Here is a 57671-nt window from a genome sequence, read left to right on the forward strand (position 1 = left end):
GGGCTATAGCTCAGCTGGGAGAGCGCTTGCATGGCATGCAAGAGGTCAGCGGTTCGATCCCGCTTAGCTCCACCAAAATTCAAACCCTCGCGTTTACGCGGGGGTTTTTGTTTTTATCTTCCTCTTTTACCAAATTCTTTCTGCTATACCTAAATAAGCATATGCCCGGTAAGGCGGCAGTAATGCGCGTTATTCGAGCCTCTGATAGCTTGATTCGTACTATGAATGAATCTATCATCTCGGCGACTCATTTTTTGACCAGTTGGGAGCATTTAATTAACGCTGATGAAATACAGTAAATACAGTGCGGTAAGAAAATTCTTCCTCGCGTTAATTTTATGCCTGGTGGCTATTCCGGTTTCACGCTTTATTTCCCCACGCACTCTTGTTGATGCCAGTGAGGTTTATCTTGCCTGGTTACCGTTGAGTGTAGCGCTGGCAATAATTTTTTTATTCGGACGACACGGAATACTGCCTGTTATTATTGGTTTTGCTCTGGTAAATGAGGCTTTTTTTCATTTATCTTCTGCCGAGGCAGCAGTACTTTTGTTTTGTCAGTTGTTTTTTGTGTTTCTGTTCTGCGGTGTGGTTCGCTGGCAACTGGGCTCCCGCTGGCGGTATAGCCTGACAAACAGAGCTAAAGACATGGGCACTCGTATCCTGTGGTTAGGTGTTATTGCCCCCATAGGTATAAAAATTTCGATGTATACTGCTGGCGTTTGGTTTAATTATCCGTTTAGTTTGTCTAATTATTTTGGCCCTGCATCAGTTATTTATTCTATCATCGATATTCAAAGCTTGATTTGCTCTGCGATTATTTTTACCACGTGTGCCTATTACTTTTTACGGATGATCATCAATCCACGATTTGCCCGTGCATTATGGTTAAGAAGCATTGAACGGTGTTTTTCAAAAAAGAATCGTGTATTTATATTAGGTTGGATTTTTTCGCTGGTCGTTATTGTTACTATTTTGTGTATTCCATATAAAAATGATTATATTGCTGGCTATTTAGTGCCTATTGTTTTTATTCTTTTCACCTTTGGCATCAGCAAGTTAAGTTCAACGTTGTTGTTATTAAGTTGGGATATTGCGGCGTTTATGCTACTGGCATACAACGATAATTTCCTACATGGTGTGCGTTCCGATTATTCACTGGCATTTGTCATGTCCGTTTTTATCAGCTTTACCATCTGCATGCTTTATATGATGCGCGTTTTTAACCGTAGCGAGTGGTTGAAAGCGCGCTGGGAGGTGCAGGCGATGAGCGATCCATTAACGGGCCTGCCCAACCTGCGTGCGCTGGAACAGCAGATGGAGCAGCAGCCTAATGGCATCGTGTGCTGTCTGCATATGAAAAACCTGGAATTTCTCAGCCGCCATTTCGGCATGATGATGCGTGTACATGTCAAACGCAGCGTGACGCGTGAGCTTCAGCCCTTACTACTGGAGGGAGAACGCTTTTTCCAGCTTCCCGGTAGTGAGCTTTTATTGTTACTCGATGGGCCAGAAATCCTGGCGCGTTTACATCATATGCTGGATTACCTGAACAGCCGCCGCATTTGCTGGAACAATGCTGCTCTGGATATTGAGTTTGGTGCTTCCTGGGGTGAGTTGCAGGGCTCGGGTGAAGAACTGCACCAGACGTTGGGCCAGTTAAGCTGGCTTTCAGAGCAGGCAAGTGCGGAGCACCAGGTACTGGCGCTGACAAACAGCCTGCAAGTGGTTACCGATCAGACCACGGAGCGCGTGTTACAGCTGAACAAGGTGAAACGTGCGCTCAATGAAAATGGCATTGTCCTCTATGGACAGCCGATTGTGAATGCCGAGGGGCGCGGTTACCAGGAAGTCCTCTCACGGCTGGTGGTTGATGGAGAATTTATTACGCCAGATCTTTTTATTCCCGTTATTGCCCAGTTCAATCTTGGCGCACGGTTTGATATGCAGGTTATAGAGTGCCTGCTTCAGTGGATGCAGGCGCACCCGCAGCCTGGCGATTCGGCGCGTTTTTCGGTGAATTTAATGCCACTCACCCTGATGCAAAAAGAGTTTGCCTCGCAGTTTCTGGCACTTTTTGCACGCTATGCGGTATTGCCGCAGCAGGTGATCATCGAGATAACGGAAGAGCAGGCTTTCTCCAATTCGGAAATCAGTATCCATAATATTAAGCAGTTGCGAAAGGCGGGCTTCAAAATCGCGATTGATGATTTTGGTACTGGCTATGCCAACTTTGAACGTTTGAAAGGGCTCCAGGCGGATATCATCAAAATCGACGGCTGTTTTGTCCGGGATATTTTGCAGGACAAGCAGGACGCGATGATCGTCAAAGCGATATGCGAACTGGCGAAGGCCAAATCGCTGACTGTTGTTGCGGAGTATGTGGAGAATGAAGCGCAGCGCGAAGTGTTGCTGAATGCTGGCGTCGATTACTTGCAGGGGTATTTGCTGGGTAAACCGCAGCCGCTGGCAAAAGCCGAATAAAAAAACCGGGGAAATCCCCGGTTTTTTAGACTATGACAATCAGATAACCAGCGCAGCGATAGCCGCAGACAGCACGCTCACCAGCGTGGAGCCATACACCAGTTTCAGACCGAAACGGGAAACCACGTTACCTTGTTCTTCATTCAGGCCTTTGATTGCACCAGCGATAATGCCGATAGACGAGAAGTTCGCGAAGGACACGAGGAACACGGACAGGATGCCTTCTGAACGCGGAGAGAGGTTCGCCGCGATTTTCTGCAGATCCATCATCGCCACAAATTCGTTAGAAACCAGTTTGGTCGCCATGATACTGGCAACCTGCAGCGCTTCGTGAGCCGGCACGCCCAGCACCCAGGCAATCGGGTAGAAAATATAGCCCAGAATCCCCTGGAAGGAGATGCCCAGCACGGCGGCAAACAGCGCGTTCAGGCCAGAAATCAGAGCAATAAAACCAATCAGCATTGCCGCAACGATAATGGCAACTTTGAAGCCCGCCAGAATGTATTCACCCAGCATTTCGAAGAAGCTCTGGCCTTCGTGCAGCTTCGCCATTTGCAGGTTTTCTTCGCTCTCATCCACGCGGTACGGGTTGAGAATCGACAGCACAATAAAGGTACTGAACATGTTCAGCACCAGTGCCGCAACAACATATTTCGGCTGGAGCATGGTCATGTACGCGCCGACGATGGACATCGAAACAGTCGACATTGCTGTCGCTGCCATGGTGTACATACGGTTGCGGGACATTTTGCCGAGGATGTCTTTATAGGCAATGAAGTTTTCAGATTGCCCCAGAATCAGGGAACTGACGGCGTTAAACGACTCCAGTTTGCCCATGCCATTCACTTTGGACAGCACCGTACCGATGGCGCGGATAATGATCGGCAGCACACGAATGTGTTGCAGAATACCAATCAGAGCGGAAATAAAGACAATCGGGCACAGCACTTTCAGGAAGAAGAACGCCAGACCTTCATCATTCATTTTACCGAAGACGAAGTTGGTACCTTCGTTGGCGAAACCGAGCAGCTTTTCGAACATCTCTGAGAAGCCTTTAACGAAGCCGAGGCCGACATCAGAGTTCAGGAAGAACCAAGCCAGTAAAACTTCAATCACCAGCAGTTGAATAACAAAACGAATGCGGATCTTCTTGCGATCGCTGCTTACGAGCAGGGCAAGCAGCGCCACAACAGCAAGCGCCAGGACAAAGTGCAAAACGCGGGACATATTTGCTCCAAATATGAGACGGGTAGGAATTTCGTGCACATTCTATGTAACAAGACAAAAGAAAACGAGATCAAACACACACTATATTAATGACCTGTGACCAGACTCAAAATTAGTGATCCAACATACATTTCTGTTATGTTAAGTAAAAGCGTGAAAAGTTGCGTCATGCTGCTAGACTCTTAACATAACGCGGCGGCAAAAGCTGTTGTCGCCGTCACCATCCTTGACATCCGACCCTTCTATCGTTTCTGGCTATCAGAGAAATCAGGTTAATCCATTTTAATGATCTTGATAATCATTCTCATTTTGGTAGCATGAAACATAGCAAAGGCTATATCTAGGGGCAATAAATGAACAGTAGTCGCGTTGAGAATAGTAATGGGCGTGCAGCGCGCAAGCTACGGTTTGCCTTAATGGGACCGGCGTTTATTGCTGCTATTGGTTATATCGACCCGGGCAACTTCGCCACCAATATTCAGGCGGGTGCCAGTTTTGGCTATCAACTGCTGTGGGTGGTGGTCTGGGCCAATATCATGGCGATGTTGATCCAGCTGCTTTCCGCCAAACTGGGGATTGCCACCGGGAAGAACCTCGCAGAGCAGATCCGCGATCACTATCCGCGCCCGCTCGTGTGGTTCTACTGGGTACAGGCGGAAATCATCGCCATGGCAACCGATCTGGCCGAATTTATCGGTGCCGCCATCGGATTTAAGCTCATCCTCGGCGTTTCGTTACTGCAAGGTGCGGTGCTCACTGGCGTGGCGACGTTCTTGATTTTGATGTTACAACGGCGGGGGCAAAAACCGCTGGAGAAGGTAATAGGTGGCCTGCTGCTGTTTGTCGCGGCTGCTTATATTGTTGAGCTGGTTTTTTCTCAGCCGAAACTGGCTCAGCTGGCCGAAGGTATTGTGATCCCGAGTTTGCCGAGTAGCGAAGCGGTGTTTCTCGCGGCTGGCGTACTGGGCGCAACCATTATGCCGCACGTCATTTATCTGCACTCGTCTCTGACACAGCATCTGCATCAGGGCACGCAGCGCGAGCGTTACTCCGCTACAAAATGGGATGTCGGTATTGCAATGACTATCGCTGGGTTTGTGAACCTGGCGATGATGGCGACAGCGGCAGCGGCGTTCCATTTTAACGGTCATACCGGTGTTGCCGATCTCGACCAGGCGTACCTGACGCTGGAGCCGTTATTAAGCCATGCGGCAGCGACCATCTTTGGTCTTAGCCTGGTGGCGGCGGGGCTTTCTTCAACGGTTGTGGGGACGCTAGCTGGGCAGGTGGTGATGCAGGGATTTGTGCGTTTTCATATTCCCCTGTGGGTGCGGCGTACCATCACCATGATGCCGTCGTTTATTGTTATCTGGCTGGGGCTGGATCCGACAAAGATCCTGGTAATGAGCCAGGTACTGCTCAGTTTCGGTATCGCGCTGGCGCTGGTGCCGCTGCTGATATTCACCAGCAACCGCAAATTAATGGGCGAGTTAGTTAACACAACATTAATTAAACGGGTCGGCTGGGTGATTGTGGTGCTGGTGGTCAGTTTAAATGGCTGGTTGTTAATCGGCAGTGCGGTGGGCCTGTAAATAGCATAAGAAAAAGGAGCGCTTGCGCTCCTTTTTGGATTTAGTGGTGGTGTCCACGGCCACGATGATCGTCGCGGTCGCGCCAGCCTTCACGGTAGCCGCGCTCATACGCGTCGTGTTTGTCCCAGCCGCGATGCCAGCCGCGGTCATGTCTGTACCAACGATTGCCGCGCCACTCATAGTTGCGGCCCCAGTAGTCACGGTCGCGCCAGCGGCCACCGTCCCAGTAGTTACCGTAATTATCGCGATCGCCAATTTGTAATTTCACAGATGGCACCAGGGTGATTTCGCCAGCATTTGCGACCAGCGGCGCAGAAGCCATTAACACAGCTGCCAGAATCAGTGACCTGAACATACTCTTCTCCTTCACGATCGGGCCGAAACGGCCTGTTACAACAATATTACGGGGCGGCCAAACCCCGTATTATTGGCGGAACTCCTAAATCATGAATGGCAGCATTTTTTGCTAAATTTGCTGTTATTTTGCACCACTGAGAATGGCGTCAATCTCATCGCTTTCGGTGGCGGTAAAGTCGCGGTTTGCCAGCATGCCGACCGCGTCGTCAAGTTGGCTTATTTTACTGGCACCGATCAGCACCGACGTGACACGATCGTTGCGCAGCACCCAAGCCAGCGCCATTTGTGACAGCTTCTGTCCGCGCCGTTCCGCCAGCGTATTCAAGGCGCGAACGGTCGCCAGTTTTTCTTCAGTGATCTGATCCGGGTTGAGAAAACGGCTGCCGCTGGCGGCGCGGGAATCGGGCGGAATGCCGTGCAGATAACGGTCGGTCAGTTGCCCGCCTGCCAGCGGTGAAAACGCAATACTGCCGACGCCTTTTTCCTGCAACACATCAAGCAACTCGGCTTCGACCCAGCGCTCAAACATTGAGTATTTCGGCTGGTGGATAAGACACGGCGTTCCGAGGTCATTAAGAATATCGATAGCTTCGCGCGCCTGCGCCGCCGGGTAGTTGGACAGCCCGACGTACAGGGCTTTGCCCTGGCGCACAATATGGTCCAATGCGCGCATGGTTTCCTTCAACGGCGTCTCGGGATCCGGGCGATGGTGATAGAAGATATCAACATACTCCAGACCCATGCGGCGCAAGCTCTGGTCGAGGCTGGCAATCAGATACTTACGTGAGCCCCAGTCGCCGTAAGGGCCGTCCCACATGGTATAACCGGCTTTACTGGAGATAATTAATTCATCGCGGTAGGGCAGGAAATCCTCCTGCAAAATCCGGCCAAAATTGCGCTCTGCGGAGCCTGGCGGCGGCCCGTAGTTATTGGCCAGATCAAAATGGGTAATCCCGAGATCAAAAGCATGCCGCAACAACTGGCGGCTGTTTTCCAGCAGGGTCGTATCACCGAAGTTGTGCCACAACCCGAGTGAAATTGCCGGAAGTTTTAATCCACTGTCACCACAGCGGTGATAGCGCATCTTTTCATAGCGTGCGGGATCGGCCAGATAAACCATGCAGTTACTCCTTTTTATCAGCGTAGCGTCAGTGTATGCGTTTACATTCATTGAGCTTACACCGCCAGGTATCGTAAAGCTTGCTTTCCACTTTCGATATGATGCGCATCCTGGACTCTCATCACAGTTCTCCAATACTCAGGTAAGTGTCAGTATTCGGAGATGCAACGCAATGCAAAACGATTATTCAGTTGCCGACTATCTACTGGACAGGCTTGCCAGCTGCGGCATTCATCATCTTTTTGGCGTACCTGGCGACTACAACCTGCAGTTTCTCGATAACGTTATCCAGCACCCAGCGGTACATTGGGTGGGCTGTGCGAATGAACTGAATGCCGCTTATGCAGCCGACGGTTACGGGCGTTGCCAGGGAGCGGGCGCGTTGCTGACCACCTTTGGCGTGGGGGAGTTAAGTGCGATTAACGGTGTTGCCGGCAGCTTTGCGGAATATGTTCCGGTGCTGCAAATTGTCGGAGCGCCCTGTCGCAGTGTGCAACAGCGCGGTGAACTGCTGCACCACACACTGGGAGACGGTGATTTCAGCCATTTCTGGCGCATGTATGAACCTATCAGTGCTGCACAGGCGGTGTTAACCGCGCAAAACGCCTGCTATGAAATTGACCGCGTGATCCGCACCATGCTCAGTGAATCCCGCCCCGGCTACCTGATGTTACCCGCAGACGTGGCAAAAATGGCGGCGACGCCGCCTGTAAACGTTATCACGCCTTCGCCACTTCAGCCCAATGAAGCGCGTCTGGACAGTTTTCGCCGTCGTGTGCAGGCGATGCTCAGCGAAAGCCCGCATGTAACACTCCTGGCGGATTTTCTCGCTCACCGTTTTGGTGTACAGAAAATGTTGCAGTGTTGGATGAAGGATTCGCCCATCCCGCACGCCACGTTGTTGATGGGTAAAAGCTTGTTTGACGAAACGCAGCCAGGGTTTGTTGGCACTTACAGCGGTGCCGCCAGCCCGCCGCAGGTGCGTGAGGCAATCGAGAGTGCCGATACGGTAATTTGTGTCGGTGTGCGTTTTACGGACACCATCACTGCCGGCTTTACTCAGCAACTGCCTGCGGCGCGCACGATTGATATCCAGCCCTTTTCTGCGCGGGTAGGGGAAGAGTGGTTCAGCGGGATTGCGATGCAGGACGCGGTGAATACCCTGATTTCGGTTTGTCGCAATAACCCACGCTGTGTGCTCGATCCTGTTCCTGAGCCTTCCGCCCGTTCCCCATATCACTCCGGCACATTGAGCCAGCACACATTCTGGCAAACGCTTCAGGCTTTTATTCGCCCCGGTGATATTTTACTGGCCGATCAGGGAACCGCAGCCTTTGGCGCGGCGTCTCTGCGCCTGCCTGCCGAGGTTGAAATGCTGACGCAGCCGCTGTGGGGATCGATTGGCTATTGCTTGCCCGCCGCGTTCGGCGCACAAACCGCCTGCCCGGAGCGGCGGGTGATTCTGCTTAGCGGCGACGGTGCAGCGCAGCTCACCATTCAGGAGCTGGGGTCAATGCTGCGTGACGGGCAGCGACCAATCATTTTATTACTCAATAATGATGGCTACACAGTGGAGCGGGCGATCCACGGCGCGCATCAGCGTTATAACGATATTGCGCGCTGGAACTGGACACATATTCCGCATGCGCTCAGCCATGACTGCCAGGCCGAGTGTTGGCGCGTTAGCGAAACGGTGCAACTGGCGGAGGCACTGGAAGCCGCCTCGCATCACCACCGGCTTGCGCTGATTGAAGTGATGTTGCCGCAAGCCGATTTACCGGATCTGTTACGTGATGTCACACATGCGCTGGAAACGCGTAACAGTGAGTAGTTACTTACTGCGCCGGGGGACAATCATCATTGGTTTTCCGGCCAGCACTAACCAGGCGGGCAGGATCACGATACACAGCAGCGGCAACAAGGTGGTGTCCGGTACGACGACAGCCGCCAGAAACAGGCTCAGCCAGCCGTCGCGCGTCACCACCAGCACCAATCCTAATACTGCGCAAGATACGGTGACCGCAGCCGGAACGGCATCGACATGTTCATGCAACATTAAACCTAATGCCACGCCGACAAATACCGCCGGAAATATACGCCCACCGCGAAAACCGCAGGCGGCGGCAATCACTAGCGCGGCGAGCTTCACCAGGGCAAACAGCAGATAATCGGTAACGGTATAGGTATGTGCGAATGCCAGCTGCTGCATCTCATCCAGCCCCTTAAATAAGGTAACGTGGCCGCCAATCATGCCCAGAATCCCCAGCAGAAAGCCGCCAATACCCAACGCCAGCACCGGGTTGTTCAGGCGTTGCATTAGTTGATGCAGACGCGGTAAACACCAAACCGCCACCATTCCGAGCGCAATGGCGAACAGCGTCACGACCGCGCCGCTAAAAATATCAACGATGTGCATCTGCGGATAATGGGGAATGGGCAGTGCGAAATGCGGTTGCAAAAAGAGGCTGGTAGTTAGTGCGCCTGCCGCAGCAGCCATCAACGGCGCGAACAGGCGATCCCACAGGGGTACATCTTCGCTGGCTTTCAGGGTTTGCGAGAAGATAAGCGCCGCCGCTACAGGTGTGCCAAACAGCGCACCGAGCGTGCCGGCGGAGGCAAGAATTGTCCAGTCCAGCGGTGCAACACGCGGGAAAATGCGCGCGCCAAGTGCGACGGCAAGGGCGATATTCAGCACCATCACCGGTTGCTCCGGGCCAAGACTTACGCCGCCCGCCAGACCGAAGATCATCGCCAGCGTCAGCCCCGGCAGCGCGTTGACGGCAACCGGCGAGCCAATCAGCGGCACCGTCGCCGGATCCGGCCCACCATGACCGGCACTAAAACGGATAACCAAACCAACCGCAATGCCAGTGAGTGTCAGAACGACCAGTATCCACCAAGGGGAATCAGGCGAGATACCGAGCTGCCACGGTACACCGTTCCACAACACCGTTTGCAGCAGGGCGGCGATTTTCATTACCAGCGCTAAGATCAGACTCGACGCAACACCGATAATGAGCGCAGGCAGCGACAGTAAGAGCAGTGTTCTCGCACGCGGATGGAGCATCTTTTTATCCTTGTAACGAAGCCCGGTAACTCAGGATGCAACCGAGCTGAAACCTTTAAGTAATCTGTGACGAAGATCGATAATCCTGGGGCACTCATGATATGGTCATTGTTGTTACAGCGCCTTGAATTTACAGTGTGCCAAAGATTTATTCTGACTTTAGCGGAGCCGTAAAAGAATGACAAAGTATGCTTTAGTGGGAGACGTGGGTGGCACGAATGCGCGCTTAGCGCTGTGTGATGTCGATAGCGGTGACATCTCCCGTGCCAAAACCTACTCCGGCCTCGATTATCCCAGCCTGGAAGCCGTGGTGCGTGTGTATCTTGAAGAGCACGACGTCAAAGTGGAAGACGGCTGTATCGCCATCGCCTGCCCAATAACCGGTGATTGGGTTGCAATGACCAATCACACCTGGGCGTTTTCGATTGCCGAAATGAAGAAAAACCTCGGTTTCGCACATCTGGAAATCATTAATGATTTCACCGCCGTATCGATGGCGATCCCGATGCTCAAAGCCGAACACGTCATCCAGTTTGGCGGTTCTGCTCCAGTTGAAGGTAAACCGATCGCCGTTTACGGCGCTGGCACCGGGCTTGGCGTTTCGCATCTGGTGCATGTGGATAAGCGCTGGGTGAGCCTGCCGGGCGAAGGCGGCCATGTCGATTTCGCACCAAACAGCGAAGAAGAGGGGATTATTCTTGAAGAGTTACGCGCGGAAATCGGTCACGTTTCCGCTGAACGCGTGCTCTCCGGTCCTGGCCTCGTTAACCTGTATCGCGCGATCGTCAAATCAGACGGGCGCCTGCCGGAAAATCTGCAACCGAAAGATATTACCGAACGCGCGCTGGAAGACAGCTGCATTGACTGCCGTCGCGCATTGTCACTGTTTTGCGTCATTATGGGGCGCTTTGGCGGCAACCTCGCGCTCAATCTCGGCACCTTCGGCGGCGTTTACATTGCAGGTGGTATTGTGCCGCGCTTCCTCGATTTCTTTACCGCTTCCGGTTTTCGCGGCGGTTTCGAGGATAAAGGGCGTTTTAAATCCTACGTTCAGGATATTCCGGTATTTCTGATCGTGCATGACAATCCGGGGTTGCTGGGCTCTGGCGCTCATCTGCGCCAGACGCTGGGACACATCCTTTAAAGATTCATTAACTGACGAAACTCTTTAACTTTGCTGCGGCTGACGGGCACCTGAAACTCCAGGTCCCGCAGCCGCAGAATATAGGTGTTGTTAAACCAGGGTTCGATCTCGCGGATTTTATCGAGGTTGACGCAGTAAGAGCGGTGGCAGCGAAAGAAGTGCGCCGCCGGCAGTTTGCTGCAAAACTCGGTGATGTTCATCGGCATCACATAAGATTCCCGCTTCGTATAGACGAACGTCATCTTCTCATGCGCTTCCGCATAATAAATATCATGAATACTGGTGACGATAATGCGCTCGTCTTTGACCAGGTTAATGGTCGCATTTTCCCGTGGCTGCGGGGTGGCTACCGGGCCAGATTGTTGTTGCCAGGCCGTTTCCAGTTTTTGCAGCATGCTGATGATGCGTGACTCCTGGTACGGTTTCAGGATGTAGTCGAACGCTTCCAGTTCAAAGGCTTCCACCGCATGCTCTTTCCAGGCGGTAATAAAGACGATAAACGGCTTATGGGCGAACTGGCTGATATTCTGCGCCAGCAATACGCCATCCAGAGAAGGGATATTGATGTCGAGAAAAATGGCGTCGACCTTGTTGTGCTGTAAATACTTCAGCACGTCGAGGCCATCGTCAAAAGTGCCGACAATTTCCATCTGGCTATGCGCTTTAATCAGCCAGCTCAGCTCCTGTTGCGCCAGGATCTCATCTTCTACAATGATGACTTTCATAGAGCTCTCCTGTTAAGGCAACAATGCGGCAGGTGACGGTTGGCGCTGGACAAAGAACGCGATCTCCGTGCCCGGCGTTAAACGGCGGATATGCAACCCTTCGCCATACAGCAACTTCACGCGCTGGTGCACATTCAGCAGGCCAATTTTGTTGCCGGGCATCTCATCGGCTTCAACGCGGGTAATCATCTGCGGATCGATACCGTTGCCCGTGTCGCGCACGGCGATACGCACCCGGTTGCCACACTCTTCCACGCTGATAGTGACCACGCCTTTGCCTTTACACGGCTGAATGCCATGCACAATCGCGTTTTCGACCAATGGCTGGATCAGCAGACTTGGGATCACGCAACTGACGTCTTCGTCAATGTTATAAATCACCGTTAACTTATCGCCAAAACGGGCCTGCTCAATGGCGATATAGTCTTTGATTTGATAGAGCTCTTTTTTAATATCGATTTGCTCATCATCTTTTAATTCAATGTTATAGCGAAGATAACGCGACAGATTGTAAATGAGCTGTCGGGCGGTGTCCGGATTCAGGCGAATCGACGATGAGATAGCATTCAGGGCGTTAAACAGGAAATGCGGGTTGATCTTGCTTTGCAAGGCGCGCAGTTCCGCTTTATTCGCCATTTCCCGCAACTGTTCGGCGCGGGAAACTTCCAGTTGTGTCGAGATAATCTGCGATAAGCCAACGGCCATCTCCTGCAAAGAAGAGGTGATTTGGTGTGCGTGGCAGTAATAGATCTTCAACGTGCCGGTCACAATGCCCTGTTCTCGCAGCGGGATCACCAGCATGGAGTGGATTTCGGGCGTACGGTGGGCTTCATCATTGTTTTTAATGATGATTTCGCCAGTGTTAATCGCCTGGTGAGTGGTCGGGCTGATAATGTCATCGCTGTCGCGGTAATTATTCTCCCCCACGCCAACGTAAGCCAGCACATGGTCGGTATTGGTGATAGCCACGGCATCGGCTTTGATATCCCGGCGAATGATGTCACATACTTTGCGTAGGGACTCGCTATTCACATTGCGAAACAATGGCAGTGTTTTATTGGCAATATCCAGCGCCAGCTTCGCCTGACGACCGGCAATCGCCTCTTTTTCCCCTTCTACGCTTTGCACCAGCAGCACAATAAAGCCGATGCAGACGCTACCGAGGATCATCGGGACACCAATTTTGGAGACAATATCCAGGCCAAGCGCGGTGGTTGGCGCCCACAGTACGACCAGCGTCATGGTCAGGCTTTCGCAAATCATGCCGCCGATAATACCCACGCGCCAGTGCTGCGCTTTGGGAACCTTGCGGTTAATCATCCCGGACATCACCCCGGCAATAATGCTAGTAATAAAGCAGGGGATCGCCGTCACGCCGCCAATATCAATCAGATAGCGGTGCACCCCGGCAATCACGCCGGTGATAATGCCAACCCACGGGCCGAACAAAATCCCCCCAGACATCACCGCAATGATACGCACGTTAACCAGTGAGCCTTCCACCGGTACACCGGACCAGGTGCTGAACAGGGCAAACATCGAGAAGATGGCCGTCACGCCCAGCAGCTCTTTTGGCGAGTGCGCCGTTTTATGCAGCAGTTCGCGGAACAGGCGGATGCGGATCAAGAAAAACAGGCAGATCAGCATTAGCGCCGCTCGGTCAAAAACTGCCAGCAGCATGTCGAATATTTCGTGCACGGGGGACTCATATGAATAGCGTCAAAACGCTATGATAAAAAACCCCGACGCAGATGACCAGCCGCAGTATTCATTCGCTGAATGAGGAAAAACCACTTTTCCAAAAGGGGATTGAAAAGCGCTGAAAGAAGAGACGTGACGCTGTGCTAACGAGTGAATTTTTAAGGTAATTTTATCTTTATTTTATTGTTAAAATATATGATGGATTTTTCTATAAGAGGATAATTTTGCTTTCCCTTTCCTAAATTTTCCTTCCTCTTTTATATCGTTGCGTTATTTTTGCGCTTACCTCTCGACAGCGAGATTTTTTTCGGGCTATGTTCTAAACACGCCGCAAATGTGGCGACGTCGCTCGGACGGTCCGGGCGCTAACGTTAATCCGAGGAATCTATGGCTGACTTCAGTCCTGAACGCCGTTTTACGCGTATCGATCGTCTCCCCCCGTATGTTTTTAATATCACATCTGAACTGAAAATGGCTGCGCGACGCCGCGGCGAAGACATTATTGATTTCAGCATGGGCAACCCTGATGGCGCGACGCCGCCGCATATCGTTGAGAAACTTTGTACCGTGGCGCAACGCCCGGATACGCACGGTTACTCCACGTCGCGCGGGATTCCGCGTCTGCGCCGGGCGATTTCCCGCTGGTATCAGGATCGTTACCAGGTGGATATTGATCCGGAAACCGAAGCGATTGTCACCATTGGTTCGAAAGAGGGGCTGGCGCATCTGATGCTGGCGACGCTGGATCACGGTGATACCGTGCTGGTGCCGAACCCGAGTTACCCGATTCATATTTACGGTGCGGTGATTGCGGGAGCGCAGGTGCGTTCTGTGCCGCTGGTGGAAGGTGTCGATTTCTTTAATGAACTGGAGCGCGCCATCCGCGAAAGCTACCCGAAGCCGAAGATGATGATTTTAGGCTTCCCGTCTAATCCGACGGCACAGTGCGTTGAACTGGAGTTCTTCGAAAAAGTGGTCGCGCTGGCAAAACGCTACGATGTGCTGGTGGTTCACGACCTGGCCTACGCCGACATTGTTTACGATGGCTGGAAAGCGCCGTCAATCATGCAAGTGCCGGGCGCGCGCGATGTCGCCGTTGAGTTCTTCACCCTGTCGAAAAGTTACAATATGGCGGGCTGGCGTATCGGCTTTATGGTCGGTAATTCGGTGCTGGTCAACGCGCTGGCGCGTATCAAAAGTTACCACGATTACGGCACCTTTACGCCGTTACAGGTGGCGGCGATTGCCGCGCTGGAAGGGGATCAGCAGTGTGTGCGCGATATTGCCGCCCAGTATAAACGCCGCCGCGATGTGCTGGTAAAAGGGTTGCATGAAGCGGGTTGGATGGTGGAGATGCCGAAAGCGTCGATGTACGTCTGGGCGAAAATCCCAGAACCGTACGCGGCGATGGGCTCGCTGGAGTTTGCCAAAAAGCTGCTGAAAGAGGCGAAAGTGTGTGTTTCGCCGGGTATCGGCTTTGGCGATTATGGTGATACGCACGTGCGTTTCGCGCTGATTGAGAACCGCGATCGTATCCGCCAGGCGGTACGCGGTATTAAGGCCATGTTCCGCGCTGATGGGCTGCTTCCGGCGGCGCAAAAGAGCGCGGCGGAAGATCTGGAACCATAAACATGTATTGCCTGCCCGACGACTCTGAGCGTTGTCGGGAAAACAAAAAAGGAGCCTTTTGGCTCCTTTTTTGTACAGCACGATATGCTCAGGTTAGATCATCAGGGCGAATGTGCCGGCCCACACAATAACCATCACCGAAATGCCCATAAAGAAATATTTCACGTTCATCGCTCCGCACACCTAAGTATGCATTCATGACCATTCAGGACTGAGTATAGAGAGGTGAAACTACGCCAAATCGAAAATGAGAATTATCTCTTTTTCGGCCACAGCTCCATCTCAGAATTTCGGGTGAATTCCTCACCAAACGGGGCTAATGTACGCTTAATTTTTAGGCCTTACAAGAGCCTTTTTTCTATTTAATTTTAGTAACTTACAATGTGTCGGGCTTTGGCGACACAATACTTTCACTGCTAAATAAATAGCTATTGAGCGACGAAAAAAATGGCCTGCTGAAACGGTTCATTTCCGCTTGAATTATAAGGCTAATTTTTTGAAGTGGGTCACAACTTATGCAATTTGGTCGGAAAAATGCGTCGGCCTGTTTCTGCAATGACATGCCTAAAAAAATGAGAGTGAGGCGGGAAAAGCATAACCCTGCGGCGAAAAAATCCAGCTAAGGGAAGAGGAGGTTGAGGAAAACTTGCGAGGTACGATGCGATTATCAAAAAAGCGCAAGCCAGGCCTGCGCTTTGCCTTTAAAACCGTTACTGCAAACTCTTACGTTTAGCCGATTGGGCTTGAGGTGATCCGGCGGCTGCGGCATTTCGGGCAGTAATCCGGAGTACCAAAACCAGAGCGGCTGGTCCATTCGTGTTTGCAGTCCAGACATTTTGCCCGGTAAATTGTTGGTGCCATTTGTTCTTACCTCTCAACATCGCTAAGGTTTGCTGTTACGTAATCTGTCGGTGTGTCAGTTTAAATTCGTGCAATTTCAGCCTGTAGGGATTTGACGCGCGAAATATGGGATTTAATATCTGAAAGATCGTTTTCCAGTTTTTCTTTATCTTCCCCGCTGGCTGTCGCTATCTCTTCTTCCACTTTCATTATTTGCTCTTCATTTTTTTGAAGATCTTTTCCCAGCATGGTTAGCATGTTTTCTTTTTTGCCAAGATGTGAAGAGAGGCGAGATTTGCATTGTGCGACATAGTTTTGGTCGCTTCCTTGTGCGCGGATCTGCTCTTTTTCTCTTAGCGCTCGCTCTTTTGATGGCAGCTCATTTTGTAAGCTTCTACGACGTTGCTGATCGTCCGTGCTATTGATTTCACTACGGATTTTTCGGATTGCATCCTGCAGCATCGCGATATCATTAGCTATTTTATTGCGCCAGACATCGGTTGGGTGATGCGCTATTTCATTTTCAAGATTCTTTTTGACTTTAAGAAACATCTCCGCGCTGGTAATGGCGGATTTCTCGATAATAAATTTAAAGGCATTTGTGGCTGTAGCAACAATGGTTCTGCCCGCAACTTCCGCTATGCCTGCTATTTTTCCCATGAGTTCGTCATTTTCGATGACTTTTTCTTTAAATGTCTTTTTGATGTTATTCCATGAAAACATATGCCCTCCTTATTTATTTTCGTTTTATCTTACTCTTGTTTATTTGACACTTAATACTTCTTATTTTAAAAAATTTTAATTGCCATTAGGTTGGTCTTAAATTTTTAAAAAATAGATAAACAGGCATCACTGAAGATGAATGACCTATTTTTGTTCGATAAGTAAGAGGTAAATAAAATTTCAATGCGGTTGAGTATGTGTCCCCGCTGCTGAAGCCTCGTCGGGTTGACAATTCATAGATTATGCAAATAAATGTCTATACAACCTGTGACAGACAAAATGTTGATAGCCTTGGCATATCATCGAAGCCGTAAGTGCCGCCTGTTGCACATCAAAGAGCACGATCCCTGCCAGCTTATATGCCGCCGTACATGGTCAACCCCGCATATTGTCTCCAACGTCAGCCTGCTTTTCCCTGGTGACCGTTACCGTTTACAGCGCCATTTCGCTTTTAATCTTTTGCGTCAGCAAAAGCGTGATTGCTGGCGCACTATAATAAAATTGTATCTTTTTTGTTAAACCTCGCCTTGCGCGCAATTGTATAGGCAAGTATATGTGTTTACACGTCCAGGAGATGTCCTCAGGAGAGAGCACCGATGCCGCACAGTCTCAACCGCCAGCAGGCCCCCAACGGTCTGAATGCGAAAAGCTGGCTCGCCGAAGCGCCGCTGCGCATGCCGATGAATAACCTTGATCCCGATATTGCCGGAAACCCGAACGCGCTGGTGTATGGCGGAATTATTGGGCGCGACCATCTTGATTCTGGCTCGCTGGCAAGCCCGAACCATGAAACCGAAGCGATGCGCTACGGTGCTGACGCTATATCCGGCTGGTCACTGCTTAACGCCGTAAGCGGCGCGACTTGGGTCTCGGCGCACCACGGCGGTGGCGTGGGGATGGGTTTTCCCCAGTATGCGGGCATGGTGATTGACTGTGATGGCAGCGATGAAGCGGCGGCGCGCATTGCGTGCATGCTGCATAACGATCCGGCAACCGGCGTGCTGCGTCATGCTGTCGCCGGGTATGAGATTGCGATTGAGTGCGCCACAGAGCAGGGACTCAATCTTCCTATGGTTGCTGCAACGCAGGGGCAGGGCAAAGCATGAAAAATTTCACCCTTATTCCGGGACAACTCACCCTCGCGCAGTTGCGCGAAATCTACAGCCAGCCTCTTCGTCTTTCACTGGATGATGGCGCGTTTGCGGCTATTAATGAGAGCGTTGCCTGCGTCAACACGATTATGGCGGAAGGCCGCACCGCCTATGGCATCAACACGGGCTTCGGTTTGCTGGCGCAAACGCGTATCGCGACGGAAGATCTGGAGAATTTGCAACGCTCGCTGGTGCTGTCTCACGCCGCAGGTGTTGGCGAACCGCTGGATGACGCGCTGGTTCGCTTAATTATGGTACTCAAGATCAACAGCCTGGCGCGCGGTTTTTCCGGCATTCGCTTACAGGTGATCCAGATGCTGGTGGCAATGGTCAACGCGGGGGTTTATCCGTGGATCCCGGCGAAAGGTTCGGTAGGCGCTTCGGGTGATCTGGCGCCCTTGGCGCATATGTCACTGACGCTGCTGGGCGAAGGGAAAGCGCGCTGGCAGGGCGAATGGTTACCGGCGAGTGAAGCGCTGAGAAACGCGGGCCTTGAGCCGATCACGCTGGCGGCGAAAGAGGGGCTGGCGCTGCTGAACGGCACGCAAACGTCGACCGCGTTTGCTTTGCGTGGCCTTTTTGAAGCCGAAGATCTGTTCGCATCCGCTGTGGTTTGCGGTGCGCTAACCACTGAAGCGGCACTCGGTTCGCGTCGTCCCTTCGATGCACGTATTCATGATGTCCGCGGTCAGCGCGGGCAGATGGACGCAGCAGCGTTATATCGCCATGTGTTAACCGATGACAGCGCAATCTCTCAGTCTCACCACAACTGCAATAAAGTGCAGGATCCTTACTCCCTGCGCTGCCAGCCGCAGGTGATGGGCGCATGCCTGACGCAGCTGCGTTTTGCTGCAGAAGTGCTGTTAACCGAAGCGAATGCGGTTTCCGATAATCCGCTGGTTTTTGCCGCCGAAAATGAAGTGATCTCCGGGGGGAATTTCCACGCGGAGCCAGTGGCGATGGCGGCAGACAACATTGCACTGGCGATTGCGGAAATAGGTTCGCTTGCGGAGCGCCGCATTGCCCTGCTGATGGACAGCCATATGTCGCAACTGCCGCCGTTCCTCGTGAAAAACGGCGGTGTCAATTCCGGCTTTATGATTGCCCAGGTCACCGCTGCGGCTTTGGCGAGCGAAAACAAAGCGTTATCGCATCCGCACAGCGTGGACAGTTTGCCTACCTCGGCAAACCAGGAAGATCACGTCTCGATGGCACCGGCTGCCGGGCGTCGTCTGTGGGAGATGGCGGCGAACACGCGTGGCGTCATTGCCGTTGAGTGGCTGGCCGCCTGTCAGGGGCTGGATATGCGCGAAGGTTTAACCAGCAGCCCGCTACTGGAACAGGCACGCCATCTGCTGCGCGAGCAGGTTACGCATTATGAGAAAGACCGTTATTTCGCCCCGGATATTGAACGTGCGATTGCGCTGCTGGAGGCGCGTCATTTGACGACATTGCTGCCGGGAATAGTGTCTTGCTGATGAAGATAGCGGTATTGCTGGTCTCCCCTGTAGAGTTCGAATATGACGAGTTCAGCCTTTGAAATTTAATAAATTTTCCTGTTATGAAAATTACGGCGGCCTAATAAGGCCGCATCGTGCTTTTGGTGTCAGGGGCAGGCGTCGTGCCAGTAATGGGTTAAGTGATAAACGGTGTCTGGAAATATAGGCTCAAATACACGGTAACGAATACCGTCATTCGAACGTAAAAAAGCTCGCTCGGGGAACCATCCGTTTCTCATCTCTGTAGCACTACACGAAAAGTTCACTGGAGCCTTTATTGAATGCTTCTACCTAAATGGCTATCTCGGTTTTCTTTTTTATGCACATATATTTAAGGGATGCTTGCGCATCCCTTTTTGTGTTAACGGGGCAGTTGTTGCTTACTCCAGTTGAGCGCGGTAATGATCAGTGTATTCAGTAGCTGGCGGAAATCTTTACTCTTCTCTTCGGAGAAAGCAAAACTCGTTTCATCCATGTAGCAGCATTGCGCCACTTCCAGTTGTATCGCATGGATGTTCTGTTGCGGTGCGCCGTAATGGCGGGTGATATACCCGCCTTTGAAGCGGCCGTTGAGCACTTTCGTGTAGTGCGGAAATGCCTCGCAGCAGTCCAGTAATGCGGCGCTGAGTTCTGGCGCACAGCTTGCGCCATCGGCAGTGCCGAAGTTCAAATCCGGGAGTTTGCCGTCAAACAAACGCGGAACCACCGATTTGATGGAGTGCGCATCCCACAGTAGCGCGTAGCCGAAAGTGTCGCGCAACCGCGCCAGTTCCTGCGCCAGTGCCTGGTGATAAGGCTGCCATACATTATGCAAAATAGCGTTTTTCGTGGCGTCATCCGGCGCTTTGCCCGCTTCGAACAGCGGTTCGCCGTCAAAAAATGTGTCCGGAAACAGACCGGTGGTCGCCGTGCTGTATAACGGTTTGTCATCTGCCGGGCGGTTTAAATCCACCATATAGCGGGAATAATTAGCGCTCAGCACGCTGGCGCCAAGCTCGCGAATCGGCTGATACAGCAGCGGAATATGCCAGTCCGTGTCCTCCAGTCGCAGCGCCCGTGCGGTGAGGCTGCTGGCTATTTCCGGTGTAAGCTGCGTACCAGGATGGGGCATGCTGACCAGTAGCGGTAGCCGGCCCTGATGTAATTCGAATCCGTTAGTCACGCCAAACTTCCTCCCCCTGATAAATCACCTGTTTTGACAGTGTTCCTCCCAGCCAGTAGCTGAGTTCTGCCGGATGAGCCACATCCCACGCGACAAAGCTGGCCTCTTTACCCGCCTGTAGCGTACCGCAGCGTTCGCTGATGCCTAATGCGCGGGCGGCATGACAGGTCACTCCCGCCAGCGCTTCTTCAGGCGTCAGACGGAACAACGTGCAGGCCATATTCATCATCAGGCGCAGAGATAATACGGGCGAGGTACCGGGGTTCAGATCGCTGGAAATGGCCATCGGCACTTGGTACTGACGCAGTAGCGCCACCGGTGGCTGCTGGCTCTCGCGTAAAAAGTAAAAAGCGCCCGGCAGCAGAACGGCCGTGGTGCCGTGCTGCGCCATCAGCACGATATCTTCTTCGCACAAATACTCGAGATGATCGGCGGAAAGCGCATTGTAGCGGGCGGCCAGCCCTGCGCCGTGCAGCAGAGAAAGCTGTTCGGCATGCAGTTTTACCGGTAAGCCAAGCTGCTGCGCTTTGTGGAAAACCCGCTCCACTTGCTGCGGCGAAAAGGCCAGATGTTCACAAAAAGCATCGACTGCATCGACCAGTCCTTGTGCGTGCCAGACGGGCAGCCAGTGCTGGCAAATCTCGTCGATGTAGTCGTCAGCGCGCCCCTGATACTCGCCTGGCAAAGCATGCGCTGCGAGACAGGTACTGAAGATAGTGAGCGGCATTTCTGCGTCAAGCGCGCGAATCACCTGCAACATTTTGCTTTCATCAGCAAAGCTGAGGCCGTAACCGGATTTGATCTCAAGCGCTGTAACGCCGTCTTTGCGCAGTGCGTCAATGCGCTTGCGGGCGCTTTCCAGCAGTTGTTGCTGGCTGGCCTTGCGGGTGGCATTGACGGTACTGATAATGCCGCCGCCTGCTGCGGCGATTTCCGCGTAGCTCGCGCCGTTGAGTCGCATCTCAAACTCCTGGCTGCGATCGCCGCCAAACACGCTATGGCTATGGCAATCGATCAACCCAGGCGTAACCAGCCGTCCCTGCAAATCCACTTCACGATCGACTACATTGTCCGGCTGCGTTCCCTCTTCGCCCAACCATGAAATCTGCGGCCCGTCGGTGATCAGTGCGCCGCGAGGGATCAGGTTGTATTTGCCCGCTTCCATCGTGGCAATCTGGCAGTGACGCCATAAAATGCGCATCCGCGTTCTCCCGTCATGGTTCGGCGCGGCCATCACCGCGCCGCCGGTTTTACTTTGAAATCATCGGCAAGTTAAGGCCGTGCTCTTTGGCACAGGCGACAGCTGAATCATAGCCTGCATCGGCATGGCGCATCACGCCCGTCGCCGGATCGTTATGCAGTACACGGGCAATACGTTCTGCCGCTTCATCCGTACCATCGCAGACGATAACCATCCCTGAATGCTGTGAGAAGCCCATGCCGACGCCGCCACCGTGGTGCAGGGAAACCCAGGTTGCGCCGCTGGCGGTATTAAGCAACGCATTGAGCAAAGGCCAGTCGGAAACGGCATCGGATCCATCTTTCATCGCTTCGGTTTCGCGGTTCGGGCTGGCAACGGAGCCGGAGTCCAGGTGATCGCGGCCAATGACAATCGGTGCGGAGACTTCGCCGCTACGCACCATTTCGTTAAACGCCAGCCCCAGGCGAGCGCGCTGCCCCAGACCAACCCAGCAAATACGCGCAGGTAAGCCCTGGAAACTGATGCGCTCTTTCGCCATATCCAGCCAGCGGTGCAGATGCGCATCATCCGCGATCAGCTCTTTTACCTTTTCATCGGTGCGATAGATATCCTCTGGATCGCCGGAGAGCGCGGCCCAGCGGAATGGCCCGATACCGCGGCAGAAGAGCGGGCGAATATAGGCGGGCACAAAACCCGGAAAATCGAAGGCGTTGCTGACGCCCATCTCTTTCGCCATCTGGCGAATGTTGTTGCCGTAATCGAAGGTCGGAATGCCCTGCTGCTGGAAGGCGAGCATCGCTTTAACGTGCTCCGCCATTGAGGCTTTCGCCGCCTGACTCACTACTGCGGGTTCACTCTTCGCGCGTTCGCGATAGTCTTCCCACTGCCAGCCAATCGGCAGATAGCCATTCAGCGGATCGTGGGCGCTGGTCTGATCGGTCACGATATCCGGACGCACACCACGTTTAACCAGTTCCGGTAAGACTTCTGCCGCATTGCCGTGCAGCGCAACAGAGATGGCTTTGCCTTCGCGGGTGTAGCGTTCGATACGCGCCAGCGCATCGTCCAGATCCGTTGCCTGCTCATCCACATACCCGGTACGCAGGCGGAAATCAATACGAGATTGCTGACACTCAATGTTCAGCGAGCAGGCGCCCGCCAGCGTGGCGGCCAGCGGCTGCGCGCCGCCCATGCCGCCCAGACCAGCGGTCAGTACCCAGCGGCCAACCAGCGAACCGTCATAGTGCTGGCGGCCCGCTTCGACGAAGGTTTCATATGTACCCTGAACGATCCCCTGGCTGCCGATATAGATCCAGGAGCCTGCAGTCATCTGGCCGTACATCGCCAGCCCTTTGGCGTCCAGCTCGTTGAAGTGCTCCCAGTTGGCCCAGTGGGGAACCAGGTTGGAGTTAGCGATCAGTACGCGTGGGGCATTGCTGTGGGTTTTAAACACGCCGACCGGCTTGCCGGACTGAACCAGCAGCGTTTCGTCATCGTTAAGCTCCTTCAGCGCTTCAACCATTTTGTCAAAGCACTCCCAGTTACGTGCAGCCCGTCCAATCCCACCGTAAACCACCAGCTCTTTCGGGTTTTCCGCGACTTCGGGATCAAGATTATTCATCAGCATGCGCAGCGGCGCTTCGGTCAGCCAGCTTTTCGCATTCAATGTTGTGCCGCGCGGCGCTCTGATCTCAACATCACGATAACGGGATAATTCACTACTCATGCGGTTTACCTTCTTTGTTTGATAGCCGAATAAATGCTTACTGACGTTGCGATGCTGTTGTATACGTCTTGTATATACATGATAAGCACATATGGTGCCACTTTAATCTATTTATTTATTTTTCATATAAAACATGATGTTGTTATTAATCGCTGTTTCCATGGTGCTGAGGTAAAGGATTTTAGCGCGCTTTTGTGCACCGTTATTGTGCTTAACGACAGAAAAACGATCGTTTTTAGTGCGTTTGTGCGCTTTTTTAAAGTGAGCTGGTGGAGCGGTAAGGCCGGGGAAATCCGCAGGTTTATACTGATTTCATTAACTTAATGTAATTATTTTATTGTTTTTTAAGCGTTTTTATTTTAGTGATAAATGTTGCGATTACGTTATGGCACATGGTTTGCAGGTTGTACATACAAGGATATACATAAAGTATTTTGCATTGCTGTCACAAAGGGGCGGCAAATGATGACCATAAGGCGTAACGATGATTACTTTCAACAATGTGACCAAGCATTACCACGACGGTACCGTCGTGGTCGATGGCCTGAGCCTTGTCGCGCCAGGAGGCAAAATTACTGTGCTGGTGGGGCCGTCAGGTTGCGGAAAAACGACCTCATTACGCATGATCAACCGGCTAGTGGAACCCTCTTCCGGTACGATTTTGCTCAATGGCGAATCCACCGCGCAGATGGATGTCGTACAGCTGCGTCGCCGTATTGGTTACGTGATCCAGAATGCCGGGTTGTTCCCGCATAAAACCATCATCGATAACATTGCCACTACCGCCATCCTTAATGGCGCGGCGAAAAGCAAAGCCAGGGCCAGAGCGGCGGAATTACTGGAAGTGGTTGGTCTGGCACCGCAACTGGCAAAACGCTACCCGTGGCAGCTCTCCGGCGGACAACAGCAGCGCGTCGGCGTGGCGCGTGCGCTGGCTGCCGACCCGGAATTTATGCTGATGGACGAACCCTTCAGCGCCGTTGATCCCGTTGTGCGTGAACAGTTGCAGGAAGAGTTTCTGCGCATTCAGAAAGAGGTCAGCAAGACCATCATTATGGTCACGCACGATATTGATGAAGCGATGAAACTTGGTGATTGTGTTGCGGTGCTGAAACCTGGCGGCAAGCTGGCGCAACTGGCGACGCCGGGCGAATTACTGAATGCGCCACAGAGCGAATTCGTTGCCGATTTCATTGGCCGCGACCGCGGTTATCGCAAACTCAGTTTCCATACCTCCGCGCCGCTGACGGCATTGCAGGCGGAACCGGCTATCGAAATAGGCGCGACACTTGCGCAGGCACGAAATATCAGCGCACAACGTTGGCTGCTGGTGACGCAACAGGGCAAAGCTTGCGGCTGGTTTGACACGCATCAGCAGGTAACGGTGATAGCGCCGGAAAACGTGAACCTCGGCGCGACGTTTTCTCCACAGGGCGGCACGCTGCGTCAGTTGCTGGATTCGGCACTCAGTTCTCCCTGTCACCGCGCCGTGGTGGTGGATGAACAACTTGTCCCGCAGGGATCGCTGGCGCTGGAAAATGTACTGGATGCCTGCAAATCGCTAACGCAGGAGGCGCTATGAGAGTTGACTGGCTGTGGGGGCAAAGCGACAGGATCCTCAGCCTGCTGCTCTGGCACTGCTATTTGTCGATTACGCCGATCCTGATCGGCCTGCTGCTGGCGATCCCGGTGGGCTGGGCAGTGAACAACCTGCCGAAAGTGAAAGGTATCATCCTGAACCTGTTCGGCTTGCTGTACACCATTCCTTCGCTGGCGCTGTTCGTACTGTTGCCACCGCTGCTGAATACGCAAATTCTCGACCCGATCAACGTGGTCGTGGCGCTGACCATTTACAGCTTTGCGCTGCTGGTAAGAACCGTGTGCGACGGGCTGGATTCCGTTGCCGAAGATACCCGCCAGTCAGCTTTCGCGTTGGGGTACAAACCGCTTCAGCAATTTTTGCAGATCGACCTGCCGCTCGCTGTGCCGGTGATTGGTTCCGGGCTGCGCGTGGCCGTGGTTTCTAATGTCAGCATTGTGTCGGTTGCCGCGCTGATTGGCGCGCCGCAGCTAGGTTCGCTGTTTACCCAGGGGTTTCAGCTTCAATTCCTTACCCCGATTATCGCCGGGATTGTGCTGTGCATTGCGCTGGCCTTCATTCTGGATTGCCTGGTGGTGACCATTACCCGTTCTTTAAGTCGCTGGCAACCGCAAAGGGGATAATTGATGAGTGAATGGTTTTTCGATCTCAGCCACTGGTACGGCGATGACGGCATTGTGCCGTTGCTGTTGCAGCATATCGGTTACAGCGCGGTGGCGCTGGCGATTGCCGTCGCCATTGCTTTTCCGGTCGGCTGCTACACCGGTCATACCGGGAAAGGGGAGGCGCTGCTGATTGGTACCACCAACGCCCTGCGTTCGTTGCCCTCTTTTGGTCTAATTATTTTGCTGGTGATCCTGCTGGCGGGCTATTTCGAATCGGATCTGGCCTTTGTTTTGCCCTGCATCATCGTGCTGGTGCTACTGGCGCTGCCGCCCGTGGCGCTGGGCGTACATGCGGGTATCCGTTCTGTCGATCCCAGCGTGCATGACGCGGCAAAAGGGATTGGTCTGACGCCGCTTCAGGTGCTGTTGCAGGTCGAACTGCCCTGTGCCATGCCGCTGATCCTCTCCGGGATCCGCAGTGCCGCACTGCAAATTGTCTCTACTGCGACCATCGCGGCATACGTTTCACTCGGCGGCCTGGGGCGATTGATTATCGACGGGCGTGCCGCCAACGACTTTGCGCAGATGACCGCCGGGGCCATCCTCGTCGCGCTGCTGGCATTGATCATTGATCTCTTTTTTTCGCTTTCAGGGAAAGTCGTGGTTTCACCGGGCATCACCCGGAAAACCAAAAACCAGTGATGTTCAGTCCTTTAATTACAGAAGGTTAATAAGATGATTAAGAAACGCTATTTACCGTTGTTCAGTGCCGCGCTGCTGTCTGTCGCTTCTTCTGTCTGGGCTGCGGATGCCGGGCAGAAAGTGATTATTGGTTCGGCGGATTTTCCGGAAAACCAGTTGCTGGCGACCATTTACGCCGGGGCGCTGGAAGCGCAAAACATCCCGGTCGAGAAAAAACTCAACATTGGTAGCCGTGAAGTCTATATCCCGGCTCTGCTGGACGGTTCAATCACCGTGATCCCCGAATACAGCGGCGCGCTGCTGAGCTATCTGGATGCGAAAAACGAAGCACACAGCTCGGAAGATGTGGCGAAAGCGCTGGCCGCTAAGCTGCCGGAAAAAGTGAAAATGCTGAACACGTCCACGGCGCAGAACAGCGATGTGCTGGCAGTAACGAAGAAAACCGCCGACAAATACAAACTGAAAACCATCGACGACCTGAAGCCTGTCGCTGGGCAGTTAGTGCTTGGCGGCCCGGCGGAGTGGAAAACCCGTCATGAAGGCGTTCCCGGCCTGCGTGAAGTTTACGGCCTGAATTTCAAAACCTTCAAAGTGCTGGATGTCGCTGGTCCGCTGACGCTGACAGCGCTGAAAAATAACCAGATTCAGGTGGCTGACCTGTACTCTACTACGCCGGAAATCAAAAAAGATCACCTGGTTGCGCTGGAGGATCCGAAACACCTGTTTGCCGCGCAGAACATTGTGCCAATTGTCGCCACCAGCACGCTGAACCCGACCATTGAAAGCACGCTGAACAAAATCTCCGCGCAGCTCACCACCGAAGATCTGATCGCCATGAACGAACAGCTTGCTGAGTTCGCCAGTATTGATGATGTGGCGCACCAGTGGCTGGTTAAACACCAACTGAGCAAGTAAGGAACGGCTGCGAGATGACGACAACAATCCGTTCTTCCATGCCGCATGTGGATGCGGTCACCTTAGGCACGGATGCCACGACCATTGATGAGCTGGTGCGCATTGCCGATGGCGCACCGGTTGTTCTGGCTGACGAAGCGCTGGCGCAAATGGATAAGGTCAGCGGGTACATTCGCAAGGCGATTGCTGACGGGAAGGTGATTTATGGCCTGACGACCGGCGTGGGAGACCTGGTAACCGAGCGTCTCTCTGCGGATCAAATTGCCAGCGTGCAGCTCAATATGCTGCGCAGTCACGCCTGCGGGATGGGACCGGATCTGTCGGTGCGGGAAGTGCGGTCGATGATGGCGGTGATGCTGAAATCGCTGTTGCAGGGCTACAGCGGTGTCAGCTCTGAACTGGTGCAGCGTATGTGCCTGATGCTGAACCGGCAGGTGACGCCGTGGTCGCCTGCCAGTGGTTCCGTGGGGTATCTGATTGCTACCGCGCATATCGGCTTATCGGTGTTTGGCGAAGGGCAGTGCTGGTATCAGGGCGAGTTGTTGCCCTCCGCCGAGGCGCTGGCGAAAGCGGGCATTGCGCCGCGCATTCCCGGCCCGCGCGAAGGGCACGCGCTGATCAGCGGCACGTATGAAATTACCGCACTGGCCTGTCTGGCAGTGCGGGATTTCGAGCAGTTGCTGCCAGTCGCGGATATGGCTGGTGGTATGTGTCTCGAAGCGCTGAAAGGCAACACTCGCGGCTACGATGCGCGTCTGCACGCCCTGCGTCCGCATGACGGGCAACAAGAAACGGCGCAGATTTTGCGCCGCTTACTGCACGGCAGCGAAATCCTTCAGCGTTACCGCGACCACCGGGTGCAGGATGCACTCAGCTTGCGTTGCATCCCGCAAATCCATGGTGCGGTGCGCGATCAACTGGCGCATTGCCGTCATATCGTCACCACCGAACTCAATTCGGTAACCGACAACCCGGTGTTTTTAATTGAAGACGATGCGCTGGTGATTTTGCCTGGCGGTAACGGTCACGGTGCGCCGCTGGCGCTGGCACTCGATGCGCTGGCGGTGGCTATTGCGCAACTGAGCACGGCGTCGCAAGCGCGTTCTGACCGTATCACTAATGTGCATCTCAGCGGCTTACCGGCGTTTCTGGTCGGCACAAGCGGAGCCAATTCCGGGATGATGATCCCACCCTATGTCGCCGCCGCGCTGGCCGGTGATAATCGCAGCCTGGCGGCACCCGCCAGCGTACATACGGTTTCCACCTGTGCCGGGCAGGAAGACCATATCAGCATGGGCGTCTCTTCGGCGCGAAAAGCGATGCAGGCGGTGGCAAACGCAGTGGATATCGTGGCTATTGAGCTGCTGTGCGCTTGTCAGGCGATTGAATTTCACCGCCCGCTGCGCGCCTCGGTGGGAACGGAACTGACGCTGTCGCAGGTGCGCCGGCAAGTCGCGTTTCGTGAAACCGATACGCCGCTGTACACGGATATGCATGCCGTCCGGGATCTGATTGCTGATGGCGAACTGAGCCGCCAGCTTGCTTTACTGATTAAGAAGGGGGCTGATGAGTGAAGCCATTAAGCTGCTCAATGGCAAATGGGGACTTGATCTGTCGCGCATGTTGGCTGGCCCGTGGTGCGCCTCGCTATTACCTGGCGCACGCAGCGACTGTTGCATGCTCCAGGGAGATCACTGGCGATGCTGCGTTGCGCCAGACGTATTAATGACGAAGAGGCACGCCAGTCGGGGCTGATTAGCCTGTTGTTTCAGTTTGATGGACGAGCAGGCGCAGGCGCTAAGCTGAGCGTGAGTCATCACCAAAGCCGCGCCGCTGGCGGCCGTAATGATCAAAAAACGGTGCAGACCCGCGACGAAATGCCGCTACGTACGGGAGTTGTTTATGAGTGGGGGCTCTCGGCGCTGATTGCCAACCGTGAAGATCGCGCCGCCGGGCGGGCGGCGTTTCAGAAGGTCGACGCTGCAGTTTAGCGGGATGTCAGCGTCACGCAGGCGAAAAGCGTGTCGCCGCCTGCGTTGACGGTAACCGTCGCCGGGTTCTCGATCAGCAGGCTGTCGTAATGTTGCAGAGCATGGCGTTCCCCTTCGACGGTGACATCAAGAAGATTTCCGGCATTGAACAGCAGCATTGTTCCCTGTGGATGTTGCCATGTGCCAGCGCGCAGCCAGCGCACCGTTGCCTGGGTGGTTTCGCGGCGGTAAATCACGTTGAAATCGAGTAACGGCGCGCCGACGACCTCGCAGAACACCTCGCTATCGCCGTTAAAATCCGTTGCCTGAAACGGTGGAATTAACGCGCTGCGCTGGTTATCAACCGTCAGAAACATGCCTTCGCCTTCCAGCACACTGATGTTTCGCAGATAACCGGAGAAACGGGAGAACGCCCCGTCTTCGCGGATCGTCGCAACCGATATGCGCCAGTCATACTGTTCGCTGGCGGGAAAACGGCATACTTCTCGGGTGACACCCTGGCCATTTTTCCAGCGCATCTCAGCGTAGCCGCTATAAGGCAGCAGCCTCATTTGCGCATGCTTCCTTCCAGACGGTAGCGAGAACCCGGATACACCAGGCGCACGCTGGTGACGATTTTCTTGTCCTGACGACCGGTCCAGGTGCGGCGGTTCACTTGCAGGCAGGGGGTTTGCTCATCTATTTCCAGGTGAACGCACTCGCTGCGGGGCACGTTCACGGCTTCGATAATGTGCTCGCCCTCGACAATCGGTGCGATGGAAGAGAGATAGGCATTCGGGGTGATACGGGTGAAATCCTGTTGCAAATAGTCCGGCACAATCAGCGAATTTACCAGCCTGTCTTCCAGCATCACCGGAACGCCGTTTTCATAATGGCAAATCAGCGAATGAAACAGGCGGCTGCCTTTCGGCAGATTAAAAGACAGCGCTTGCTGCGCATCTGCATGCAGTTGGGTCAGCTCCAGCACTCTGGCGTGATGGCGATGGCCGCGGCTGGCAATCTCATCGGCAATGTTGTTGATTTCCAGCAATGCCGACTGCCCGCGTACTTCGGCGACAAAGGTGCCAACGCCCTGCATACGCACCAGCAGCCCTTCGGCGGTCAGTTCACGCAGTGCGCGGTTAATGGTCATCCGACTGTAGCCAAACTGGTTGACCAGCTCGCTTTCGGACGGTACGCGGTAGTTCACCGGCCAGGCGCCGCTGTGGATATTGGTTTTAATCATGCTCTTCACCCTTTCATAGAAAGGGGCGGGCTGATCGAGACGCGTCTCGCCTGCGGCTGCTTTAAAAATATCGCTTTGCTCCATTAACCCTTTCCTCGACCGGATGACCGTTGAAGTTTACTCTACGCATTTTTGGATGTATATATATAAGCATGTATATACATATTAAATGACGGCAGGCGGTGAGGGGATATATGACGGTATATTTCGCGGCAAAAGCATTGTTGCCGCAGGGCTGGGCGGAGAATGTCCGCATTACGGTTTCCTCACAGGGCATCATCACCGCGCTCGAAAGCGGTAGCCCGCCAGACGACACAACGATTCGCCTGGAAGGTTTCCTGGTGCCGGGCATGCCAAACCTGCATTCGCACGCTTTTCAGCGGGCAATGGCCGGGCTGACCGAAGTGGTGGGCGATCCGGCTGACAGCTTCTGGACATGGCGCGATTTGATGTATCGGATGGTGGACAAAATCATCCCCGAACAGCTGGAAATCATTGCCAGCTATCTGTACATCGAAATGCTGAAGGCCGGTTATACCTCGGTTGCCGAATTTCACTATTTGCACCACGATCGTGGCGGAAAACCTTACGCGCAGCCAGCCGAGCTGGCGTTGCGTATTGCACAGGCGGCGAAAACGGCAGGCATTGGCCTGACATTGCTGCCGGTGCTTTACAGTTTCTCCGGTTTTGGCGGGCAGCCAGCGACCGCCGGGCAGAGCCGCTTTATTCACGATACGGAAAGCTATCTGGCGCTGCATGAATCGTTGACGTCGCAGCTTGCTGCTGAGCCGATGCAGCGTACCGGGTTGTGCTTTCACTCGCTACGAGCCGTTACGCCGGAACAAATGCAGAGCGTGTTTGAGGCCAGCCCGCAACCGCAGCCGGTGCATATTCATATTGCCGAGCAGCAAAAAGAGGTTGATGACTGCGTGGCCTGGTCTGGATTGCGTCCGGTAGAGTGGCTTTATCAGCATATGCCGGTGGATGAGCAGTGGAGTCTGATCCATGCCACGCACATTACGTCGCAGGAAACCCACCAGATTGCCGCTTCCGGCGCAGTGGCGGGTCTTTGCCTGACGACTGAAGCCAATCTTGGCGATGGTATTTTTCCTGGGGCGGACTATCTTGCGCAGCAGGGACATTGGGGAATTGGCTCCGACAGCCATATTAGTGTCAGTGTCAGCGAGGATTTGCGCTGGTTTGAGTACGGGCAACGGTTAAACAAACGGCGGCGCAACTTACTGTCTTTGCCGGATGAACCCTATGTCGGAAATGTGCTGTATCAGGGGGCATTGCAGGGCGGACGTCGTGCGCTGGGGCAGGCGATTGGTCAACTGGCGGTAGGCGATCGCGCGGATATGCTGTTGCTCGACAGCCGCGATCCCTTCCTTGCTGCCGCAGGCGATCGTGAACGTCTGAATCGCTGGATTTTCGCCTGTTCGACGAACCCGATAAAAAGGGTGATGACGGGAGGACGCTGGGTGATTGAAGAGGGGCGTCACGCGCAGGAAGAGCAGGTGACCTCCGCGTTTATTAAGGTCATGCAGCAACTGATGGCGTAATACTAACCATCATGTCGTTGATAAAGAGTAATGGCGGTTGGTAGCCGAAGAAAGTTATTTAACTTACTGAATTAGTAGGAGAATAATGATTTTGAATGATGTTTGCAGAACGTGGGATATTGTCCCCTGCAGGAATCGAACCTGCAACTAGCCCTTAGGAGGGGCTCGTTATATCCATTTAACTAAGGGGACAAAGCGGCGGGAGTATAACGTTATTTATGTCTCGCGTTAAGCTCACAGGCCGCCAAGTGATTAAACTGTCGCCGTTTATGCCTCTTTTTCTGCGCCGTCGCGTTGCTGTTTTTGCTCGTCGGCGCGGGCTTTTGCTTCGGCTTTACGTGCGTTGCTCATATCGTTGCGGATTTGTGCGTGGCTGAGCAGGGCAAAAATAAACGTGCCGCCGCAAATATTCCCGGCGAGTGTCGGCAGGGCGAACGGCCAGATAAATTCGCTCCAGTGCAGCGTACCGTTAAATACCAGGTAGAAAATCTCCACTGCACCCACCACGATATGCGTGGTATCTGCCAGCGCGATAAGCCACGTCATTAAAATGATCACCACAATTTTCGCCGCACCCGCCGATGGGAACATCCACACCATAGTTGCGATTATCCAGCCGGAGATAATGGCGTTAGAGAACATCTCCAGCGGCGTGTTCTTCATCACCTCCATGCCGATTTTGACAAAAGCGTCGCGCGTGGCTTCATCGAATATGGGCATATACTCGAACGCCCAGGCAGCAATAGCCGTACCTACCAGGTTCCCGAGTAAAACAACGCTCCATAAGCGCGTCATCAGACCAAAATTAACCCAACTGGGCTTCTGCATCACTGGCAATACGGCCGTGACGGTGTTCTCGGTAAACAGCTGCTGGCGCGCCATGATGACAATAATAAAGCCAAAGGTGTAACCGAGGTTCTCCAGCAGGAAACCGCCGGGAACACCGCCGAGCTGTACGTGGAAAATCCCTTTTGCCAGCAGCGACGCGCTCATCGATAAGCCCGCCGCAATCGCTGACCAGAACAGCGCCATCGCGTCGCGTTCCAGTTCTTTTTCGCCGTCCTGGCGAATATGTTCATGAATCGCCATCGCACGTGAGGGCAGGCGCTCTTCATCAAGTTCTATTTTCTTCCCGCTTTTTTTCTCGTCGCTCTCTACTTGTATGTCATCGCTGTGTTTGTCGAGTTTCTCTTCTTCTATATTGTCCACGATGGCCTCGCTTGGTGTTGGCGGCAAAATTTAAGCGTAGCGGTTTTTACCTCCATTCCGTGACGGCATCGTCCTAAATTGCGCGAAAAGCAATAATGGCAATACGATATTGAGGAAGTTTGTATAGAATTGTTAACGAGCCGTAAAGGTGAGTTCGGTTAGGCTGAGTGAGATTGGTTCGCTACGTGGACATCAGAATACGTGCTGATACAATGCGTTGCGCATTGTCTGCGCAAAATCGGTTTCCGCGTTTGCGTTATTCAGAATGGCATTCAGCGATGGCCATTTTCTTCAGGGAGACACCTATGAAATTCCGCCTGTCGGCGCTTGCGCTGGCAACCACTGTGCTGGTCGGTTGTGCCAGTTCCGGTAAAGATTCGCAGGGACGTTCAGACCCGCTGGAAGGGTTCAACCGCACCATGTACAGCTTCAACTTCAATGTACTGGATCCGTATGTTGTCCGGCCCGTTGCCGTTGCCTGGCGTGATTATGTGCCGCAGCCTGCGCGTAATGGCCTGAGCAACTTCACCAGCAACCTTGAAGAACCTGCGGTGATGGTGAACTTCTTTTTACAGGGCGATCCGTACCAGGGGATGGTTCATTTTACACGCTTCTTCCTGAACTCCCTGCTCGGTATGGGCGGCTTTATGGATGTCGCCGGTGCGGCGAATCCGAAATTGCAGCGTGTTGAACCGCATCGTTTTGGTAGCACGCTGGGGCATTATGGCATGGGATACGGCCCTTATATGCAACTGCCGTTCTATGGCAGTTTCACGCTGCGTGAAGACGGTGGTGATATGGCGGATACGCTTTATCCGGTGCTGTCGTGGCTGACCTGGCCGCTGTCGGTGGGTAAATGGACGGTGGAAGGCATTGAATCGCGTGCGCAACTGCTGGATTCAGATGGCCTGCTGCGCCAGTCTTCAGATCCGTACATTCTGGTGCGTGAAGCCTACTTCCAGCGCCACGATTTTATCGCCAACGGCGGTAAGCTGAAACCGCAAGAAAACCCGAACGCGCAGGCGATAGAGGGCGATTTGAAAGACATCGACTCGCCATAAGCAAATCAAATAAAAAAGGTGAGCACTGCGCTCACCTTTTTTTATGCCTGATGGTTATCAGAACGCGTAGTTGAAGTTCGCGCCGTACAGCCATGCACGACCTTCAGAACTGAAGGTGTATGGGCCTTCGGTGAATTTCACTTTCTGACCGTGCATATAAGAAACGCCGACGTCGACAGAAGCATCTTTATTAAATGCATAAGTCGCACCAGTACTCAGCCAGAGGCGATCCTGATCCGGGATGGAAATGGAGCGTTTGTCTGCCGGAACCGGGCTGTCATCGAAGGCGATACCGGCGCGGAAAGTCCAGTTATCATCCATGTAATAGGTCGTACCCAGCGCGATACGGTAGGCGTCTTTAAAGCTTTCATCTTTATAGAACAGCGTCTGGCCGTTGTTGCCGGTTGCTTTCAGCTCCTGGAACTGGCTCCAACTGGTATACGTCAGGCTATAGTGAACGGCCCACTGCGGATCAACACGGTTGTAGCCTGACACTTCCCACATTTCCGGCAGGTGCAATGAGAGCGAACCGTTGGTGGTGGAACCGCCAGTGCCATACGGCAAGCCCAGACCCAGCGCGGCATTGATCGGGTTCAGCGTCGCAGGCAGGCTGCTCTTATAATCGCCGTCGAAGTCGACTTTTACTTCAGAGCGATAAGTGAAGGCGTAGCGGTTGTTTTTATCCAGCTCGTAGAGAATACCGGCGTTCCAGCCAAAGCCCCATTCATCACCTTTCAGGTGGGCGATTTGCGTATCGCGGCTAATGCCGCCAGCCTGCGCACCAATCGCGGCAGCCTGTTGCGCGCTCAATTGACCGGATTGCACCAGCCCTGGCAGACCTGCGCCGATGATTTGCGGCAGATCGCCCGCGTAGCGCTCAACTTTCGCTTTGGCGTAAACGGCGTCGAAACCGAGGCCGAAGCTCCAGTGGCTATCCAGACGATACGCGCCGCTCAGGTTGAGGTTCAGCGTTTCGAGGTCGGTTTTACCGCCCATCGAACCGGCGGCGTAGTTGTTGTTGAACTCGGTGGCCAGCCCGTAGTTAGAGGTTACGGACGCGCCCCAGCCAAATTGATCGTTAATCGGTGCGACAAAGTGCAGGTTCGGTATCCACGCGGTTGGAGCAATATTGTCCTGGCTGGCATTGTTGCCAATCGCAGAACGGCCCGTCACGTTAACATCCGGATCGACAAACACCGCACCGCCAGAGAAAGTTGGGCGATCGAACATTGTGATCAGCGCCGGGTTGCGGCTGACGTTGCCCGCATCATCAGCGATGGCACCTTCACCGGAATAAGCTCGGCCAAGGCCAGAGGATGAAAACTCGTTGAGTTGAAAGCCTGCAGACCAGGCCTGGGTAGAAACGATTGCCACTGCGACTGCCAGAGCAGACTTGGTAAACCGGGTTTTCTGGCTCATGACCATAACCTCATTCGAAATCGATTTATTTTTATTCAAACTATGTTACGCGGTGTAACAGGAGCGCGAAGTGTAGGGTCTGAGGTACATCTGAGAAATCAGACCAGTGGCGGAAGTATAGGTCTGACCAGAGGAGATGTTGCAAGTATGTATATAAGTTTTTTCAATTGTGATCTTCGAAACGGGATCTGCTCAGCAAAATTACCCCTGGTGTTAATCAGTCGATTAGCTGATTCTTGTTTTAGATCATTTTTAAGTGTGATTTCGGTCACTTATCACCACTTGCGGAATTAACGACTGGAGCCACATTCCCTCGCGGCGTAAAATATGCGCAACGTTTATTTGGCACCTTGGGTGCGAATTCAGAGGAAATCTACCATGAGTAAATGCAGTGCTGATGAAACCCCGGTTTGCTGCTGTATGGATGTTGGCACCATTATGGACAACTCCGACTGCACCGCCTCTTACAGCCGCGTGTTCACTAACCGCGCCGACGCTGACGAAACTCTGGCTGCGTTGAGCGCCAGAGCTCGCAGCGTGGAATCCGATCCTTGCCAAATCACCTCCACGTTTACAGAAGTAGCCGAAGGTGTGCGCCTGGATATCGATTTTGTCTTCGCTTGTGAAGCCGAAACGCTGATTTTCCAGCTCGGTCTGCGTTAATTATCTCGCCAACGCTCCCGTTCAACGGGAGCGTTTTGTTAAGTATCTCTGTGCCTTAGCTCCCATTTTTTTCTCCCTCCCATTGGCTAAATGTAAAAAATTGGTTAAGACTGTTATCAGGTCAGACCACTTTATGCATCACGCTGTTAACAGGGGAGTGTTATGAAGGCATTACCGCTTGTCACCCGCCAGGGCGACCGCATTGCCATTGTCAGTGGGTTACGTACCCCTTTTGCGCGCCAGGCGACCGTCTTTCACGGCGTGCCGGCCATCGATCTTGGCAAAATGGTGGTGGGAGAGATGCTGGCACGCAGCGAAATTCCCCCCGATGTAATTGAACAACTGGTCTTTGGCCAGGTGGTTCAAATGCCAGAAGCGCCGAATATTGCGCGCGAAATTGTGCTTGGCACCGGCATGAGTGTGCATACCGATGCTTACAGCGTAAGCCGCGCCTGCGCGACCAGCTTCCAGGCGGTGGCGAATGTCACCGAAAGCCTGCTGGCGGGCACCATTCGTGCCGGTATCGCCGGTGGCGCAGACTCCTCTTCAGTGCTGCCGATTGGCGTTAGCAAAAAACTGGCGCGAACGCTGGTGGATGCCAATAAAGCGCGCAGCATGGGGCAAAAACTGAAACTTTTCTCGCGCCTGCGTCTGCGCGATCTGCTGCCGGTTCCTCCGGCGGTGGCGGAATATTCCACCGGCCTGCGCATGGGCGACACCGCGGAACAGATGGCGAAAACGTACGGTATCAGCCGTGAGCAGCAAGATGCGCTGGCACACCGCTCGCACCAGCTTGCCGCACAGGCCTGGGCGGAAGGCAAACTGGCAGAAGAGGTGATGACCGCTTACGCACCGCCGTTTCGTGACCCGGTCGAAAAAGATAACAACGTACGCACAAACTCAAGCCTGGCGGATTATGCCAAACTGCGCCCGGCGTTTGATCGCCAACACGGCACGGTGACGGCGGCCAACAGTACGCCGCTTACCGATGGCGCAGCGGCGGTGATCCTGATGACAGAATCCCGCGCCAAAGAACTGGGGTTAGTGCCACTGGGATACCTGCGCAGCTACGCGTTTACCGCGATTGATGTGCGTGAAGATATGTTACTTGGCCCGGCGTGGGCAACGCCGTTAGCGCTGGAGCGCGCCGGATTATCAATGGCGGATTTAACCCTGCTTGATATGCATGAAGCCTTTGCTGCGCAAACGCTGAGCAACCTGAAGCTGATGGCCAGCGAGCGTTTTGCCCGCGAGGTGCTGGGACGTTCTCAGGCAACTGGCGAAGTGGATGACAGTAAATTTAACGTGCTTGGCGGCTCTATCGCTTATGGGCATCCGTTTGCCGCTACCGGCGCGCGTATGATCACGCAGACCCTGCATGAGCTGCACCGTCGTGGCGGCGGTTTTGGGCTGGTGACGGCCTGCGCAGCAGGCGGTCTGGGTGCTGCAATGGTTCTGGAGGCAGAGTAATGACCACAACATCGGCATTTACCCTTAGTGTGCGTCCCGACAATGTTGCAGTGGTCGCTATTGATGTACCGAACGAGAAGATGAACACGCTGAAAGCGGAGTTCGCAACGGACGTTCGCGCCATTCTCAAGCAGATCCGCGATAACAAAGCCTTGCGCGGCGTGGTGTTTATCTCGGCCAAGCCGGACAACTTTATTGCCGGTGCGGATATCAATATGATCGCCCGCTGCCAGACGGCGAAAGAGGCAGAGGAGCTGGCCCGTCAGGGACAGCAACTGATGGCGGAAATCCACGCGCTGCCGATCCCGGTCATTGCCGCGATTAATGGCCCTTGCCTCGGCGGTGGGCTGGAGCTGGCGCTGGCGTGTCACCGCCGGATTTGTACGAACGACGCCAAAACGGTGCTGGGATTACCGGAAGTGCAGTTGGGCTTGTTGCCAGGTTCTGGCGGTACGCAGCGTTTACCGCGCCTGATTGGCGTGAGTACCGCGCTGGAGATGATCCTCACCGGTAAACAGTTACGTCCACGACAGGCATTAAAAGTGGGGCTGGTTGACGATGTGGTTCCGACTTCCATTTTGCTGGACGCCGCCGTCGGACTGGTTTCGCAGGGGCGTCCTGCCAGCCGCCATTTACCCGTGCGCGAGCGCATCTTTGCCGGGCCGCTTGGCCGCACTTTTCTGTTCCGCATGGTGGCAAAGAAAACAGAGCAGAAAACGCAGGGGAATTATCCTGCCGCGTCGCGCATTCTCTCAGTAATTGAAACCGGCCTTGCCCAGGGGCGCAGCAGCGGTTATGACGCCGAAGCCCGCGCGTTTGGCCAACTGGCGATGACGCCGCAATCGCAGGCGCTGCGGCATCTCTTCTTTACCAGTACCGATATTAAAAAAGATCCTGGCAGCGTCGTCGAACCCGGCCCGCTTAACAGTGTGGGCGTGCTGGGCGGCGGGTTGATGGGCGGCGGTATCGCGTTTGTCACCGCCAGCAAAGGCGGTTTGCCGGTTCGCATTAAAGATATTAATGCGAAGGGCATTAACCATGCGCTGAAATACAGTTGGGAACAACTGGATAAAAAAGTACGCCGCCATTACATGAAACCCGCCGAGCGCGACAGCCAGATGGCGAAGATCTCCGGCTCGCTGGATTACCGTGGCTTCGCTCACCGCGATCTGGTGATTGAAGCGGTGTTCGAAGATTTAGCGTTAAAGCAGAAGATGGTGGCTGAAGTTGAAGCCAACTGCGCAGCGCATACCATTTTCGCGTCCAATACATCGTCTTTACCTATCGGGGATATTGCTGCGAAGGCGGCACGTCCGGAAAAAGTTATCGGATTACATTTTTTCAGCCCGGTGGAAAAAATGCCGCTGGTTGAGGTGATTCCCCATGCCGGTACTGATGAGCAGACCATTGCCACGACGGTGAAGCTGGCGAAAAAACAAGGTAAGACGCCCATTGTGGTGGCAGATAAAGCCGGGTTTTACGTTAACCGTATCCTCGCGCCTTACATTAATGAAGCGATGCGCTTGTTAAGCGAAGGACAACGCATTGAAACGATCGATCAAGCGCTGGTGAAATTCGGTTTCCCGGTTGGGCCCATTCAGTTGCTGGATGAAGTAGGGATCGATACCGGCACCAAAATTATTCCGGTGCTGGAAGCCGCCTACGGTGAACGTTTTAGCGCGCCTGCAAGTGTGGTTAACGCAATCTTGAATGACGATCGCAAAGGCAGAAAAAATGAGCGCGGTTTCTATCTTTACCCGGCGAAAGGGCGTAAAAGCAAAAAGCAGCCAGACCCCTCTATCTACCGTTTGATTGGTGTTTCCGATGGCACGCAGTTACCGCCTCAACAGATAGCAGAACGGTGCGTGATGTTGATGTTGAACGAAGCGGCTCGCTGCTTTGATGAACAGGTGATTCGCAGTGCGCGAGATGGTGACATTGGCGCCGTGTTTGGCATTGGTTTCCCACCGTTTTTGGGCGGGCCATTCCACTATATGGATGCGCTGGGCGTAAGCGAAGTGGTGGCGACACTACAGCGTTTACAAGTTCAATATGGCGAGCGTTTTGCCCCTTGTGAGCCGTTGTTGCGTATGGCGGAACAAGGTGTAACTTTCTGGCCGACAATAGAAACTGAACGTGTCAGTTAGTGTCTAAAAAAGTAATTCTGTTATACCTCAGGGCCTTCACGGTTATTTAATAAACAGTGATTGACTATACTTGCGCCATTGAGGTAAAAAACAGCGTTTCATTCAACGAATGGATCAGGCACAATGCCGGCCATTAATATTTTCCGATGTCGTGAAATGATTTTGCGGTGAAAGTATTAATGATTCTGGTTAACAAAAGCGGTGCAATATGCAAGTTTTTATCATGCGTCACGGCGACGCTGCCCTCGATGCAGCCAGTGACTCGGTTCGTCCCTTGACCCCTTGTGGCTGTGACGAAACCCGTCAAATGGCAACATGGTTGAAAGGCCAAAAAGTGGATATTGAACGTGTTCTGGTCAGCCCTTTTTTACGTGCTGAACAGACGCTGAATAAGGTAGGGGAGTGTATGAACCTGCCTGACAACGTGGATGTCCTGCCGGAATTGACGCCCTGTGGCGATATCGGCCTGGTTAGCGCTTATTTGCAGGCGCTGGCAAATGAAGGTACTTCCGCCGTGCTGGTGATTTCTCACCTGCCGCTGGTTGGATACCTGGTGTCCGAGCTCTGCCCGGGTGAAGCGCCGCCGATGTTTACCACATCCGCTATCGCCAGCGTCACGCTGGATGAAGACGGGAAAGGTGTCTTTAACTGGCAAATGAGTCCCTGCAACCTGAAGATGCCAAAAGCTATCTGATTCGCCGGACCATGAAAGATAAAGAGCCGCATTGCGCGGCTCTTGTCGTTTCTGCGCTTCAGGGCAACTCCGGCGGTTGCCACTCTTCTACTTCAATAAGCACCAGTATCGCCGCATCGCCGCCATACTCTTTCGGTGCCTGGTGAAACGCCATCACATGCGGGTGCTGCGCCAGCCACAGCGGTGTTTGCTGCTTGAGAATATGTTTGCCGTGACCGTGCATTACGCAGGCGCAAAACACATGTTCACGACGGCAGGCGGCAATCAACGCCCCCAGTTCCTGCTTCGCCTGAAGCTGGGTTAAACCGTGCAGATCAAGAAACAATTCCGGGGCATAATCGCCGCGGCGAATCTTCTTTAGCTCAAAATGGCTGACATCGTCGCGCACATATTTCACCGGGCCTTCGGTATTTAGCAGCGGCTGGAACTCATCAGAAAAATAGTGGCTGTTATCGGCCTGCTCCTGCAATAACCGTTTCTCCGGCACTTCAGTGATTTTTTTTCGCGCCGGGCGATGAACCACGGTGTCCTGCTTTATCTGGCGTGTACCGGTCATCAATTGCCGGAACAGCGCCTGTTCCTCCTCGCTAAGCGATGGTTTCTTTTTCATCTGCGCATCTCATCTTTTCTTTCTTTCAGTGTACCCGACTCATTGCGCCAGCGGTGCAGCAAAATGCATTTTTACCCCGCGCAGGCGCTTGAGAATGCTGATTTATCGCCGTCTTCGTGGCAAACTAGCCGCCGAATTTAATGCGAGCATGCGCCTGGGGGATACCATGGATAAAATTTTCGTCGACGAAGCAGTGAACGAACTGCACACCATTCAGGACATGTTGCGCTGGTCGGTAAGCCGATTTAGCGCCGCTAATATCTGGTACGGTCACGGCACCGACAACCCGTGGGACGAAGCGGTGCAGCTGGTGTTGCCAACGCTCTACCTGCCGCTGGATATCCCGGAAGATATGCGCACCGCGCGCCTGACCTCCAGCGAGCGTCACCGCATTGTTGAGCGCGTGATCCGCCGCGTGAATGAACGTATTCCGGTGGCTTATCTCACCAATAAAGCCTGGTTTTGCGGTCACGAATTTTATGTTGATGAGCGCGTGCTGGTGCCGCGTTCGCCGATTGGCGAGCTGATCAACAACCATTTCGCGGGGCTGATTGATGAACAGCCGAAGCATATTCTTGATATGTGTACCGGCAGCGGTTGTATCGCGATTGCTTGCGCTTATGCCTTCCCGGAAGCGGAAGTGGATGCTGTCGATATCTCAACGGATGCGCTGGCGGTAACCGAGCACAATATCGAAGAGCACGGGCTGATTCATCACGTGACGCCGATCCGCTCCGACGTATTCCGCGACTTGCCGAAAGTGCAGTACGACCTGATTGTGACCAACCCGCCGTACGTTGATGAAGAAGATATGGCTGACCTGCCGTCAGAGTATCGTCACGAGCCGGAACTTGGCCTGGCCTCCGGCAGCGATGGTCTGAAACTGACGCGCCGCATCCTCGCCTGTGCGCCGGATTACCTCTCTGACAACGGTATCCTGATTTGTGAAGTGGGTAACAGCATGGTACATCTGATGGAACAATATCCGGACGTACCGTTCACCTGGCTGGAGTTTGATAACGGCGGGGACGGCGTCTTTATGTTGACCAAAGCGCAGCTTATCGCCGCTCGCGAGCACTTCAGCATTTATAAAGATTAAAACGACGCTCAACACAGACAACGACAACGGAGCCGTGATGGCAGGAAACACAATTGGACAACTCTTTCGCGTAACCACCTTCGGCGAATCGCACGGCCTGGCGCTCGGCTGTATTGTCGACGGCGTGCCGCCGGGCATTCCACTGACGGAAGCGGATCTGCAACACGACCTGGACAGACGCCGCCCGGGGACATCGCGCTACACCACCCAGCGCCGCGAGCCGGATCAGGTGAAAATTCTCTCCGGCGTGTTTGAAGGCGTGACCACCGGCACCAGTATTGGTCTGCTGATTGAAAACACCGATCAGCGTTCGCAGGATTACGGCGCGATTAAAGATCTGTTCCGTCCGGGACATGCGGATTACACCTACGAACAAAAATATGGTGTGCGCGACTATCGCGGCGGTGGTCGTTCTTCTGCCCGTGAGACGGCGATGCGTGTGGCGGCTGGTGCTATCGCCAAAAAATACCTGGCGCAGAAATTTGGCATTGTTATTCGCGGCTGTCTGACGCAAATGGGCGATATCCCGCTGGAGATTAAAGCGTGGGATCAGGTGGAGCAAAATCCGTTTTTCTGCCCGGACCCCGATAAAATTGACGCGCTGGATGAGCTGATGCGCGGCCTGAAAAAAGAGGGTGATTCCATTGGCGCGAAAGTCACCGTCGTCGCCGATGGCGTACCGGCAGGTCTTGGTGAACCGGTGTTTGACCGCCTTGATGCGGATATTGCCCATGCGCTGATGAGCATTAACGCGGTGAAAGGCGTTGAAATTGGCGATGGCTTTGAGGTGGTAAAACTGCGCGGCAGCGAAAACCGCGACGAAATCACCAAACAGGGCTTTCAGAGCAACCATGCGGGCGGCATTTTAGGCGGTATCAGCAGCGGCCAGCAAATTATCGCCAATATCGCGCTGAAACCAACCTCAAGCATCACCGTGCCTGGGAAGACGATCAACCGATTCGGCGATGAGGTCGAAATGATCACCAAAGGTCGTCATGATCCGTGTGTTGGCATTCGTGCCGTACCGATCGCCGAGGCGATGTTGGCGATTGTGTTAATGGATCACTTCCTGCGTCAGCGCGCGCAAAACGCTGATGTGATAACTGATATTCCACGCTGGTAATCATGAAAAAAACGGCAATCGCCCTGTTTGCCCTGCTGGTGAGCGCAACTGCCATGGCGGCGACGCCATGGCAAAAACTGACCCATCCCGTTGCCGGTAGCCCGCAATCTATCGGCGCGTTTTCCAATGGTTGTATCGTTGGCGCGCATGAACTGCCGCTGCAATCGGATCACTATCAGGTGATGCGCACCGATCAACGGCGTTATTTCGGTCACCCGGATCTGGTGCTGTTCATTCAGCGCTTCAGCACGCAGGTCTACAATCTGGGGTTGGGCACCGTGCTGGTGGGCGATATGGGAATGCCAGCCGGTGGGCGCTTTAACGGCGGTCACGCCAGCCACCAATCGGGGCTGGATGTCGATATCTTCCTGCAACTGCCCAAAGCGCGCTGGAGCGCGGCGCAACTGCTGAAACCGCAAGCACTGGATCTGGTTTCCAGAGATGGCAAACAGGTGGTTCCCGCGCTGTGGAAGCCGGAAATCAGCAGCATGATCAAGCTGGCGGCAGAAGATAACGAGGTGACGCGTATCTTCGTTAACCCGGCAATCAAGCAGCAGCTTTGCCTTGATGCGGGTAGCGATCGTGACTGGCTGCGCAAAGTCCGCCCATGGTTCCAGCATCGCGCGCATATGCATGTGCGCCTGCGCTGCCCGGCGGACAGCCTGGAGTGTCAGGATCAGCCGCTGCCGCCGCCAGGCGATGGTTGCGGCGCAGAATTGCAAAGCTGGTTTGAACCGGCGAAGCCGGGTAGTTCAACGCCTGAGAAAAAGACGCCGCCGCCGTTGCCGCCGTCCTGCCAGGCTTTACTGGATGAACACGCACTCTGATGGAACTCTTTCAACAACTGTTTATGGTGTCGCCGCTACTGCTGGTGACGCTTTTTTTTGTCTCGCTGTTAGCCGGGTTTATTGACGCGCTGGCGGGTGGTGGTGGTTTGTTAACCGTTCCGGCGTTAATGGCGGCGGGAATGTCTCCAGCGCAGGCGCTGGCGACCAACAAATTGCAGGCTTGCGGTGGTTCGCTGTCGGCATCGCTGTACTTTATTCGCCGTAAAGTGGTGAATCTCGCCGATCAGAAGCTCAATATTCTGATGACCTTCATTGGCTCGACCACCGGCGCGCTGCTGGTGCAGCATGTGCAATCCGATGTGCTGCGCCAGATCCTGCCGATTCTGGTTATCTGTATTGGTCTCTATTTCCTGCTGATGCCACGGTTGGGTGAGGAGGATCGTCAGCGCCGCTTGTACGGCCTGCCTTTCGCGCTGGTTTCCGGCGGTTGTGTTGGTTTCTACGACGGTTTCTTTGGCCCGGGCGCTGGCTCGTTTTACGCGCTGGCATTTGTCACGCTTGCGGGTTTCAACCTGGCAAAATCGACCGCTCATGCCAAAGTGTTGAATGCCACCTCCAACGTCGGCGGGCTGCTGCTGTTTATTATTGGCGGCAAAGTGGTGTGGGGCACTGGCTTTGTGATGCTGGCCGGGCAGTTTCTCGGCGCGCGCATGGGCTCGCGTCTGGTGCTCAGTAAAGGGCAAAAGCTCATTCGTCCGATGATTGTGATTGTCTCGGCGGTGATGAGCGCAAAACTTCTCTATGACAGTCACGGGCAGGAGATCCTCCAGTATCTGGGGGTGAATGTATGACGCATCACTATCAACAACTCATTGATATTTTTGACGGCTGTTTTGCCGACGATTTTAATACCCGTCTGATTAAAGGCGACGACGAACCGATCTATCTTCCTGCTGATGCGGATGCACCTTATAACCGCATTGTCTTTGCCCACGGTTTTTATGCCAGCGCGTTACATGAGATTTCGCACTGGTGCATTGCGGGTGCGGAGCGGCGCAAGCTGGTTGATTTTGGTTACTGGTATTGCCCGGACGGACGCGATGCGGCGACGCAGGGGAAATTCGAAGATGTTGAAGTCAAACCGCAGGCGTTTGACTGGTTGTTCTGCGTGGCGGCGGGTTTCCCGTTTAACGTCAGTTGCGACAATCTGGAAGGCGATTTCGAACCCGATCGCATCGTGTTCCAGCGCCGCGTGCATGCACAGGTGATGGCGTATCTGGAGCAGGGCATTCCTGAACGTCCGGCGCGTTTTATTAAAGCACTACAAGATTATTACCAGACGCCGCCCTTAGCGGCTGCACAGTTCCCGTGGCCGGAAGATCTGTAAGGCCATATTTTCAAGAGAGGAAGAGAGATGATCGCGGAGTTTGAATCACGCATTCTGGCGTTAATAGATAACATGGTGGACCACGCCAGTGATGATGAGCTGTTCGCGGGCGGTTATTTGCGCGGCCACCTGACGCTGGCGGTGGCGGAGCTGGAGAGCGGCGATGACCATGCGCCGGAAACCCTGTACGGAAAAGTGACCACCAGTGTGCAAACCGCTATTCAGGCGGGTGAATTATCGCCGCGCGATCAGGCGCTGGTGCTTGGCATGTGGGAAAACCTGTATCAGCAGGCAAAATCGCGCTAAGCCGTTTTTTCCCTCTCCATTCAGGAGAGGGAAAATATCTACTTCATTTCACTGCTTTACCCTTCAATAACTTTCTGACCCATAAACGGTTCGGGTTCATGGCTGCCAGTGTTTCGCCGTCCAGCGGGATGGGTTCATTGCTCATTTGCGATGCCAGGATTTCTGCCGCCAGCGGCGCGCTGCAAAGCCCGCGTGAACCCAGCGCACCCAGCATAAACAGACCGTCATAGACCGGCGCGCTGACGGCTGTTTCGGCGTGTTCTGCAAGTGAGGCATAAGCGTTAAGCGTTGCGTCGTAATCCGCTACGTTACCGACCATTGGCAGATGATCGCGCGTGGCACAGCGCACCCCGCAGCGTGCGTCGCCCGCGCTGACATCCACCTCTTTGGCCCATGAAGCCTGCGGGAAGCAATCAATCAAGCGCTGGCGGTTCTGCTGCTGATCGGCTTCGCTGTAGACGGTTTCCTGCTGACCGCGGTGATAGCTTGCGCCGATACAGTGCTGCTGATGGTGCGGGTTTTGCGGCGTCAGATAGCCGTCATAACACAGCACCTGGCGCAGTTGGGCGAGCTGAGGCGTGGTGGGAATATGGCTGACCTGGCCTGCCACCGGGTAAACCGGCAGTTTTTCCGTTTGCGGGAAGTGGTGAATGCGGTGCCCATTTGCCAGCACCACGGCGGCATGCTGACGTAATTCGCCGTGTTTGAAATGCAGTTGCCAGTGATTATCTTTAGCCGTTAATTGCCCGGCATCATGACCATAGTGCACCTGCAAGCCCTGTTCGCAAGCCAGCGCGATGGCCGCTGCCGTGAGCTGCGCCGGGCAGAGCCAGCCGCCAGCCGGGTAAGTGATGCCGCCGCAGCCGGTTTCCACGCCGCAGAGCGTATCGGCCTCATTTGCCTCAATGCGCCTGGCGAGTTCCGGGGGGAGATCCAGCGTCAGCATCTGTTCGATTTTGTGTTGGCTTTTTTCATCCCAGCCGAGTTGCGTGACGCCACACCACTGATGGTCGAATTCAACGGGAAGCGCGTCGTACACGCGGCGGGCAAAGGTAAAAGCCGCCGGGAAGAAGCGCGCCAGTGCGGGATCGTGCGCGCTGAGCAAAGGATAGAGTGCGCCCTGGCGGTTGCCGGATGCGCCCTCGGCAGGAACGTCATCGGCGCAATACAGCGTGACCTGCCAGCCGCGACGCAGTAACGCCAGTGACAACAGAGCACTGGCAACGCCGCCGCCAATTAATGCCACCTCGCGTTTCTCTGTGCCGCTGCGGGCAAACCACGGCGCACGAACAGCCGGCGCTTGCGGGTTTTCCATCACTCCCGTGAGCATTTCGCGTTTGCGACCAAAACCTTTGCTTTTGCGCATGGTAAAACCCGCCTCTTGCAGACCACGCCGGACAAAACCCGCCGAGGTAAAGGTCGCCAGCGTACCGCCTGGTCTTGCAAGGCGCGCCATCGCCTGAAACAGATTTTGTGTCCACATGTCCGGGTTTTTGGCGGGCGCGAACCCATCAAGAAACCAGGCATCCACGCATTGGTTAAGCGAATCGTCCAGCGTATCGGTCAGTTCGTTGATATCACCAAACCATAAATCGAGCGTTACGCGACCGCCATCCAGTAACAGACGATGGCAACCGGCAAAAGGCAGCGGCCACTGCGCTTGCAGTTGTTCTGCCCAGCTCGCCAGTTCCGGCCAGTGGGCATGCGCTTTACGGAGATCGTCGCGGGTGAGCGGAAATTTTTCAAAACTGATGAAATGTAATCTTTCCAGGGTAGTGTCGGGGTTAACTGCGCGAAACGTCGTAAACGCCTGCCAGAGGGTAAGGAAGTTCAGGCCGGTGCCGAAACCGCTCTCCGCGACCACAAACAGCGGGCGCGGGTGGTCAGGAAAACGGTGTTCAAGACGGTTGCCGCCGAGAAAAACATAACGCGTCTCTTCCAGCCCGTTATCATTGGAGAAGTAGACATCGTCAAAATCTCGGGAAACAGGTGTACCCTCAGCGTTGAATTCCAGGTTGGCGGATTGTATAGCGGTTTGTTTCACGTAAGTTACTCGTCCATCAAGCAGTGTCACGATCTTAACGAGGGACAAAGAAAGGCGCAAATTTCCTCAGAAATTGTCTGATCGGACTTGTTCGGCGTACAAGTGTACGCTATCTTGCGACTCGAAACTTAATTAGTGCGACTTTAGGGGTATTGAATGAAACGTGCAGTGATTACTGGCTTGGGCATCGTTTCCAGCATTGGTAACAACCAGCAGGAAGTCCTGGCATCCCTGCGTGAAGGACGCTCAGGGATCACATTCTCTCAGGAATTCAAAGATTCCGGCATGCGCAGCCACGTATGGGGTAACGTTAAACTGGACACCACTGGTTTGATTGACCGTAAAGTGGTTCGTTTCATGAACGATGCCTCTATCTATTCCTATCTCTCCATGCAGCAGGCGATTGACGATGCTGGCCTGAAAGACGAAGTTTATCAGAACAACCCGCGCGTGGGCCTGATTGCAGGTTCTGGCGGTTCGTCTAAATCTCAGGTTTTCGGCGCTGATGCAATGCGCAGCCCGCGTGGTCTGAAAGCGGTGGGGCCGTATGTGGTCACCAAAGCGATGGCGTCTGCGGTTTCCGCTTGTCTCGCAACACCGTTCAAAATTCATGGCGTTAACTACTCGATCAGTTCAGCGTGTGCGACGTCCGCGCACTGTATCGGTAACGCGGTAGAGCAGATCCAACTGGGCAAACAGGACATCGTTTTTGCTGGCGGCGGCGAAGAGCTGTGCTGGGAAATGGCTTGCGAGTTCGACGCGATGGGCGCGCTCTCTACCAAATACAACGAAACCCCGGATAAAGCTTCCCGTACTTATGATACGCATCGTGACGGTTTTGTTATCGCGGGCGGCGGCGGTATGGTTGTGGTTGAAGAGCTGGAGCACGCGCTGGCGCGCGGCGCGCACATTTATGCGGAAATCGTTGGCTACGGCGCGACCTCCGATGGTGCAGACATGGTGGCGCCATCAGGCGAAGGCGCAGTGCGCTGCATGAAGATGGCGATGCACGGCGTTGACACCCCGATCGACTATCTGAACTCCCACGGGACTTCCACGCCGGTTGGCGACGTGAAAGAACTGGGCGCAATCCGCGAAGTGTTCGGCGACAACAGCCCGGCGATTTCCGCGACCAAAGCGATGACCGGTCACTCTCTGGGCGCTGCTGGCGTACAGGAAGCGATCTACTCCCTGCTGATGCTGGAGCACGGCTTTATCGCGCCGAGTATCAACATTGAAGAGCTGGATGAGCAGGCAGCAGGCCTGAACATCGTGACTAAACCGAAGGATGCGACGCTGACCACCGTCATGTCTAACAGCTTCGGTTTTGGCGGCACGAACGCCACTTTGGTGATGCGCAAACTGAAATAAGTTTGTCTGACCGCGAGAAGGGGAGCCTGAGGCTCCCTTTTTTATTGTCCACTTACAACCATGCCCTGTGGTCAGCAACAGGTTTTTAGAGTGAACGCTAACCGAACTGGCAGCGGCTTTTTTAGAACCTTTAGTTCGTTCTCGGGGGGCGAAAGCAATGACGCCTTTGGACGAATTATTTTTACGCGTTGACAACCCGCCGCGACGACAGGCAAACTCCTCCCGCAACATTATCCGCACGATAATGCGTAAGCGTTTAACGTTAACCAACGCACCTTAACCCTGAAACTCAGGTAGAGGGGGCGTGGTACTTCCAAATCCCGCCTTACTCTGCGTTATGGAGTAATGCATGTCTGCAGAAACACACTCTGTTAGTTCCTCTTCAGCGAATGTCTCGCTGTTTCGCATCGCTTTCGCGGTGTTTCTCACCTATATGACCGTTGGGCTGCCGTTGCCGGTGATCCCGCTGTTTGTTCACCACCAGCTCGGCTATGGCAACACGATGGTCGGTATCGCTGGGGGAGTACAGTTTCTTGCCACCGTCTTAACGCGCGGCTACGCCGGGCGACTGGCGGATCAGTTCGGCGCCAAACGTTCGGCGTTGCAGGGGATGTTTGCCTGCGCGCTTGCTGGCGTGGCGTGGTTGCTGGCGGCATTATTGCCGGTTGAACCGATGGCGAAATTCGCGCTGTTGGTGGTGGGGCGTTTAATTCTCGGCTTTGGTGAAAGCCAGTTACTGACCGGAACGCTGACCTGGGGCATGGGGCTGGTGGGCCCGGCGCGCTCCGGCAAAGTGATGTCGTGGAACGGGATGGCGATTTATGGCGCTCTGGCAGCCGGTGCGCCGCTGGGACTCTTGATCCACAGCCGGTTCGGTTTTGCGACGCTGGCCGCGACCACTATCGCGTTACCGTTTATCGCCTGGGCGTTTAACGGCAGTGTGCGTAAAGTTCCGGCACACCCTGGTGAACGTCCGTCGCTGTGGAGCGTGGTTGGGCTTGTCTGGCAGCCAGGTCTTGGGCTGGCGTTACAGGGCGTCGGCTTTGCGGTTATTGGCACTTTTGTTTCGCTCTATTTCGCCAGCAACGGCTGGTCAATGGCGGGCTTTACCTTGACCGCCTTTGGCGGTGCGTTTGTGCTGATGCGCATTCTGTTTGGCTGGATGCCGGATCGGTTTGGCGGTGTTCGGGTGGCGATAGCCTCGCTGATGGTTGAAACCGTGGGTTTGCTGTTGCTGTGGCAGGCGCACGATGCGTGGGCGGCGCTGCTTGGCGCGGCGTTAACCGGCTGCGGTTGTTCGCTGATATTCCCGGCACTCGGTGTGGAAGTGGTGAAACGCGTGCCACCGCAGGTGCGCGGCACGGCGCTCGGCGGTTATGCCGCGTTTCAGGACATCTCGTATGCCTTTACCGGTCCGTTGACTGGCCTGCTGGCCACGTCGCTGGGTTATCCGTCGGTCTTCCTTGCCGGGGCTATCTCCGCGGTGACCGGGATTATTGTGACGTTAATCGCTTTCCGCTCACGTAAATAACGCAGAAAACGGCAGCAATAAAACTCTTTGCAACCGGTTTCACAAAACAAGCCCACGATGATGTCATGTCATCGTGGGCTTGTTTATCCTTTGCTCACCATTGAGCGAAAGGAGAGAAATATGCCTGGGTTTAAAGCGGATTTTTTATGGGGTGGCGCTGTTGCCGCACATCAACTGGAAGGCGGCTGGCAGGAAGGCGGTAAAGGCGTGAGTGTTGCCGATGTGATGACCGCTGGCGCGCACGGCGTACCGCGTGAAATTACCGACGGTGTGCTGCCCGGTAAAAATTATCCCAACCATGATGCCATCGATTTTTACCATCGCTACAAAGACGACATTAAGCTGTTCGCCGAGCTGGGTTTTAAATGTTTTCGCACCTCCATTGCCTGGACGCGTATTTTCCCGAAAGGCGATGAGTTAGAGCCAAACGAAGCCGGGCTGCAATTCTATGATGATCTGTTCGACGAATGCCTGAAATACAACATCGAGCCGGTGATTACCCTTTCCCATTTCGAAATGCCGTATCACCTCGTCACCGAATATGGTGGCTGGCGCAACCGTAAATTAATCGACTTCTTTGTGCGTTTCGCCAATGCCGTTTTCACCCGCTACCGCAGCAAGGTGAAATACTGGATGACCTTTAACGAAATCAATAATCAGGCCAACTACCACGAAGATTTCGCGCCGTTCACTAACTCCGGGGTGAAGTACCAACCCGGCGAAGATCGCGAAGTGATCATGTATCAGGCTGCGCACTATGAGCTGGTGGCGAGCGCGCTGGCGGTAGAGGCCGGGCATAAAATCAATGCGGATTTTAAAATTGGCTGCATGATCGCCATGTGCCCGATTTACCCGTTAACCTGTGCGCCAGACGATATGATGATGTCGGTGGTGGCGATGCACCGCCGCTACTGGTTTACCGATGTGCACGTGCGTGGTTATTACCCGCAACACCTGCTCAATTATTTCGCTCGTCGTGGTTTCAAACTCGACATTACTGACAATGATTTGCAGATCCTCACGCGTGGCTGCGTCGACTATATCGGCTTCAGTTACTACATGTCTTTCGTGACCAAGGCGAAAGAAGACAACCCGCAGCTGGATTATGACGAAACCAAGAGCCTGGTGCCGAACCCGTATGTCAAAGCGTCAGACTGGGGCTGGCAAATCGACCCGGTTGGTCTGCGCTATTCGCTGAACTACTTCTACGATATGTATCAATTGCCGCTGTTTGTGGTGGAAAACGGTTTTGGCGCGATTGATAAGCCTGAAAGCGATGGCGTGGTCAATGACCAGTACCGCATTGACTATATGCGTAACCACATCAGCGAAATGAAAAAAGCGGTAGTGGAAGATGGCGTTGATTTAATGGGCTACACGCCATGGGGTTGCATCGATCTGGTTTCGGCTGGCACTGGCGAAATGAAAAAACGTTACGGCTTAATCTATGTAGATAAGGACAATGACGGCAACGGCACGCTGGCGCGCAGCCGTAAGAAATCGTTCTGGTGGTATCAGGACGTGATCAAACATAACGGTGACAATCTGTAAAAGCGAATCCCCTCCAGCGGAGGGGATTTTTTTAACTGAGTAGCCAGAAAAGAAACGCCACGATCAGCAGGGCGATAAAGAAGAAACCCGGACGGGTGGAAATTGCTTTAACCGTCTCCACAATCGGTGCCACAAATGGGCTGTAAATCGGCTGAATATCGCGCACTTCAATCATCCCCGACGCCCGCTCGGTTCGGCGCAGGAAGACCTGATTAAGAATATCCTGCACTTGCGCGGTGGTCAGCACGGTCTGCGGCGTCGCTTGCCAGGTTTGCTGTGCGTACTCGGTAATGCTGCGCATCTCGTTGTTATCCAACGGCTGCTTCAGCACAGTCTGGATGATATGCAGCGTCGGTGCGGGATGCGTGCTCAATGTCTGGCGCGCCTGCAACCAGGTCATCAGCGGCGTAAAGTGTTTTGCCGGGATCAGCTCGCCGTTTTTCACGCCGGAAAGCTCCAGCATTGACTGCCAGATAAGCTTGCCGGATTCGCCCGTCGCCGCCGCCAGTTTGGTGACCGCCTGGTTGAGCGAGTTGTGCTCCGCGGGCAGCAATGGGCGCTCGGTTGCCGGGCGCTGTTGCGGCTGCGGAATAGTTATCTGGTTGTTTTGCAACATTGTCAGCACAGTTTTCAACTGCTGCGGCGTCAGATGGCTTAGCGCCGTCTGCCCGAACTGCTGGCGAATAAAATCACTCACCGCCTGGCGATTATTCCCCTGGCTCAATAGCTCCGTCAGCTGTGAAACCACCTGGCGATTTGTGTGGTTTTGTGTTGCCGTCTCTACGCGCTGGTTGAGGTTCTGTTCCGCTGCCGGAAAATGGCGGGAAAGCAGCGGCGTGTCGTTCTTCAGCCCTAAATCGTGCTTAACGCCCGCCCAGACTTCTGCGCTCTGCTGCTGGGTTAGCGCAATCAGGCGAATAACCAGACGCTCCAGCACGGTGCGCTGCATTGTTGATAACGGCTGTTCGCCGATATTATTGGCGGCCTGAGCAGGCTCTTGCCCGGGAGGGCGCGCGGGGGCACCCTGAATGGGTTGAATCATGGTTTCCTCTTACTCTCGCGTGGCGGTGGCGGCATTGCGGGTATGCCCGGCCGCGAGATTATGGCACACTTGCGCGCTCAACTCCCGTTCTCAAACAGGTACTGAAGCGTGAAAATCCTTGTTGATGAAAATATGCCTTACGCCCGCGATCTTTTTAGTCGTCTGGGTGAGGTAAAAGCGGTTCCCGGTCGCCCGATTCCCGTGGCGGAACTGGCTGATGCGGACGCCTTAATGGTGCGCTCTGTCACGAAGGTGAATGACGGTTTATTACAGGGCACGGGGATCAAATTTGTCGGCACGGCGACGGCGGGTACCGACCATGTTGATGAGGCGTTTTTGCAACAGGCAGGAATTGCCTTTTCCGCCGCACCGGGTTGTAACGCGATTGCGGTCGTCGAATATGTTTTCTCCTCGCTGCTGATGCTGGCGGAGCACGATGGCTTTGCGTTGCAGGATCGCACCGTGGGGATCGTTGGCGTAGGTAACGTGGGTGGTCGCCTGCAGGCGCGGCTGGAAGCGTTCGGCGTTCGCACATTGTTATGCGATCCGCCGCGCGCCGATCGTGGCGATGAAGGGGATTTCCGCAGCCTGGATGAACTGGTGCGCGAAGCCGATGTGCTGACATTCCATACGCCGCTGTTTAAAGACGGGCTGTATAAAACGCTGCACCTGGCCGATGACGCGCTGCTTTCTCGCTTGAAGCCTGGCACAATTCTGATAAATGCCTGTCGCGGGCCGGTGGTGGATAACGCTGCGCTGCTGCACCATTTGCAGGCCGGGCAGGCGTTGAGCGTGGTGCTGGACGTTTGGGAGCCGGAGCCGGATCTGAATGTCGATTTGCTTAACCTCGTTGATATCGGTACGGCGCATATCGCCGGTTACACTCTTGAAGGCAAAGCGCGCGGTACCACGCAGGTGTTTGAAGCCTTTAGCGATTTTATCGGCAAGCGCCAGCAAGTGGCGCTGGATACGCTGCTGCCCGCACCGGAATTTGGCCGCATTACGCTGCATGGTCCGCTTGATCAGTCAACGCTAAAAAGGCTGGTGCATTTGGTGTATGATGTGCGCCGCGACGATGCACTGCTGCGAAAAGTAGCGGGCACGCCGGGGGAGTTTGACAAGTTGCGCAAAAATTACTTAGAGCGCCGCGAATGGTCATCGCTGTATGTGCAGTGCGATGACGCCAGCGCTGCCGCGCTGCTGCAAAAGCTTGGCTTCAACGCCACGCACAACCCGGTTCGTTAATGTCATCTTAATGCTCCCTGCCGAATACTTCGGCGGGGACGCTTTTTTCCTGGAGTAAATCACCATGTCTGAAGGCTGGAATATTGCCGTTCTCGGCGCCACGGGTGCTGTCGGAGAAGCCTTGATCGCAACGTTAGCGGAGCGCCAGTTCCCGGTTGGCGAATTGTATGCGCTGGCCAGAAGCGAAAGTGCGGGTGAAAACCTGCGTTTTGCCGGTAAAACCGTGCGTGTGGAGGATGCCGCTGAGTTTGACTGGACGCAGGTGCAACTGGCTTTTTTCGTCGCGGGAGCACAGGCTTCCGAGACATATATTGAAGAGGCGACCAACGCAGGATGTCTGGTGATCGACACCAGCGGTCTGTTTGCTCTGGAACCCGATGTACCGCTGGTGATGCCGGATGTTAACCCATTCGTACTGGCGGATTACCGTAATCGCAACATCATTGCCGTGCCGGACAGCCTGACCAGCCAACTGCTGGCGGCGTTGAAACCGCTGATTGATGAAGGTGGTATATCGCGCATTAGTGTGACCTGTTTACTGTCCGTATCCCGTAATGGCAAGCAGGCGGTGGACGCGCTGGCCGGGCAGAGCGCCAAGCTGTTAAATGGTATCCCGATTGATGACGATGACTATTTTGGTCGCCAACTGGCGTTCAATATGCTACCGCTGCTGTCGGACAGCGAAGGCATTGTGCGCGAAGAGCGGGTTCTCATCGATCAGATGCGCAAAATTTTGCAGGATGAAGGGCTGATGATCTCGGCTAATTGCGTGCAGTCACCGGTGTTTTACGGCCACGCGCAGATGGTGAGCTTTGAAACGATGCGCCCGCTGGCGGCGGAAGAGGCTCGTGACGCGTTCAGCCGCGTTGAAGATATTGCGCTCTCTGAAGCGGGGGATTATCCGACCCAGGTCGGCGATGCCTCCGGTCAGGCGCATCTTTCTGTGGGTTGCGTGCGTAACGATTACGGTATGCCGGAGCAGGTGCAGTTCTGGTCGGTTGCCGATAACGTGCGTTTTGGCGGAGCGCTGATGGCGGTGAAAGTTGCCGAAAAACTGGTGCAGGAGTACCTGTACTGATGCAGGACGAGCTGAAAGCGCCGGTCTACAAAATCGCTCTTGGCATTGAGTACGACGGCAGCAAGTATTACGGCTGGCAGCGTCAGCAGGAAGTACGCAGCGTGCAGGAGAAGCTGGAGAAAGCGCTCTCGCAGGTGGCTAACGAGCCGATTAATGTGTTCTGCGCCGGACGTACCGACGCAGGCGTGCACGCAACTGGCCAGGTGGTGCACTTTGAAACTACTGCGCTACGCAAAGACGCGGCCTGGACGCTGGGCGTAAATGCGAATTTGCCTGGTGACATCGCGGTACGTTGGGTAAAAGATGTCCCGGATGATTTTCATGCGCGTTTTAGCGCTACGGCTCGCCGTTACCGCTACGTCATCTACAATCATCGTTTGCGTCCGGCCGTCCTCGGTTATGGCGTTACGCATTATCACCAGCCGCTGGACGCAGAGCGTATGCACCGTGCGGCGCAGTGCCTGCTTGGTGAAAACGACTTTACCTCGTTTCGGGCGGTGCAGTGCCAGTCGCGCACGCCGTGGCGTAACCTGATGCATATCAACGTCAGCCGCTACGGTGCTTATATTGTGGTCGATATCAAAGCCAATGCCTTTGTACATCATATGGTCAGGAATATTGTCGGCAGCCTGATGGAAGTAGGCGCCCACAACCAGCCGGAGAGCTGGATAGCAGAGTTGCTGGCGGTAAGGGACAGAACGCTGGCGGCAGCAACGGCGAAAGCGGAAGGGCTCTATCTGGTGTCGGTGGATTATCCCGCACGCTTTGAGCTTCCCGCTGCGCCAATGGGCCCGCTGTTCCTGGCGGACTAGTCGCAATTTAAAAAGGCATAACCAGACATGGACTTAATACACTTCCTCATTGATTTCATCCTGCATATTGATGTGCACCTGGCGGAGCTGGTAGCGCAATACGGCATCTGGGTTTACGCCATCCTGTTCCTGATCCTGTTTTGTGAAACCGGCCTGGTGGTGACACCGTTTTTGCCGGGTGATTCGCTGCTGTTTGTTGCTGGCGCGCTGGCCTCGCTCGGCACTAACGATCTGAATGTCCATATGATGGTGGTACTGATGTTGGTTGCCGCGATTGCGGGCGATGCGGTGAACTACACCATAGGACGTGTGTTCGGTGAGCGTTTATTCAGCAATCCGGATTCAAAGATTTTCCGTCGCAGCTATCTCGATAAAACGCATCAGTTTTATGAGAAACACGGTGGCAAAACGATTATCCTGGCGCGTTTTGTCCCGATCGTGCGTACTTTTGCACCTTTTGTCGCAGGCATGGGGCATATGTCCTATCGCCACTTCGCGCTGTTCAATGTGGCTGGCGCGCTGCTGTGGGTGTTACTGTTCACCTACGCAGGATATTTCTTTGGCACCATCCCGGCTATCCAGGAGAATCTTAAGCTGCTGATTGTGGGAATTATCGTGGTGTCTATACTTCCCGGAGTGTTTGAAGTTATTCGTCACCGCCGCGCCGCGTCGCGACAGGTAAAATAAGAAGTCAGTGGCGGTTCGACCACTTTTTTATCCCAAGTTGCGAACCGTTATGTTTTAATGTGCACCATTTATGGGCTACCAGGTTCATGTATAAAGGTTATCAATGAGCTGGATTGAAAGAATTAAGAGCAATATTACCCCCACCCGTAAGGCGAGCATCCCTGAAGGCGTGTGGACAAAATGCGACAGCTGCGGCCAGGTGCTGTATCGCGCCGAGCTGGAGCGTAACCTTGAGGTCTGCCCGAAATGTGACCACCACATGCGGATGTCAGCGCGTAATCGCCTGCATAGCCTGCTGGATGAAGGTTCACTGGTAGAACTGGGTAGCGAACTTGAGCCAAAAGATGTGCTGAAGTTCCGCGACTCCAAAAAGTACAAAGACCGTCTGG

General features: G+C 54.2%; 51 protein-coding genes, 1 tRNA gene and 3 pseudogenes (1 of these 55 running past the window's edge). 35 read left to right on the forward strand and 20 right to left on the reverse strand.

Annotated elements, in window-relative coordinates:
- Positions 1-285 precede the first annotated feature (285 nt).
- Positions 286-2481 (forward strand): EAL domain-containing protein, encoded by a 2196-nt coding sequence (locus tag ACFX4O_RS17360; protein WP_380210479.1) that lies wholly within the window; start codon positions 286-288, stop codon positions 2479-2481.
- A 39-nt stretch (positions 2482-2520) separates the two neighbouring features.
- On the opposite strand, the gene ACFX4O_RS17365 is transcribed toward ACFX4O_RS17360, so the two are convergent.
- A complete protein-coding gene (locus ACFX4O_RS17365) occupies positions 2521-3708 on the reverse strand; it encodes a NupC/NupG family nucleoside CNT transporter (protein ID WP_131406707.1) in 1188 nt (395 codons plus the stop codon).
- A gap of 353 nt (positions 3709-4061) precedes the next feature.
- On the opposite strand from ACFX4O_RS17365, the gene ACFX4O_RS17370 reads away from it, so the two are divergent.
- Complete coding sequence (locus ACFX4O_RS17370) at positions 4062-5300, forward strand: Nramp family divalent metal transporter (protein ID WP_131406709.1); 1239 nt, start codon at positions 4062-4064, stop codon at positions 5298-5300.
- Positions 5301-5340: 40 nt separating this feature from the next.
- Here ACFX4O_RS17370 and ACFX4O_RS17375 read toward each other — a convergent pair whose 3' ends face one another.
- Both ACFX4O_RS17375 and mgrA read right to left on the reverse strand, forming a co-directional pair.
- Complete coding sequence (locus ACFX4O_RS17375) at positions 5341-5655, reverse strand: DUF2502 domain-containing protein (protein WP_380210482.1); 315 nt, start codon at positions 5653-5655, stop codon at positions 5341-5343.
- 123 nt (positions 5656-5778) lie between these two features.
- Positions 5779-6777 (reverse strand): L-glyceraldehyde 3-phosphate reductase, encoded by a 999-nt coding sequence (mgrA, locus tag ACFX4O_RS17380; protein WP_131406713.1) that lies wholly within the window; start codon positions 6775-6777, stop codon positions 5779-5781.
- Between the two features lie 172 nt (positions 6778-6949).
- Between mgrA and ACFX4O_RS17385 the strand changes: the two genes are divergently transcribed.
- Positions 6950-8608: an alpha-keto acid decarboxylase family protein gene (locus ACFX4O_RS17385; protein WP_380210484.1), complete on the forward strand. Its 1659-nt coding sequence runs from the start codon at positions 6950-6952 to the stop codon at positions 8606-8608.
- On the opposite strand, the gene ACFX4O_RS17390 is transcribed toward ACFX4O_RS17385, so the two are convergent.
- A complete protein-coding gene (locus ACFX4O_RS17390; protein WP_380210486.1) occupies positions 8609-9844 on the reverse strand; it encodes an ion channel protein in 1236 nt (411 codons plus the stop codon).
- Positions 9845-10022: 178 nt separating this feature from the next.
- On the opposite strand from ACFX4O_RS17390, the gene glk reads away from it, so the two are divergent.
- Entirely contained in the window at positions 10023-10988 is a 966-nt protein-coding gene (gene glk, locus ACFX4O_RS17395; protein WP_131406719.1) for a glucokinase, read from the forward strand.
- Here the strand turns inward: glk and ACFX4O_RS17400 are convergent.
- On the reverse strand, positions 10985-11713 hold the full coding sequence (locus tag ACFX4O_RS17400) for a LytTR family DNA-binding domain-containing protein (RefSeq protein ID WP_131406721.1): 729 nt from the start codon (positions 11711-11713) through the stop codon (positions 10985-10987). The genes glk and ACFX4O_RS17400 overlap by 4 nt on opposite strands.
- 12 nt (positions 11714-11725) lie before the next feature.
- Positions 11726-13411 (reverse strand): LytS/YhcK type 5TM receptor domain-containing protein, encoded by a 1686-nt coding sequence (locus ACFX4O_RS17405; protein ID WP_380210488.1) that lies wholly within the window; start codon positions 13409-13411, stop codon positions 11726-11728.
- Between the two features lie 390 nt (positions 13412-13801).
- Here ACFX4O_RS17405 and alaC point away from each other — a divergent pair, with 390 nt between their 5' ends.
- Entirely contained in the window at positions 13802-15043 is a 1242-nt protein-coding gene (gene alaC, locus ACFX4O_RS17410; RefSeq protein ID WP_380210490.1) for an alanine transaminase, read from the forward strand.
- Positions 15044-15136: 93 nt separating this feature from the next.
- Here the strand turns inward: alaC and ypdK are convergent, their stop codons facing one another.
- From ypdK to ACFX4O_RS17425, 3 genes are all read right to left on the reverse strand, one after another.
- The gene (ypdK, locus tag ACFX4O_RS17415; RefSeq protein ID WP_099458783.1) at positions 15137-15208 is read right to left on the reverse strand and encodes a membrane protein YpdK; all 72 of its coding nucleotides are present in this window, start codon (positions 15206-15208) and stop codon (positions 15137-15139) included.
- 564 nt (positions 15209-15772) lie between these two features.
- A complete protein-coding gene (locus ACFX4O_RS17420; protein ID WP_165501869.1) occupies positions 15773-15904 on the reverse strand; it encodes a hydrogenase maturation nickel metallochaperone HypA in 132 nt (43 codons plus the stop codon).
- 60 nt (positions 15905-15964) lie between these two features.
- Complete coding sequence (locus tag ACFX4O_RS17425; RefSeq protein WP_380210492.1) at positions 15965-16606, reverse strand: hypothetical protein; 642 nt, start codon at positions 16604-16606, stop codon at positions 15965-15967.
- A 315-nt stretch (positions 16607-16921) separates the two neighbouring features.
- On the opposite strand from ACFX4O_RS17425, the pseudogene ACFX4O_RS17430 reads away from it, so the two are divergent.
- The 4 genes and pseudogenes from ACFX4O_RS17430 to hutH (ACFX4O_RS17445) form a co-directional block, all read left to right on the forward strand.
- A pseudogene (locus ACFX4O_RS17430) lies at positions 16922-17053 on the forward strand (histidine utilization repressor); the annotation flags it as partial.
- A gap of 149 nt (positions 17054-17202) precedes the next feature.
- Positions 17203-17340 (forward strand): annotated as a pseudogene (locus ACFX4O_RS17435) (hypothetical protein); the annotation flags it as partial.
- Between the two features lie 3 nt (positions 17341-17343).
- Positions 17344-17712 (forward strand): annotated as a pseudogene (locus tag ACFX4O_RS17440) (urocanate hydratase); the annotation flags it as partial.
- Positions 17709-19235 carry a histidine ammonia-lyase gene (gene hutH / locus ACFX4O_RS17445; RefSeq protein ID WP_380210494.1) on the forward strand — a complete coding sequence of 509 codons (1527 nt, stop codon included), beginning with the start codon at positions 17709-17711 and terminating at the stop codon, positions 19233-19235. The pseudogene ACFX4O_RS17440 and the gene hutH (ACFX4O_RS17445), both read left to right, overlap by 4 nt.
- Before the next feature lie 382 nt (positions 19236-19617).
- On the opposite strand, the gene hutG is transcribed toward hutH (ACFX4O_RS17445), so the two are convergent.
- Genes hutG through hutU form a run of 3 tightly spaced genes read right to left on the reverse strand, consistent with a single transcriptional unit; the run spans position 19618 to position 23345 of the window.
- Positions 19618-20418 carry an N-formylglutamate deformylase gene (hutG, locus tag ACFX4O_RS17450; protein ID WP_380210496.1) on the reverse strand — a complete coding sequence of 267 codons (801 nt, stop codon included), beginning with the start codon at positions 20416-20418 and terminating at the stop codon, positions 19618-19620.
- Complete coding sequence (gene hutI, locus ACFX4O_RS17455; protein ID WP_380210498.1) at positions 20411-21619, reverse strand: imidazolonepropionase; 1209 nt, start codon at positions 21617-21619, stop codon at positions 20411-20413. Before hutI ends, hutG begins: the two co-directional genes overlap by 8 nt.
- Before the next feature lie 49 nt (positions 21620-21668).
- Positions 21669-23345 carry a urocanate hydratase gene (gene hutU / locus ACFX4O_RS17460; RefSeq protein ID WP_131406739.1) on the reverse strand — a complete coding sequence of 559 codons (1677 nt, stop codon included), beginning with the start codon at positions 23343-23345 and terminating at the stop codon, positions 21669-21671.
- Between the two features lie 484 nt (positions 23346-23829).
- Between hutU and ACFX4O_RS17465 the strand changes: the two genes are divergently transcribed.
- The 6 genes from ACFX4O_RS17465 to ACFX4O_RS17490 all read left to right on the forward strand — a co-directional run bounded on the left by ACFX4O_RS17465 (position 23830) and on the right by ACFX4O_RS17490 (position 29158).
- A complete protein-coding gene (locus ACFX4O_RS17465; protein ID WP_380210501.1) occupies positions 23830-24927 on the forward strand; it encodes an ABC transporter ATP-binding protein in 1098 nt (365 codons plus the stop codon).
- Complete coding sequence (locus ACFX4O_RS17470) at positions 24924-25568, forward strand: ABC transporter permease (protein ID WP_131406743.1); 645 nt, start codon at positions 24924-24926, stop codon at positions 25566-25568. Before ACFX4O_RS17465 ends, ACFX4O_RS17470 begins: the two co-directional genes overlap by 4 nt.
- A gap of 3 nt (positions 25569-25571) precedes the next feature.
- Complete coding sequence (locus ACFX4O_RS17475) at positions 25572-26252, forward strand: ABC transporter permease (protein ID WP_380210503.1); 681 nt, start codon at positions 25572-25574, stop codon at positions 26250-26252.
- Between the two features lie 33 nt (positions 26253-26285).
- The gene (locus ACFX4O_RS17480) at positions 26286-27167 is read left to right on the forward strand and encodes an ABC transporter substrate-binding protein (RefSeq protein WP_380210505.1); all 882 of its coding nucleotides are present in this window, start codon (positions 26286-26288) and stop codon (positions 27165-27167) included.
- Between the two features lie 14 nt (positions 27168-27181).
- Entirely contained in the window at positions 27182-28741 is a 1560-nt protein-coding gene (gene hutH, locus ACFX4O_RS17485) for a histidine ammonia-lyase (protein ID WP_235855191.1), read from the forward strand.
- A 126-nt stretch (positions 28742-28867) separates the two neighbouring features.
- Positions 28868-29158 (forward strand): hypothetical protein, encoded by a 291-nt coding sequence (locus tag ACFX4O_RS17490; RefSeq protein ID WP_131406751.1) that lies wholly within the window; start codon positions 28868-28870, stop codon positions 29156-29158.
- Here the strand turns inward: ACFX4O_RS17490 and ACFX4O_RS17495 are convergent.
- The gene (locus ACFX4O_RS17495; RefSeq protein ID WP_380210507.1) at positions 29155-29709 is read right to left on the reverse strand and encodes a HutD family protein; all 555 of its coding nucleotides are present in this window, start codon (positions 29707-29709) and stop codon (positions 29155-29157) included. The genes ACFX4O_RS17490 and ACFX4O_RS17495 overlap by 4 nt on opposite strands.
- Complete coding sequence (gene hutC, locus ACFX4O_RS17500; RefSeq protein WP_380210509.1) at positions 29706-30467, reverse strand: histidine utilization repressor; 762 nt, start codon at positions 30465-30467, stop codon at positions 29706-29708. The genes ACFX4O_RS17495 and hutC overlap by 4 nt, the downstream gene beginning before the upstream one ends.
- Positions 30468-30577: 110 nt before the next feature.
- Here hutC and ACFX4O_RS17505 point away from each other — a divergent pair, with 110 nt between their 5' ends.
- Entirely contained in the window at positions 30578-31945 is a 1368-nt protein-coding gene (locus tag ACFX4O_RS17505) for a formimidoylglutamate deiminase (protein WP_380210511.1), read from the forward strand.
- Between the two features lie 120 nt (positions 31946-32065).
- On the opposite strand, the gene ACFX4O_RS17510 is transcribed toward ACFX4O_RS17505, so the two are convergent.
- Both ACFX4O_RS17510 and ACFX4O_RS17515 read right to left on the reverse strand, forming a co-directional pair.
- Positions 32066-32137: transfer RNA gene (locus ACFX4O_RS17510), tRNA-Arg, on the reverse strand.
- A gap of 75 nt (positions 32138-32212) precedes the next feature.
- Positions 32213-33154: a formate/nitrite transporter family protein gene (locus tag ACFX4O_RS17515; protein ID WP_380210513.1), complete on the reverse strand. Its 942-nt coding sequence runs from the start codon at positions 33152-33154 to the stop codon at positions 32213-32215.
- Positions 33155-33459: 305 nt separating this feature from the next.
- Here ACFX4O_RS17515 and mlaA point away from each other — a divergent pair, with 305 nt between their 5' ends.
- On the forward strand, positions 33460-34215 hold the full coding sequence (gene mlaA, locus ACFX4O_RS17520) for a phospholipid-binding lipoprotein MlaA (RefSeq protein ID WP_131406759.1): 756 nt from the start codon (positions 33460-33462) through the stop codon (positions 34213-34215).
- A gap of 57 nt (positions 34216-34272) precedes the next feature.
- Here mlaA and fadL read toward each other — a convergent pair whose 3' ends face one another.
- Positions 34273-35634 carry a long-chain fatty acid transporter FadL gene (gene fadL / locus ACFX4O_RS17525; RefSeq protein WP_131406761.1) on the reverse strand — a complete coding sequence of 454 codons (1362 nt, stop codon included), beginning with the start codon at positions 35632-35634 and terminating at the stop codon, positions 34273-34275.
- A gap of 378 nt (positions 35635-36012) precedes the next feature.
- Between fadL and ACFX4O_RS17530 the strand changes: the two genes are divergently transcribed.
- The 4 genes from ACFX4O_RS17530 (at position 36013) to sixA (ending at position 40608) form a co-directional block, all read left to right on the forward strand.
- Positions 36013-36297: a YfcZ/YiiS family protein gene (locus tag ACFX4O_RS17530; protein ID WP_131406763.1), complete on the forward strand. Its 285-nt coding sequence runs from the start codon at positions 36013-36015 to the stop codon at positions 36295-36297.
- Between the two features lie 162 nt (positions 36298-36459).
- Positions 36460-37767: an acetyl-CoA C-acyltransferase FadI gene (gene fadI / locus ACFX4O_RS17535; protein ID WP_380210516.1), complete on the forward strand. Its 1308-nt coding sequence runs from the start codon at positions 36460-36462 to the stop codon at positions 37765-37767.
- Positions 37767-39914 carry a fatty acid oxidation complex subunit alpha FadJ gene (gene fadJ / locus ACFX4O_RS17540; RefSeq protein ID WP_380210518.1) on the forward strand — a complete coding sequence of 716 codons (2148 nt, stop codon included), beginning with the start codon at positions 37767-37769 and terminating at the stop codon, positions 39912-39914. Before fadI ends, fadJ begins: the two co-directional genes overlap by 1 nt.
- Positions 39915-40122: 208 nt before the next feature.
- The gene (sixA, locus tag ACFX4O_RS17545; RefSeq protein WP_131406769.1) at positions 40123-40608 is read left to right on the forward strand and encodes a phosphohistidine phosphatase SixA; all 486 of its coding nucleotides are present in this window, start codon (positions 40123-40125) and stop codon (positions 40606-40608) included.
- A gap of 58 nt (positions 40609-40666) precedes the next feature.
- On the opposite strand, the gene smrB is transcribed toward sixA, so the two are convergent.
- Positions 40667-41218 (reverse strand): endonuclease SmrB, encoded by a 552-nt coding sequence (smrB, locus tag ACFX4O_RS17550; protein ID WP_045513070.1) that lies wholly within the window; start codon positions 41216-41218, stop codon positions 40667-40669.
- Between the two features lie 166 nt (positions 41219-41384).
- On the opposite strand from smrB, the gene prmB reads away from it, so the two are divergent.
- The 6 genes from prmB to ACFX4O_RS17580 are packed head-to-tail and all read left to right on the forward strand — an operon-like array spanning position 41385 to position 45921.
- Positions 41385-42317, forward strand: coding sequence for a 50S ribosomal protein L3 N(5)-glutamine methyltransferase (prmB, locus tag ACFX4O_RS17555; protein WP_131406943.1), 933 nt, complete (start codon positions 41385-41387; stop codon positions 42315-42317).
- 37 nt (positions 42318-42354) lie between these two features.
- Positions 42355-43440 (forward strand): chorismate synthase, encoded by a 1086-nt coding sequence (gene aroC / locus ACFX4O_RS17560; RefSeq protein WP_131406771.1) that lies wholly within the window; start codon positions 42355-42357, stop codon positions 43438-43440.
- Between the two features lie 2 nt (positions 43441-43442).
- Positions 43443-44267 carry a penicillin-insensitive murein endopeptidase gene (mepA, locus tag ACFX4O_RS17565; RefSeq protein WP_200550313.1) on the forward strand — a complete coding sequence of 275 codons (825 nt, stop codon included), beginning with the start codon at positions 43443-43445 and terminating at the stop codon, positions 44265-44267.
- Positions 44267-45079 (forward strand): sulfite exporter TauE/SafE family protein, encoded by an 813-nt coding sequence (locus tag ACFX4O_RS17570; RefSeq protein WP_131406775.1) that lies wholly within the window; start codon positions 44267-44269, stop codon positions 45077-45079. Before mepA ends, ACFX4O_RS17570 begins: the two co-directional genes overlap by 1 nt.
- Positions 45076-45615: an elongation factor P hydroxylase gene (locus ACFX4O_RS17575; protein WP_017458637.1), complete on the forward strand. Its 540-nt coding sequence runs from the start codon at positions 45076-45078 to the stop codon at positions 45613-45615. Before ACFX4O_RS17570 ends, ACFX4O_RS17575 begins: the two co-directional genes overlap by 4 nt.
- Positions 45616-45642: 27 nt before the next feature.
- On the forward strand, positions 45643-45921 hold the full coding sequence (locus ACFX4O_RS17580) for a YfcL family protein (RefSeq protein WP_380210522.1): 279 nt from the start codon (positions 45643-45645) through the stop codon (positions 45919-45921).
- Positions 45922-45964: 43 nt separating this feature from the next.
- On the opposite strand, the gene mnmC is transcribed toward ACFX4O_RS17580, so the two are convergent.
- Positions 45965-47965, reverse strand: coding sequence for a bifunctional tRNA (5-methylaminomethyl-2-thiouridine)(34)-methyltransferase MnmD/FAD-dependent 5-carboxymethylaminomethyl-2-thiouridine(34) oxidoreductase MnmC (gene mnmC / locus ACFX4O_RS17585; RefSeq protein ID WP_380210524.1), 2001 nt, complete (start codon positions 47963-47965; stop codon positions 45965-45967).
- 156 nt (positions 47966-48121) lie between these two features.
- Here mnmC and fabB point away from each other — a divergent pair, with 156 nt between their 5' ends.
- The 3 genes from fabB to ACFX4O_RS17600 all read left to right on the forward strand — a co-directional run bounded on the left by fabB (position 48122) and on the right by ACFX4O_RS17600 (position 52418).
- Entirely contained in the window at positions 48122-49336 is a 1215-nt protein-coding gene (gene fabB, locus ACFX4O_RS17590; RefSeq protein WP_131406781.1) for a beta-ketoacyl-ACP synthase I, read from the forward strand.
- A 349-nt stretch (positions 49337-49685) separates the two neighbouring features.
- Positions 49686-50867 (forward strand): MFS transporter, encoded by a 1182-nt coding sequence (locus tag ACFX4O_RS17595; protein WP_380210526.1) that lies wholly within the window; start codon positions 49686-49688, stop codon positions 50865-50867.
- Between the two features lie 120 nt (positions 50868-50987).
- Positions 50988-52418: a 6-phospho-beta-glucosidase gene (locus ACFX4O_RS17600; protein WP_380210528.1), complete on the forward strand. Its 1431-nt coding sequence runs from the start codon at positions 50988-50990 to the stop codon at positions 52416-52418.
- A 31-nt stretch (positions 52419-52449) separates the two neighbouring features.
- On the opposite strand, the gene flk is transcribed toward ACFX4O_RS17600, so the two are convergent.
- Positions 52450-53457, reverse strand: coding sequence for a flagella biosynthesis regulator Flk (gene flk, locus ACFX4O_RS17605; RefSeq protein ID WP_170312048.1), 1008 nt, complete (start codon positions 53455-53457; stop codon positions 52450-52452).
- A 111-nt stretch (positions 53458-53568) separates the two neighbouring features.
- Between flk and pdxB the strand changes: the two genes are divergently transcribed.
- The 5 genes from pdxB to accD form a co-directional block, all read left to right on the forward strand.
- Positions 53569-54705: a 4-phosphoerythronate dehydrogenase PdxB gene (pdxB, locus tag ACFX4O_RS17610; RefSeq protein WP_380210529.1), complete on the forward strand. Its 1137-nt coding sequence runs from the start codon at positions 53569-53571 to the stop codon at positions 54703-54705.
- 64 nt (positions 54706-54769) lie between these two features.
- The gene (locus ACFX4O_RS17615; RefSeq protein ID WP_380210531.1) at positions 54770-55783 is read left to right on the forward strand and encodes an aspartate-semialdehyde dehydrogenase; all 1014 of its coding nucleotides are present in this window, start codon (positions 54770-54772) and stop codon (positions 55781-55783) included.
- Positions 55783-56595, forward strand: coding sequence for a tRNA pseudouridine(38-40) synthase TruA (gene truA / locus ACFX4O_RS17620; protein WP_380210533.1), 813 nt, complete (start codon positions 55783-55785; stop codon positions 56593-56595). The genes ACFX4O_RS17615 and truA overlap by 1 nt, the downstream gene beginning before the upstream one ends.
- A gap of 27 nt (positions 56596-56622) precedes the next feature.
- Positions 56623-57282, forward strand: a complete 660-nt coding sequence (locus ACFX4O_RS17625; protein WP_131406796.1) for a DedA family protein — start codon at positions 56623-56625, stop codon at positions 57280-57282.
- A gap of 103 nt (positions 57283-57385) precedes the next feature.
- Positions 57386-57671 carry the beginning of an acetyl-CoA carboxylase, carboxyltransferase subunit beta gene (gene accD, locus ACFX4O_RS17630; RefSeq protein ID WP_131406798.1) on the forward strand. The gene runs 629 nt beyond the window's last position, so 286 of the gene's 915 nt are visible here — the first part of the coding sequence; it begins with the start codon at positions 57386-57388; the stop codon falls past the right edge of the window.

Source organism: Kosakonia sp. YIM B13571, from assembly GCF_042788095.1.
GTDB classification, from domain to species: domain Bacteria; phylum Pseudomonadota; class Gammaproteobacteria; order Enterobacterales; family Enterobacteriaceae; genus Kosakonia; species Kosakonia quasisacchari.

Coding starts and splice junctions, on each gene's coding strand:
- ACFX4O_RS17475 (WP_380210503.1), top strand. CDS start 25,572: ATGAGTGAATGGTTTTTCGATCTCAGCCACTGGTACGGCGATGACGGC.
- ACFX4O_RS17480 (WP_380210505.1), top strand. CDS start 26,286: ATGATTAAGAAACGCTATTTACCGTTGTTCAGTGCCGCGCTGCTGTCT.
- fadJ (WP_380210518.1), top strand. CDS start 37,767: ATGACCACAACATCGGCATTTACCCTTAGTGTGCGTCCCGACAATGTT.
- fabB (WP_131406781.1), top strand. CDS start 48,122: ATGAAACGTGCAGTGATTACTGGCTTGGGCATCGTTTCCAGCATTGGT.
- ACFX4O_RS17470 (WP_131406743.1), top strand. CDS start 24,924: ATGAGAGTTGACTGGCTGTGGGGGCAAAGCGACAGGATCCTCAGCCTG.
- smrB (WP_045513070.1), bottom strand. CDS start 41,218: ATGAAAAAGAAACCATCGCTTAGCGAGGAGGAACAGGCGCTGTTCCGG.
- ACFX4O_RS17530 (WP_131406763.1), top strand. CDS start 36,013: ATGAGTAAATGCAGTGCTGATGAAACCCCGGTTTGCTGCTGTATGGAT.
- glk (WP_131406719.1), top strand. CDS start 10,023: ATGACAAAGTATGCTTTAGTGGGAGACGTGGGTGGCACGAATGCGCGC.
- ACFX4O_RS17465 (WP_380210501.1), top strand. CDS start 23,830: ATGATTACTTTCAACAATGTGACCAAGCATTACCACGACGGTACCGTC.
- ACFX4O_RS17615 (WP_380210531.1), top strand. CDS start 54,770: ATGTCTGAAGGCTGGAATATTGCCGTTCTCGGCGCCACGGGTGCTGTC.
- hutC (WP_380210509.1), bottom strand. CDS start 30,467: ATGGAGCAAAGCGATATTTTTAAAGCAGCCGCAGGCGAGACGCGTCTC.
- prmB (WP_131406943.1), top strand. CDS start 41,385: ATGGATAAAATTTTCGTCGACGAAGCAGTGAACGAACTGCACACCATT.
- ACFX4O_RS17385 (WP_380210484.1), top strand. CDS start 6,950: ATGCAAAACGATTATTCAGTTGCCGACTATCTACTGGACAGGCTTGCC.
- hutH (WP_235855191.1), top strand. CDS start 27,182: ATGACGACAACAATCCGTTCTTCCATGCCGCATGTGGATGCGGTCACC.
- alaC (WP_380210490.1), top strand. CDS start 13,802: ATGGCTGACTTCAGTCCTGAACGCCGTTTTACGCGTATCGATCGTCTC.
- hutU (WP_131406739.1), bottom strand. CDS start 23,345: ATGAGTAGTGAATTATCCCGTTATCGTGATGTTGAGATCAGAGCGCCG.
- mgrA (WP_131406713.1), bottom strand. CDS start 6,777: ATGGTTTATCTGGCCGATCCCGCACGCTATGAAAAGATGCGCTATCAC.
- sixA (WP_131406769.1), top strand. CDS start 40,123: ATGCAAGTTTTTATCATGCGTCACGGCGACGCTGCCCTCGATGCAGCC.
- mepA (WP_200550313.1), top strand. CDS start 43,443: ATGAAAAAAACGGCAATCGCCCTGTTTGCCCTGCTGGTGAGCGCAACT.
- hutH (WP_380210494.1), top strand. CDS start 17,709: ATGAAAAATTTCACCCTTATTCCGGGACAACTCACCCTCGCGCAGTTG.
- ACFX4O_RS17360 (WP_380210479.1), top strand. CDS start 286: ATGAAATACAGTAAATACAGTGCGGTAAGAAAATTCTTCCTCGCGTTA.
- fadL (WP_131406761.1), bottom strand. CDS start 35,634: ATGAGCCAGAAAACCCGGTTTACCAAGTCTGCTCTGGCAGTCGCAGTG.
- ACFX4O_RS17570 (WP_131406775.1), top strand. CDS start 44,267: ATGGAACTCTTTCAACAACTGTTTATGGTGTCGCCGCTACTGCTGGTG.
- hutI (WP_380210498.1), bottom strand. CDS start 21,619: ATGCGCATTTTATGGCGTCACTGCCAGATTGCCACGATGGAAGCGGGC.
- fadI (WP_380210516.1), top strand. CDS start 36,460: ATGAAGGCATTACCGCTTGTCACCCGCCAGGGCGACCGCATTGCCATT.
- ACFX4O_RS17575 (WP_017458637.1), top strand. CDS start 45,076: ATGACGCATCACTATCAACAACTCATTGATATTTTTGACGGCTGTTTT.
- ACFX4O_RS17580 (WP_380210522.1), top strand. CDS start 45,643: ATGATCGCGGAGTTTGAATCACGCATTCTGGCGTTAATAGATAACATG.
- ACFX4O_RS17505 (WP_380210511.1), top strand. CDS start 30,578: ATGACGGTATATTTCGCGGCAAAAGCATTGTTGCCGCAGGGCTGGGCG.
- ACFX4O_RS17390 (WP_380210486.1), bottom strand. CDS start 9,844: ATGCTCCATCCGCGTGCGAGAACACTGCTCTTACTGTCGCTGCCTGCG.
- truA (WP_380210533.1), top strand. CDS start 55,783: ATGCAGGACGAGCTGAAAGCGCCGGTCTACAAAATCGCTCTTGGCATT.
- ACFX4O_RS17595 (WP_380210526.1), top strand. CDS start 49,686: ATGTCTGCAGAAACACACTCTGTTAGTTCCTCTTCAGCGAATGTCTCG.
- ACFX4O_RS17370 (WP_131406709.1), top strand. CDS start 4,062: ATGAACAGTAGTCGCGTTGAGAATAGTAATGGGCGTGCAGCGCGCAAG.
- ACFX4O_RS17400 (WP_131406721.1), bottom strand. CDS start 11,713: ATGAAAGTCATCATTGTAGAAGATGAGATCCTGGCGCAACAGGAGCTG.
- ACFX4O_RS17425 (WP_380210492.1), bottom strand. CDS start 16,606: ATGTTTTCATGGAATAACATCAAAAAGACATTTAAAGAAAAAGTCATC.
- ACFX4O_RS17495 (WP_380210507.1), bottom strand. CDS start 29,709: ATGAGGCTGCTGCCTTATAGCGGCTACGCTGAGATGCGCTGGAAAAAT.
- ACFX4O_RS17420 (WP_165501869.1), bottom strand. CDS start 15,904: ATGGCACCAACAATTTACCGGGCAAAATGTCTGGACTGCAAACACGAA.
- ACFX4O_RS17600 (WP_380210528.1), top strand. CDS start 50,988: ATGCCTGGGTTTAAAGCGGATTTTTTATGGGGTGGCGCTGTTGCCGCA.
- aroC (WP_131406771.1), top strand. CDS start 42,355: ATGGCAGGAAACACAATTGGACAACTCTTTCGCGTAACCACCTTCGGC.
- ACFX4O_RS17365 (WP_131406707.1), bottom strand. CDS start 3,708: ATGTCCCGCGTTTTGCACTTTGTCCTGGCGCTTGCTGTTGTGGCGCTG.
- mlaA (WP_131406759.1), top strand. CDS start 33,460: ATGAAATTCCGCCTGTCGGCGCTTGCGCTGGCAACCACTGTGCTGGTC.
- ACFX4O_RS17625 (WP_131406796.1), top strand. CDS start 56,623: ATGGACTTAATACACTTCCTCATTGATTTCATCCTGCATATTGATGTG.
- ACFX4O_RS17375 (WP_380210482.1), bottom strand. CDS start 5,655: ATGTTCAGGTCACTGATTCTGGCAGCTGTGTTAATGGCTTCTGCGCCG.
- ACFX4O_RS17490 (WP_131406751.1), top strand. CDS start 28,868: ATGCTGCGTTGCGCCAGACGTATTAATGACGAAGAGGCACGCCAGTCG.